Raw genomic sequence first — 57,671 nt, forward strand, 5'->3', positions numbered from 1 at the left:
CGAGATTGCAGGAACAGGGCTTTCAATGCTGGTTATTTCGGGAACCGTGATAGGTGTGGTCATACTGCTGTTTTTGGAGCCGCTCCTTCACGTCTTCGGCGCCACAAAAGATGTCCTGCCCTATGCGTTGGATTACACGGGCATTACGGCACTGGGACTGCCGTTTTTTGTACTGACAACCGGGGGCAACCATATTATCAGGGCCGACAGAAGTCCTACATATTCTATGGTATGTATGCTGACCGGGGCGATCCTGAATACCATACTCGACCCGGTGTTTATTTTCGTATTCCACTGGGGAATCAAGGGGGCGGCAGCCGCTACGATTATCGGGCAGATTGTTTCTGGGCTGCTTGTCATTCTATACTTTGCAAAGTTCAGGAATATGGAACTGAAGGCCTCGTCATTCAGGCCGAAAGGAGAATATCTGAAAGCGATTGCCGCACTGGGAATGGCCTCCTGTTTTAACCAGATCGCAATGGCGGTTGTACAGATTGCGATGAATAATACGCTCCGCCACTATGGCGCCTCATCTGCCTATGGGAGCGATATCCCGCTCGCCTGTGTGGGGGTAATTTCCAAGGTCAACAGTGTATTTATGGCAATCTGTATCGGTATATCACAGGGATGCCAGCCAATCTGGGGATTTAACTATGGGGCAAAAAATTATGAACGGGTACGGGGAACTTACAAGAGGGCCGCTGTTTTGTGTACTGCAATTGCAACCTTGTTCTTCCTGTGCTTTCAGATTTTCCCGAGACAGATTGTCAGCATATTCGGAACCGGAAGTGAAGCGTACTTCCACTTTGCGGACCGTTACCTGAAAATATTTATGTTTATGACGTTTGCAAACGGAATCCAGCCGATGTCATCCGGATTCTTTACTTCCATCGGGAAGGCCAGACTGGGAATCGTAATGTCCCTGACAAGGCAGGTGCTCTTCCTGCTTCCGCTGATCTTAATATTCCCTCTCTTCATGGGGATCGACGGTGTTATGTATGCGGGACCGATTGCAGATGCGGCGGCAGCATCGCTTGCTGTTATATTTGCGGTGAGAGAATTGAGGAAAATGAAATAACTACCGCAGATAAGGGACGGAAGGTGTTTCCGGATAACTTCCCAATGATATGAGCAGTTTAAGCCCCGTCTCACGTGCGGTGAGGACCGCATTTTTCACCGCGCTCGCATCTCCTGTGACTGCAACGATGACCTCGTTGGAATGGCTGGTGCCCTTGTCGGGAGTCATATACTTGATAATCTCCACAGGGGAGGATTTCACTGCAAGGTCAGCCATTACAAGCCCGATGGCAGCCGGGGAACCACAGAAGAATCCGAAAGCCTTGCCGATTGGTGCATTGAATGCCATATTCAGCGCTTGTCCGGCATTTGCCGAGAATGTAAATTCCAAATGCCCGGCCTCGCTTATATAGAGTTCTCCTGCGTATTTCCCGGTATATTCGAGTGCAATCTCCACGGCTCTGCGGACATCGGAGACATTTTCACCGCCGATGATGATAAAGTTGCCGTGGCCGCCCCATCCTTTCGTATCTCTTGGGAGTTCGATGGATACGACTTCGGTATTGGTGGATTTCACCGCTTCATCTACAGCGTTGATCTGCCCGGCGGCACCGGTGCGGGAGCTGATCAGCCCGAGACTTGGATAAGCTTTTGAGAGGTTCATCTGCTCCAACAGGGCAGGCGTAACTCCCGGTATGACAAGTCCGATCGTATCAAGTACTGTAGTACCAACAAACTCTGTCATGGTACAGTCCACAGGTATTCTTTCGATATCTTTTACTTTCAGCATAGAGAAACTCCTTTTTATAATTATAACGTGTTAAATAAATCCTCCGTCCAGTCCGATCACCTGTCCGGTCATGTAACTATGGCGTTCTGCCAGATCAATCACCAGTTCTGCAACCTCTTCCGGAGTGCCGAACCGTCCCGCAGGCACCTCATCCATAAGCAGCAGGCGGTCTTCTTCTGACAGCTGCGCATTCATGGCAGTGTCAATTACTCCGCAGGCAATGGCATTTACCTGAATATTGCTTGGCGCCAGCTCTTTTGCCAGTGCTCTTGTCAGCCCGTTTACTCCTGACTTTGCAGCCGAATACGCGGCCTCACAGGATGCGCCGGAGGTACCCCACATGGAAGAAATATTGATGATCCGGCCGGATTTTTTTGACACCATATAAGGGACTGCCGCACGGGAGCAGTAGAATACAGAGGAAAGATTCGTTCCCAGAACCGTCTCCCAGTCAGTGTCTGTCATATCGGTCAGCAGGCCGATATAAGCCACTCCCGCATTATTGACCAGAACATCGAGTCCGCCGCAGGTATTGCTGATCTGTTGGAAGATGCGCGCCACCTCGGATGACCGGCTGATATCACCCGGAACACACTGGCACATACCACCGTGCGAGAGGATTTTGTCACGGACAAGATGAAGTTCTTCGAGGGAACTCTTACAATTTATAAATACCTGATAACCATGCCGCGCAAATATAATGGCGCAGGCCTTTCCGATTCCCCGGGAGGCCCCTGTTACCAGTACGGATTTGTTTTTCATAAATGTCTCCTTGTGATTCATGGGATTCTTTTGCTATTATATCTTATCCGTGAAATTTTGTATAGCTAATTTCCCTAAAGTTTTCCTGGTTTCGGGTCTGTTTGAAAGCACGATGGGAAAGAGAAATGTTGTTGTGATTCGTCCTGCCGTGTGTTATGATTTCTTTATAAATCGGGTTTTTCCCGATGTGATTACGAGAAAAAGAGGTAGTACCAATGTTATCTAAGTTCAGTGTGAAGAGACCGTATACAGTGGTTGTTACTGTTGTATTGATTCTGATTCTGGGATTTGTGTCTTTCGATAAAATGACGGTGGATCTTCTGCCGGACATGAATCTCCCTTATGCCATTGTCATGACTACATATCCGGGAGCCAGTCCCGAGGAGGTGGAGACTGCGGTTACAAAGCCGGTGGAACAGGCGATGGCTACGATCAGCAACATCAAGAATGTAAGTTCATCATCAAGGGAAAATGCATCCACAGTCATTTTGGAGTTTGAACAGACAGCCAATATGGACTCGGCCACGATCGAGATGAGGGAAAGTCTGGACCAGATAAGCGGCTACTGGCCGGATACAGTAGGGAACCCTATTATTATGAAACTGAACCCTGCCATGATGCCTGTCATGATACCGGCCATCAGTGTGGACGGGGCTGAACCGTCAGAGACGACAAGGATTATAGAGGAAGAAGTCCTTCCGGAGATTGAGAGTCTGGAAGGGGTTGCGTCAGTCAGTACATTTGGAGATGTGGAACAGACAATCCGTGTTACGGTAAAGGAAAATAAAGTAAGTAATGTAGACAGCTCCATTCAGGGGCAGCTGGACAAGAAGTTTAATGAGGCATCCGACGCTCTGAATCAGGCAAAAGCGCAGATGGAAAGCGGAAAAGCGCAGCTTGAAGACGGGAAGAACCAGGCTGCCGGACAGATGGCGCAGGCAGAGGAACAGCTAGCTGTGAGTGAATCAGAACTGGCACAGGGAAAACTGGAAGTCAGCACGAAGATGAGTGAACTTGAACTGGCGGAGGTGGCACTGGAACAGTTTCAGGCACAGGTTGATGCCAGCGAACAGGCATTGCTTGAACAGAAGCAGGAGCTGGAAGAACTAAATGCAGGCAGAGAGCAGATCGAAGCAGAATATCAGCAGGTACTTCAGGCAATCGCGGAAAACGGAGAAACTTCAGAACTTCAGATTGCGAGGGCAGCTCTGGCCGGGAAACTGGCCCTTCTGGAGCAATACGACCAGTCAATGGCAGTTATCGACCAGGGACTGGCCCAGGTTGCGGAAGGCAGACAGACGATAGCGGATAAGCAGGCGGAACTTGCACAGGCAAAGGAGATGCTGACCCAGGTGCAGGACCAGTTAAATGCAGGAACCCTTACACTGGCCCAGGCGAGGGCACAGCTTAGCAGTGCACAGCTCGAAGGTGCACTTCAGATGAGTGAGGCTTCTGCACAGCTCGCTGTCGGTGAGGCTGAATTAAAGAGCAGGGAAGAAGAACTGAAATCTGCTAAAGAGCAGGCGAAAGCAAGTGCGGATGTCAAATCCATGCTGACTGCGGAGATGATACAGACGGTACTGACAGCGCAGAACTTTAACATGCCGGCAGGGTATGTAAAGGAAGACGGGATCGATTATTTAATCCGCGTCGGAGATAAATTTGATTCAATAGAGGACCTGAAGAATCTGGTTCTGGTTGATATGGAAGGCATTACCCCCATCAAGCTTTCAGATATTGCCGATGTGGAACAGACGGATAATGCGGCGGACACATATGCCAAGTTAAATAAAGAGAACGGGATCCTGCTCCAGGTGCAGAAGCAGACCGGCTATTCTACGGGAGATGTGACAGACCGCATTCTGGACAGGTTTGAACAGATCCAGAAGGAAAACAAGGATATAAAAGTGGTAGTCCTGATGAACCAGGGCGTGTATATTGACATGGTAATCGGGTCCGTTCTCCAGAATCTGGTATTCGGTGCAATTCTGGCGATTCTGATCCTGCTGCTGTTTCTAAAGGATATCAGGCCGACTTTTGTAATTGCCTGCTCCATCCCGATCAGTATACTGGCGGCCATTGTCCTGATGTATTTCAGCGGGGTTACGATGAATGTGATTTCACTTTCAGGACTTGCCCTCGGCGTAGGGATGCTGGTGGACAACTCGATTGTTGTCATTGAGAACATTTACCGGATGAGAAATGAAGAACATGCCACAGCAAAGGAAGCCGCAATCAAGGGTGCACAGCAGGTAGCAGGTGCGATCATGGCATCTACGCTGACGACGGTGTGTGTATTTCTTCCGATTGTATTTACGGAGGGTATTGCAAGACAGCTTTTTGTTGATATGGGACTGACCATCGCATATTCGCTGCTAGCAAGTCTGGTCGTTGCACTGACGCTTGTGCCGATGATGTCGGCCGGACTGCTAAAGAGAACAAAGCAGAAGGAATCCGGATTTTTCCATCATTTGAAGAATGGTTATGAAAAACTTCTGCGGAAGGCACTGCGTTTCAGGCCTCTTGTCCTGGCCGGGGCACTGGCGCTGTTTGTCCTGAGCGGGGTTCTGGCAATATCCAGAGGAACTGCTTTTATGCCGGATATGCAGAGCACACAGATTAGTATGTCGATCACGACACCGGAGGGAACTTCTCTGGAAGATACGGCGAAGGCAGCCGATCAGTTTACTGATCAATTAATGAAACTGAAAGATATTGGTGATGTAGGCGGCATGGCTATGAGCGGCGGAATGATGGGCGGCGGGAATACTGTCACGAATCAGGTGGAATTCTATGCCCTGCTGGCCGAAAAGCGGACAATGTCTGATGAGAAACTGCAGAAATCAATAGAGAAGATTGCAAAAGAGGAAGGTGTCGAACTGTCAATCAGCATGTCCGATATGGATATGAGTGCGCTTGGGTCATCCGGAATTTCCGTCCAGATAAAGGGCCGCGATCTGGACCGGCTGCAAAAGATGGCAAAGGAAATCGCTGAAATCGTGGAAAATGTGAAGGGAACAAAGAATGTCTCGGACGGTATGGATGAGACGACGGAGGAACTCAGGGTCGTTGTAGACAAGAAGAAAGCGATTTCCCATAATTTAACTGTTGCCCAGGTATATCAGGAACTGGCAAAGAAGCTGAAAGACCCGGCTTCTTCTACCAGTCTGGATCTGGATACGTCATCTATCGGTATTATTGTGGCAGAGCAGAAGAATCAGGACCTGACAAGAGAATCTGTCCGGGACCTGAAACTGGATGTGACGAAGCAGGATGGATCAAAAGAACAGATTGCCCTGAAAGATATCGCTTCGTTCGAGACAGGCTACGGGCTGCAGTCGATCTCGAGGGATGCCCAGAGCCGGTATATGAATGTGACGGCGGAGATTGAAGAAGATGACAACATTGGTCTGGTAAGCGGGCGTGTGGAAAAGGCCTTGAAGAATTATAAGCTGCCGGACGGTTATACGATAGAGATGAAAGGGGAGGACGAGACAATTAATGAGACAATGACAGAGCTGTTTAAGATGCTCGGGCTTGCGGTTGTGTTTATGTATCTGATCATGGTTGCACAGTTCCAGTCTTTAAGATCTCCGTTTATTGTCATGTTTACTGTACCTCTTGCGTTTACGGGAGGCCTGTTCGGACTGTGGATGACAGGAAGTCCGGTCAGCGTGATTGCCATGATCGGTTTTGTAATGTTATCCGGAATTATTGTAAATAATGGTATTGTGTTCATTGATTATACGAACCAGCTGACTGCATCGGGAATGGAGCAGAAGGAAGCTCTTGTAGAGGCCGGAAGGACAAGGCTGCGCCCGATTATCATGACAGCCCTGACGACGATCCTTGGGCTGTCGACTATGGCACTCGGGTTTGGTTCAGGGGCGGATATGGTTCAGCCGATGGCGATCGTAACAATCGGCGGTCTCATATATGGAACTGTGTTAACACTGTTTGTGGTACCGTGCATCTATTCTTTATTCCATAACAGGGAAAAGGCAAGATTACGGGAAGGCATTGAGGAGGAGCAGGAGAATGATTGATGAAGCCATTGAATTTGCAGCAAGAGCACATGAGGGTCAGTTTCGGAAAGGGACGAAGCGCCCGTATATTGTGCATCCGATTGAAGTGGCAGATATTGTGGCAACTATGACACAGGATGAAGATATCATCTGTGCCGCGGTCCTTCATGATACGATCGAGGACTGCAAGGGAGTAACGGAAGAGATTTTACAGGCAGAATTTGGGGAACGGGTGGCTGCGATGGTCCGGCAGGAAAGTGAGGACAAGTCCAAAACGTGGGAGGAACGGAAAGGGACTACGATCCGCCACCTGAAAGATGCGCCGATGGAAATAAAGATGATCGGGCTGGCTGATAAGCTGTCGAATATGCGCGACATTGACAGGGATTATCCGGCAGCGGGAGAAGATTTGTGGAAGAGGTTCCGCATGAACAGCAAGGCTGCAATGGGATGGTATTATAAGGGGATCCGGGATGCCCTGAAAGAGGATTTTAAAGGGATACCGGTTTTCGAAGAATACTGTGCACTTGTCGAGAAAAACTTCGGCAGTGAACCGGCTTCTCTGGAATGGTAGAAGAAATCAAATCAGTGTTTTTGAAAATAAAAATGATCTGGGGGCAGATAAAATGAAGAAACGTATTTTGATGTTGGGGACAGGCGGGACGATTGCCTGTAAACATACGGACGGAGGGCTGAGTCCGGCTATCACATCTGAGGAATTAGTGGGGTATATTCCGGATGTAGAGGAATTTTGTGAGGTACACACGGTCCAGGTATGCAATGTGGACAGTACGAATGTGACTCCTGAGCACTGGAGCATGGTGAGCAGGGCGATTGAGGAGCATTATGAGAGGTATGACGGGTTTGTGGTGTGCCACGGCACAGATACACTTGCCTATACAGCCGCGGCGCTGTCCTATATGATCCAGAACTCCAGAAAACCTATCGTCATAACCGGGGCACAGAAACCGATTGATGTCGAGAACACGGATGCAAGGATGAACCTGCTAGACAGCTTCATCTATGCAGCGAACGACGGATCCCGGGATGTCAATATCGTATTTGACGGTAAAGTGATAGTCGGAACAAGAGCCAAAAAAGAGCGTGCAAAAAGTTACAACGCGTTTTCCAGCATTAACTTTCCATATCCGGCGGTCATTCAGGACCAGAGGGTGATCCGTTACATTCCGCCGGAGGATTATAAAGGCGGTGTACAGTTTTTCCATGAGATGAATAACAGCATCTACGTGCTGAAACTAATCCCGGGACAGAATCCCGATATTCTGGAGTATGTATTCGATAAATACCAGTGTATCGTAATCGAGAGCTTCGGAGTAGGCGGAATCCCCGAATATCTTGTGACAAAATTCTACGAAGTCATGAAAGACTGGGAGTCCCGCGGCAAACTGGCAATTGTCGCAACACAGGTCGTAAAAGAAGGCAGCAACATGATGGTATACGAAGTCGGCAAAAAAGTGAAACAGGATTTCGACCTGCTGGAGACATACGACATGACCCTCGAGGCAACCATCACAAAAGCCATGTGGCTGATGGCCAGAAAGCATGACGGGTATGAAGAGATGAAGAGAGAGTTTTACAGGATGATCAACCATGATATAATGGGAAACGGACAAGCCTGATTAAAGTTAGGCGGATATAACTTAAGAATATTCTGAAAATGGAGAGCAAAGGGGTCAGACCCCTTTGAAGTTCCCGCGGAGGTACGAGATGGATAAGACGAGAGTGATATGTTTTGCGAATAACAAAGGAGGAAGTGGGAAGTCCACGACATGTTCGAATGTGGGCTATGGACTGACCCAGCTTGGATATAAAGTGCTTTTGATTGACGGGGACATGCAGCTGAATCTTTCCCTCTCCCTCTTTGACGAGGACCAGGTGCTGGCGTTTGCGCAGGGGGAAAAGAATCTTTACGAAGGAATCAGGAAGCAGGCTGACCTTACGGATTATATTGTGCATTCACCATATGAAGGGCTGGACCTGATCCCGTCATCGACGCTGATGAGCTCCATTGAATATGAATTATTTACAAAGTGGCAGAGGGAATACATACTGAGAAAATGCCTTGCACCGGTTAAAGAGGCGGGAACATATGACTATATTCTGATTGATGCCCCGCCGACGCTGGGGGGATGGGTCATGAACATCCTGTGTGCGTCGGATGAGGTGGTGATTCCGGTAGAATCGACTCCGTGGGGACTTTTCGGGCTCGGGAATATGTTTGAATTTCTGGAAGAGGTAAAACAGATTGCTCCTGAATTAAAACTGGGCGGGATTGTGATCACGAAGGTGGATACAAGGAAAAATTATTTTAAGCAGACACTGGATAGCTTAAAAGAGCTGGAAAATGTGAAAGTTTTTGATACATTTATCCGTGTAGACAGTGGGATTGAATGGTCCCAGGACAATAATGTGCCGATCATGGCATATAAGAAGAGCAGCAGAAGTGCTTCGGAATATATGGAACTTGCAAAAGAAATCGCAGAACAGAAATAGGTGAGTAGATGCATCCGGAATTGATCAAAGAACTGTCAGTAATCACGGAGGAAGAACAAAAGATACTGGATGGAAAGGACGGGATCGATCCACATCTTTATACAGAGAAGAAAGAACTGATTGTGGATTGTGAGAAGCTTTTAAAAAAGGGAAAGCTGATCCAGGTCAGGCCGCATACCCGTTTTGTCCGGTTTCCGAAGCACCGGCATAACTATGTAGAAGTAATCTATATGTGTCAGGGCTCTACGACGCATATTGTGGATGGGGACGAGGTGGTTCTGGAAGAAGGGGACCTGCTCTTTCTGAATCAGAATGCCGTGCAGGAGATCCTTCCCGCCAGAGAGGAAGATATTGCCGTAAACTTTATTATCCTGCCGGAGTTCTTCAACATGGCCTTCTCCATGATGGGGGAGGAAGAAAACATGCTGAAGGAATTTCTGGTCGGGACTTTATGTGGGAAAAACGAGATGACGTCATACCTTTACTTCCATGTGGCTGACATACTCCCTATTCAGAACCTTGTGGAAAATATGGTATGGACGATCTTTTATGACCTTTCGAATAAGCGCAGCTGCAATCAGATCACGATGGGACTCCTGCTGCTGATGCTGTTAAACCACATGGATAAAATGGAGACTGGCAGCAGCCGCTTCGATAAGGAATTGACCGGTGTGGTGCTCAGTTATGTGGAGGAGCATTATAAAAACGGCAGCCTTTCAGAGCTGGCGGAGATGCTGGGCTATGACGTATACTGGCTGAGCAGGGAGATCAAGAAACGGACAGGAAAGACATACAAAGAACTGCTTCAGGCAAAACGGATGAATCAGGCGCTTTACCTTTTGAACAGCAGTACTTTGCCGATACTGGATATCATCGAATCCGTCGGTTATGACAATACCAGTTATTTTTACCGGAAGTTTAAGGAAAAGTACGGGATGAGTCCAAAAGAATACAGAGAAAAATGACAGAGGCAGGGAAAAAGATGACTCACGCAAATTATACATGTGATCTGCACACACATTCGACGCGTTCAGACGGGGCGGACACGCCAAGGGAAGTAATCATGCGGGCAAAAGAAAACGGTGTAAAAATACTGGCGCTGACAGACCACGATATTGTTCCGGATGATACAGACATAGATGCAGCCGGGAACAGGGGGAGCCTGAGTGAATATGCGTCTTCCCACGGTGTTACACTTTTGCTCGGAACAGAAATTTCCTGTGATACGGATGTGGATGATGTACATATCGTCTGTCTGGGCTGTGACTGGCAGGATAAATGGTTTAAGGAACTCGAATATGATGTTGCTATATCGAGAACAGAAGGATATAAAGAACTGGTCAGACGCCTGAATGAAGATAAAATAGCTGTCAGCTGGGAAGAAGTACTGTATAACGGCGGCCATCCGGTGGAGGAGGATCATGTCCTGAAAAAGATGATTTTCGAATTGATGGCGAAAAAGGGATATACAAAGGACTGGAGTGAGGCAAAACTGCTTGTAAAGAATACAAAGCGCTATCAGGTAAAACGGAAGAAACCGGATCCGAAGACTGTCATTGAAATGGTCCACCGTACCGGCGGCATCGCCATTCTGGCCCATCCCTTCCTGATCAGCAGCCGTGTCATGAAAGATGGAAAGGTGACAGAACGCAAACGGTACATAGACGATCTCGTGGAAGCAGGGCTGGACGGGATCGAGGCATGCTACACGTATGATAAGACGAGCTATGAAGGTACTATGAACAAAACGGAAATAGAGACTTATATACGAGAGACTTATGGCAGCAGGGTACGGATTCTGTCAGGAGGATCGGATTATCATGCAGACCAGAAAAAAGGTGTGGAAGACCCGCGGTATGTGGGGGAATGCGGAGTTACGGAAACATATTTTTACGAAAACGAGCTGCTGGCCGGACTGCTCAGATCAGGAAAATAGAAAAGGAGATAACATCTATGAAGTATGGGATTTATTTTGCATATTGGGAGAAGGAATGGGATGCAGACCAGGCAAGCTACATTAAGAAGGCAAAAGAGCTCGGTTTTGATATACTGGAGATTTCCTGTGCTGCATTGAAAGATATCAGCAAGGCCGGTCTGGACAGATTCAAAGAGACTGCGAAGGAATATGATATGGTCCTGACTGCAGGTTATGGCCCGGCGGCAAATGAAAATCTCGCGTCTGCCGATGAGGCGGTCGTAAGACATGCCATAGAATTCTATACGGACATACTGGGAAAGCTGGAATATCTGGATATCCATACGCTGGGTGGCGGGATATATTCCTACTGGCCGGTTGACTATTCCAGGCCTATCGATAAAAAAGGGGACTGGGAGCGGAGCGTGAAGAACGTGCGCACAGTTTCCAGAATCGCAGAGGACTGTGGCGTAGATTACTGTCTGGAAGTATTGAACCGGTTTGAAGGCTACCTGCTCAACACAGCGAAAGAAGCGGTACAGTTCGTTGAAGAGGTGGGCACGCCTGCCGTGAAAGTGATGCTGGACACTTTCCATATGAACATAGAAGAAGACAGCATGCCGGATGCGATACTGACTGCCGGAGATAAGCTGGGACATTTCCATGTAGGTGAGAATAACAGAAGAGTCCCCGGCAAAGGGAACATCCCGTGGGCCGAGATCGGCAAGGCGCTCGACAGGGCAGGCTATCAGGGAAATGTCGTGATGGAACCGTTTGTCCTTACCGGTGGAGGCGTTGGAAGTGATATAAAAATATGGCGTGAAATGCTGCCGGACGCAAGTCTGGAAAAACTGGATGAAGACGCGAAAAATTCGGTTCAGTTTTTGAGGCATGTGTTTGGAAGATAGTAAATGTGAAATAACAGCGGGTTTTTAAGGGCTGCCTATGTGCAATAGCATGCAGGCAGTTTTTTTATTATCTAAATAAGAATGTACATTCAACAAAATGGCGAAATCACACAAAGAAAAAGTAATACAATGTGAAACCTGTATGCTATAATTATTTCAGATAAGGAGGCTGTTATGAAAAAGTGGGGGTTAGCGATCATCGGAATTATCATAGCAGGCATGACTGTGTGTGGAGTTCTGGGAAAATATGAAAAAACAATGGCGGAAGATCATGAAAATGTGCAGGTTGCGGTTTCTTTCTGTAACATAAAGAACCCAAGGACAACCGCCATATGGAAGGATGTTCTCGAGAATCTTGATCTTGCTCATTTTACAGTAGAGTGGAGAGATGCGGATTCAGATATGGAGAAGCAGCAGACAGATATTCAGGAGTTGATGGAGTACAGTCCTGAATATCTCGTTGTAATGCCCGTAAAAACAATTGGTCTGGAAGAAGAACTGCAGAAAGTTTCAGATACAGATACGAAGATAATTTTACTGGACCGAAGCATTGCAGGATCGAATGAAATTCCGATTCTGGCAGAAATAAGAACTGACCAGCATTGGGAAGGAGAGGTTTGCGCAAATCTGCTGAATCAGTATTTTGCCGGCAGGGAAGGGCAGATTCTTGAATTGAGAGGGGAAAGCGGTTCCTCGATCAGCAGAGAACACAGTACGGGTTTTAGAAATCAGCTGAGGGAATACGAAAATCTTGAAATCAAAGGCAGTATTGAGGGGAACGGGGACAGAGGAATTGCGCGCAATAATGTGATGAATTATCTTCTGAACAGCCCGGGGTCTATAGATGCTATATTTGCAGACACGGATGAGGATGGCATCGGGGCTGTCAGCGCACTGGAAGAACTGGGGCTGCGAGGGCAGATTCCGGTGGTATCCATAAATGGAATCAAGGATGTAAAGACTGCGATACAGGCAGGCGGGTATCTGGGAACCATAGAAGCTGTTCCCTATATGGGGAAAATACTGTCTGAACTGATCCAAAAAGACATGCAGGGAACAGAGATCAGTTATGAGAATATTTTACATGGAAGTATATTTACAAAAGAAAATCTGGATGAAATGCAGGGGTACTGATCTATGAAGAAGAAATCAATTCGTGATAAACTGCTGAAAAACTTTGCGTTGTTTTCCTTGATCCCTGTTATCCTTTTCTGTGTTGTTATGCTGTTTTATATTCTGGTGAATGTACAGGAGAAGAGGAAAGATGAAATATGTTCGACACTTGGCAATCAGGCGGACCAGATAGATAAGATTCTTCAACAGGCGTATCAGATCGGGCAGACAGTTGCAGACGATGAAGCCGTGAACCAGATATTGGCAAATAAGTTTCAAACTGAACAGGAGCAGCATGCCAGTGAAATAAAACTGAACAGTTTGCTGCTGGGGACATCCGGGTATTTTGATGGCTCCGTAAAAGTATATATAATTGGAGAAAATGGCGGTTTATATAAAAATAGCCCGTACTCTCTAAAGGAAAAGGAGTATACACAGGAAGACTGGTATACGCTTGTAAAAGAGCAGAAAGAATCTCACTGGTTTGAACTGCACAGTGAGTCATATTTTGCTGAGAATGCTGAAACGGAATTTATTTCCCTCGGGATTCCTGTTTCAGAGGCACGGACCGGGCGTATTCTGGGCTGTGTCATGGTAGAGATCGGGGTATCTGATATTCTCAGGAATAGTCATTATGTGGAAGACGGCGGTGAATTATATCTGTTTTATCCGGATACAAAATTCAGGATTGTAGATGAGAAAGTAGAATTGTATGATAACGACAGGTTAACGTTGATTCAGAAAGACGGACTGGCAGAACAGGAAGAAGTAGAACAACTAAGGCCGGAGGTTCTTAAGACCACGAAGCTTCTGACATATTGGAAAAAAGACTTCCCCCAAAAGAGCTTTGGCGCTGTGTCAGGATATATGACGGCATACCAGCAGATGGATGTGAATGACTGGATTCTGGTTTATTTTCTCCCACAGGTTAATTATTACCGTCTCCTGATTGTCGTGGTGACCGTTTCACTTTTTGTGACTGCACTTTTGATCGTGGGAAGTGTGTATGTATCGTATAAGGTTGCCGGAAGTATTACCAGACCTATCTTGTCATTAAAAGAAAATGTAGAGAGGGTACAGGAGGGGGATTTTGAAACTACGGTGACCTGTGAAGCAGAAGATGAAATTGGGGAGCTGGGGGCACAGTTCAATGAGATGGTCGTGGAAATCCGCAATTTGATGGATCGTATCCGGACGGAGCATGAACGACAGAGGCATTACGAACTGCTGCTGCTCCAGGCACAGATAAATCCGCATTTTTTATATAACACACTCGATTCACTGATGTGGCTGATCCGAATGAAAAATCAGGAGGATGCAGAAAATATGCTGGATGCACTGACACGTTTTTTTAAGACCGGACTAAATAAGGGCAGTGAGCGGGTGGCAATTAAAAATGAGATATCCAATGTAGAGAGTTACCTGACAATACAACTGATGAGATATAAGAAAAAATTGTCATTCTCAATCTCTGTAGATGAAGAAGTAGAGTCGTACATAGTTCCCAAATTGATTCTCCAGCCTCTGGTTGAAAATTCCATTTATCACGGAATTAAAGGAAAAGATAAGGGAGGGAGCATCGAAATAAAAGGCACGAAAAAGAATGGAAGGGTGGTCCTGTGTGTAGAGGATACCGGATTGGGAATGCCTCCCAAGCGGCTGGGGAAAATCCAGAGAATGTTGTCGGAAGGTATTGTGGAGGAGTCTGACAGTTATGGGCTGACAAATGTAAATGAACGGCTGAAGCTGTTTTTCGGAGAAGGCTGTATCATGAAGGTTGACAGTACAGATGGAATGGGAACGAAGGTGTCCATTGAGATAAGAGAGGAGTGTATGCATGTATAAATTGGTGATTGCAGATGATGATGAGATCCAGCTTCAGGGCATGTGCTGTGCATTCCCGTGGGAGGAACTGGACATTGAGGTGGCCGCAGGAGTGGATGACGGAGATAAAGCGCTAAAGGCAGTCGTAGAGAAGCAGGCGGATGTCCTTCTGACAGATATTAAGATGTCCAATATGGACGGACTTAAGCTGACGGAGCAGATACGCACTCTGTGCCCGGATACCCATGTCGTGATTATGAGTGCCTATGATGATTTCCAGTTTGCCCAGAAGGCACTGCGGCTCGGGGTGGATGACTATCTTTTGAAACCAATTGACCTTAACCAGATGCGCGAGACAATGCGCCAGATTGTGTACCAGAAGGAAGAAAAGAAGAGAAATGAGCAGATACAGAAGAAGAGCAGCAGGCTGGAAGAAATGGTAATGGAAGACGAGGGGATTCTGGAGGAAACATTTTTTCAGAATGTCCTGAACCAGAAATACACCAGAACAGTCTGCAGTAAACTGGAGGAACCCTATCTTAGGGGGCCCGGGCAGAAATGGCTGGTAGTTGAGGCGTTGTTCGACCATTCCGAAAAAGAGGACGAGTATCGGAAGATACTCAGGGATGCCGGCAGGGAGAGAGGGTTTAAATATATCCACAGTTTCGGACATCACTTGTTCTGCTGCCTGTGTGATGAAGAAACGGCAGAGCAGGAAGTATCCAGTTTTGAGGAGGACTGCCGAAACAGGATGAAGGGTGTGGATGCCTGTGTGCCGGTCACATTTATAGCAGGACCGGCCGTCTCAGAGCTCTATTACCTGAGTCTGTCATACGAAAAGATCAGACAAATATGCAGTTACCAGTTCAGTGAGGGGAAAGATAAGAATCTTTCGGAAAAGGATCTGGATAAATATTTTGACCAGAACCATACTGTGAACAAAAGCCTGGTGGAATATCTGGCAAAATTAGTGACGACAGGTTATACGGATATGCTCCATGAATATGTAGGGAGGCTGAAAAATAATCTGAGGTATACAGGCAGTGATTCGATTTTGATGCTTTCTTTTTCTGTGAGCTCGATTCTCGGTGAGATCAGGAGGATGCCTCAGTTTAAGGAAGAAGAGGAGGAACTAGATGCGCTGTATTACCGGATTATCAAGCAGAAAACACTGGATGATGCAATGGAGCTTTTAGAAGCAGAGTTAATAAGGCTCACTGAAAATGTGAAGGAAAATGATCCGGCCGGTGTAGAACAGAGCATTGTAAAAGCCTGCGAATATATAGAAGAACATTTTTCGGAGCCCGGACTACGGATCGGAGATGCTGCGGCCTATGCCGGGCTGAGCCGGAATTATTTCAGTACCGTGTTTACAGAAGTGACAGGGGAAAGTTTTACAGATTACCTGATCAAAAGGAGGATGAAAGAGGCGCAGATTCTTCTTATGAACCCTGATTATAAGATTCAGGAGATCGGTTATATGACGGGTTATGATAATCCCGCATATTTCAGCGCGGCATTTAAAAAGTTCACTGGAGTAAGTGTATCACAGTATAAGAAAATGATAAAAGGCATGGGCAATCGCTGATTCAAAATCATGTAATGGCTATATCAGAGGATGGTATAGCCATTTTCTTATTATCATAATCGGATGATATCTAAAGTTTATAGTATCATATTGGATTATCAAATGGACAGACTAAATTTATAATAAAGATATCTTAATTGGAAGGAGAAAAATATATGAAAAAGAAAGTATTAAGCGTATTGATTGCAGCTGCAATGGTTCTCACAATGGGAGGGTGCGGACTCGTAAAAACTTCGGATGATGCCCCGGATAAGGGTGGCACTTCGACTAAAAAGGAAGAAGACGGCGGGACAATAAAAGTAGGTTACACGGTCCAGAGTATGGAAAATGCTTATTTTGTATCCATTGTAGAAGGAATGAAAGCGGCCGCAAAAGAGAAGGGGATTGATCTCGTCGTCGCAGATGCGGCTGCGGATGCCTCCAAACATATCAGTCAGATCGAAGACTTTGTTTCTCAGGGGGTTGATGCCATTATCATTAGTCCTGTTGATCAGGAAGCACCGGCAGACGCAGTTAAGAAGGCTCAGGATGCAGGGATACCGGTCATCAGCCTGGATCAGGAGGTGAAGGGATCGGATGCGTTTTTCGGTATTGATGAGGAAGAATACGGAAGGCTCGGAGGAGAACTGGCAGGCAAGTGGCTGAATGAAAAGGAGAGTGACGGTACGATTGATGAGATCGTCAATGATGCGGATGAGATAGAGGTAGTGGTGGTGCGTTATGACCAGATCCCTTCCGTAATCAAACGTGCCGAGGGGCTGAAAAAGGGTCTTGAGGATACTTACACAGGTGATAAGAAGATCAACTATGTGTATGAGCAGAATGCAGCAGATGCCGATACCGGATATAATCTTTCAGAGACGGCCCTGACGACAAATCCAAAAGTTTCCATGTTTATTTGTATTAATGATTCTTCCGCACTTGGTGTGTACGAATCATGTCTGACACACAAGGAGCATACGCCGGATAACACATGCATCATTGGGCTGGATGCTTTGCCGGAAGCACTCAAGCTGGTTTCACAGGATACGATGTATAAGGGAACCGTTGATATCAAGCCCGCAGAAAAAGGGGCAGACGTATTGGATCTGGTAAAAGATGTACTGGAAAACGGACCGAAATCAGAAATGATCGTCTATGATATGAGCCAGGTAACAAAGGATAATATCGGTGACTACGATATCGAATAGTATAAGGTGAAAGGTCGTTAAAGATGGAGCAGAATATACTGGAATTAAGACATATTACAAAGCTTTATCCCGGCGTTGCGGCCCTCGATGATGTCTCCCTGGGTTTTTCCCAGGGAGAGGTCCATGCCATAGTCGGTGAAAACGGCGCGGGCAAGTCAACATTTATCAAAGTGATTACGGGAGCTATCCAGCCGACAAAGGGGGAAGTGGTCTTTGAAGGAAAAAAGATAGAGGATAATTCGCCCCAGAAGTCAATGGCGCTGGGAATAACTGCAATCTATCAGGAACTAAACCTGTTGAAACATCTGTCGGTTGCAGAAAATATTTATTACAACCGATATAAAAAGAAAAGGGGGCTGATTGATTTTGCGGCGATGGAAAGAGATGCATCGGAGGTGCTGGACAGGCTGGGTGTGAGTATAGACCCTAAAATGCTTGTAAAAGATCTTACAGTTGGATATCAGCAGCTCGTGGAAATCGCAAAGTCGCTTTCCCAGAATGTAAAAGTAATGATTATGGATGAGCCGTCGGCAGCTCTTACGAACAATGAATTGGAATATTTATTTGAAATTGTTAAGACGTTGAAAAAAGAAGGAATGGCCATTCTTTATATATCCCACCGTATGGAAGAAATTTTTGAATTGTGCGATAAGGTTTCTGTTTTCAGGGACGGACATTATATCAGGACAATGAACATAGAAGATACGACGCAGGAAGAGTTGATCCGGCTTATGGTAAACAGAGAATTAAACGATACATTCCCCGCGTTTGTCCCGCAAAGGGGAGAAAAAATACTGGAAGTGAAGAACATTGCTACAGAACTTTTAAGAGGTGTTTCTTTTGAGGCATACAGGGGTGAACGCCTCGGATTCGCGGGACTGGTCGGAGCAGGGCGTACTGAGACGGCACGTGCGGTATATGGTGCGGACAAGATCCTGCAGGGAGAGATCTATATCCGGGGAGAGAAGACAAAAATACAGTCACCCGAAGACGCCATTAAACATGGAATCGCATTAATTCCTGAGGACAGAAAACAACAGGGACTGTTTTTAAACATGTCAGTGAAGGACAATATAAGTTTTGTTTACGCCTCCCAGATTACGAATGGAATGGGGATTATCAACAGAAAAAAGGAAGAGGAAATCTGCGGAGAGCAGATTGAAAAATTAACGGTAAAAACGCCCTCCATGCACCAGCTTGTGAAAAACCTAAGCGGGGGCAACCAACAGAAGGTTATCCTTGGAAAATGGCTGCTGATGAATTGTGATATCATCATTTTCGACGAACCTACACGCGGGATTGACGTAGGGGCAAAGCAGGAAATTTATGAACTGATCGATGAACTCGCAAGACAGGGCAAGGCTGTCATACTTATATCTTCGGAGCTGCCAGAATTAATGGGAATGTCGGACCGCATTATAGTCATGGCAGAAGGTAGAATTTCAGGCGAGTTGGAAAAATCAGAAATTAATCAGGAAAAAATATTGGAATTAGCTTCAAAAGCACAGGAGGTCTTGGCATGAAAGAAAAGATAGATACAAAAGTAAAGAAGATTGAATGGAGTAATATGGGGATTATTATTGCGCTGATCGTTATGGTGCTGTTCTTTTCTTTCTCGACCGCTACATTTTTAACACCAAATAATCTGGCCAATATTGCACGCCAGATTTCGATTGTTGGAATCTGCGCGCTGGGAATGACATGTGTAATCCTCACAGGCGGCATCGACCTGTCCATTGGTTCACTGATAGGTGTAGTGGTGGTTACATGTGCGCTGCTGATGAGCAAAGGGATCAATCCGGTTCTTGTTGTCCTCGTTGGTTTTCTAATTGGCGCCGTTATCGGAATCATAAATGCAACATGCATTACATACCTGAAAATCCCTCCGATTATAACAACGTTAGGAATGATGATCAGTCTGAGAGGTGCAACCTACCTTATTTCCGGGGGGATGCCGATTTATGGAATCCCGGAAGGGTTTAAAATTCTCGGACAGGGAAGTATCGGGATCATTCCGATTTCAATGATAATCATGGTTATCGTATTTATCTTTGGTTACATTATGCTGAATAAAACTGTTTTTGGCAGGCGGATTTACGGTATTGGAGGCAACGAGGAGACAACCCGGCTGTCCGGTGTAAACGTGAAAAAGGAGATTTATAAAATCTATATTATGGTCGGCCTGCTCGGAACGCTGGCATCTCTGATCCTGATGTCCCGTGTAAACAGCGGGCAGCCCAGTGCCGGGGACGGTTATGAAATGGATATTATCACGGCCGTGGTTTTGGGCGGCGTCAGTGTCAGCGGAGGAGAAGGCAGGCTGTCCAAAGTCATCGTGGGGGTTGTTTTTATGGGAGTCCTTGCCAATGGAATGATGATGCTGAATATTAATGAATACTGGCAGAGGGTTGTGAAAGGAATTGTACTGATTGTGGCCGTGGCCGTAGATATCAGGTCAAGGGAGAAAAAGGCAAAATTAAAAACAGCCTGATTGTGAAGGGAGCGATGATATGGGTGAAACTAATTTTTATGATCTGGATCTGGAAACAAAGCCGGATTTTGTGCAGTGTATGAAACGCATTTACGCGTGGTATGACGGAGAAATTATCGATCGTGTCCCGGTACGGTTTTCCGCGCATAATGAGGAATATGACAAAGCAGACAAAGGTGGGGGATGGAAGAATTTCAGGGATAAATGGTTTGATACCGAATATCAGGTGAATCAATTTATCAGTGCTTTAGACAGTCATCCTTGGCTGGGTGAAACATTCCCCATGTATTATCCGAATCTGGGCCCTAATTTTTTTGCGGCAGCTATAACGGACAGCGAATTAGAGTTTGGTGAGGTAACATCGTGGGGAAAACCACAGATATTGAAGGAGGATGATCTCGAACAGATCGCTTTTCGCAGAGGAAATTCCTATTATCAGAAAATAATAGAGATGACCAAGTATGCTCTGGAACGCTGTGACAACCGGTTTATGGTGGGGTATACGGATATGCATCCCAGCCTCGATTGTGCCGATGCACTGCGCGGAACGGAAGAATTGTGTATGGATATGTTCGATGCGGAAGAATTTGTAATTGCTCTGACGGAGAAGTGCTTTCAGGCATTTTTCCCGATGATGGATGAATTCCATTCACTTCTGAAGTCTAAAAATCAATTATCGGTTTCATGGATGAACATCCCCTCCTATGAATCCATGCATATCCCGAGCTGTGATCTGGGAGCCATGATTTCCAGAGACTTTTTTAATCAGTTCTCACTGCCGTATATTAAAAAAGAGGTCAAACATTTTCGCCATAATATCTTCCATCTTGATGGAAAGGGCGTTGCAAATCATGTAGATGAGCTTCTGAAGATAGAAGAAATACAGGCGATCCAGTGGGTGCAGGGAGTGGGAGATGATAAGCCCATTATGCAGTGGGTTGATTTCATTAAGAAGATACAGGGGGCGGGGAAAAGCATCGTGGTTGATCTGGAGCCGGAAGAGCTGGAACCGTTTATGGACGCAATGGACCCGCGGGGGATATATTTGTGTATACCAGAGAAAGAACCGGAGCAGCAGAGGCGGATTATGGATCGGCTGATGAAATGGAAATAGAAGAAGTGAGTTGCAAATAAGGACGCTGTTTTAAATAAATAGCGTCCTTTTTTTGTCCTCTTCTACCAATTATAATAAGTGTAGAATCGAGAAGATATGAAGGAGGCACAAAATGGAGAAATATTATTTAGCCGTTGATATTGGGGCATCCAGCGGACGCCACATGCTCGCTTCCATGAAGGACGGGAACATGCAGCTGGAGGAAGTGTACCGGTTTGCGAACGGAATGGATAATAAGGACGGTACATTGTGCTGGGATGTTGGGCGTCTGTTTCAGGAGATTAAGAACGGTTTGAAGAAGTGCAGAGAACTCGGAAAGATACCGGTCTCTATGGCGATTGATACATGGGGAGTGGATTATGTGCTGCTCGACAAAGACGACCAGATTCTTGGAGATACTGTCGGCTACCGTGACAGCCGCACGAACGGCATGGATGAAAAAGTATATGAGAAGATATCACCCAAAGCCCTGTATGCAAGGACCGGAATCCAGAAGCAGATTTTCAACACTATCTACCAGCTAATGGCGGTAAAAGAGACACACCCTGAGTACCTTGAACAGGCAGAATCAATGTTGATGATACCGGATTACTTCCATTTCTTATTAACTGGTGTTAAGAAGATGGAATATACCAATGCGACGACAGGACAGTTGATTGATCCTAAGACAAATGACTGGGATTATGAACTGATCGAAATGCTTGGTTACAATAGAAAGATGTTCCAGCCTGTTTCGATGCCGGGAACAGTTGTAGGAAATTTTACCAAAGAGATTCAGGAAGAAGTTGGATTTGACTGTGAGGTGGTCCTGCCGGCAACACATGATACAGGCTCCGCAGTACTGGCGGTGCCGACCAATGATGATAATGCCATCTATATCAGTTCAGGCACATGGTCATTAATGGGGATCGAGAGAAAAGAAGCGGATTGTTCAGAGGAGAGCATGAAGGCAAACTTTACAAACGAGGGCGGTTACGGCCACAGATTCCGTTATCTGAAGAACATCATGGGATTGTGGATGATACAGTCCGTGAAAAAAGAGTTTGAAGAGGACTTATCCTTTGCCGAGATCTGCGACAGAGCATCGAAGGAAACAATTACTTCTATCGTAGACTGCAATGACGACTGCTTCCTTGCACCGGAGAGCATGATTCAGGCCGTACAGGACTTCTGCAAAAAGACAGGCCAGCCGGTCCCGAAGACCGTGGGCGAGATTGCTGCAGTGATTTATAATAGTCTTGGAAAGTGTTACGGAGACACAGTCAAAGAGATAGAAGCAATTACAGGCAATACATACGATACAATCTACGTTGTAGGCGGCGGTGCAAACGCAGGATATTTGAACGAATTAACTGCAAAATACACACAAAAGAAAGTTTCCGCAGGTCCTACCGAAGCGACAGCAATCGGGAACATGATCGTACAAATGTTGCATGACGGCGTATTTGCGAGCCTTCCGGAAGCAAGAGTATGTGTGGGCAGGTCATTTGACATAAAGAACTACGACGAAAAAGGAAAACAATTCTGAAAACGGAGCGCAAAGGGGTCTGACCCCTTTGAAAAATAAGGAGGATTTATGATGACGACAAGAGAAAGATATGAATCAGCAAGGGAGATTTATGCAAAGCTGGGGGTGGATACGGACGCTGCGATTGAAAAATGTAAGAATGTGCCTGTATCACTGCACTGCTGGCAGGGGGATGATGTGACGGGATTCGATCATGACGGTCCTCTGACAGGAGGAATCCAGACGACCGGAAATTATCCCGGGAAGGCAAGAACTCCAGAGGAGCTGCTTGCTGATATGGATAAGGCTATGAGCCTGATGCCGGGAATGAAGAAGATTAATGTGCATGCAAGCTATGCGATTTTTGAAGATGGTGAGTTTGTTGACCGTGATAAACTGGAGCCAAAGCATTTCCAGAAATGGGTTGACTTTGCGAAGGAAAGAGGAATGGGACTGGACTTTAACCCGACCTTCTTCTCTCATGATAAAGTGAAAGACGGACTGACTCTGTCAAGCCCGGATGAAGAGACAAGAAAGTTCTGGATCGAGCATGGAAAAGCCTGCATCCGGATCTCGACATATTTTGCAGAGCAGACAGGGATCCCTTGTGTTATGAATATCTGGACGGGTGACGGTTATAAAGATGTACCGGCAGACCGCATGGGACCAAGGGTTCGTTATAAAGAGTCTATCGACGAGATTCTTTCTGAAGCCTATGATCCGAAGATGGTGAAACCTTGCGTAGAGTCCAAGGTATTTGGTATTGGTGTAGAAGCCTATACAGTTGGTTCTGCCGAGTTTGCTTTAAGTTATGCAGCTGCAAATATGGATAAATGCCTTCCTCTGATGGATAACGGACATTATCACCCGACAGAAGTTGTTTCCGATAAGATTCCAGCGCTGCTTACATTCTTTCCGGAAATCGCACTCCATGTCACACGCCCGATCCGCTGGGATTCTGACCATGTAGTTCTTTACGATGATGAGACAAAGGAAATTGCGCAGGAAATCGTGCGCTGCGATGGTCTTGACCGTACATATATTGCACTGGATTACTTTGATGCATCCATCAACCGTGTATCTGCATGGGTAACGGGATTCAGAAGCTTCCAGAAGGCACTCCTGAATGCTCTGTGTACTCCGAGCGCAATGCTCAAAGAGCTGCAGGATACAAACCAGTTTAGCAAGAAGATGGTTATGATGGAAGAATGCAAGACACTTCCAATCGGGGATATCTGGAATGAATATTGTGCTCAGTGTGGTGTAGATCCAGAAGGATGGTTCTCAGAAATTGAGAAATATGAAACAGAAGTGCTTTCAAAGAGAGCATAAGCACAATAAGATGCTGCAAATACTGCCAAAAGGGGTCAGCCGCCCTTTTGAATATATATTGGATATGAATTGTCCAATAGACATAACATATATTTTTCGATTTTTCCTCCAAAAAAATAGAAAAATAAATACCTAATCCGAGAAATGCTTCAGCCACACGGGCTGAAGCATTTCTTGTTTTCTTTAAAAACATTGTCATATCTGATATACTTGAACAAAATGGAAAGGGGAATGACATGAAAAAAATGTTACTTGGAATTGCGATGCTGCTTTTCACAATCATTCTTGCGTTGATTGGGATAAATGACGGGATCTATATTGCGGCCGGATTGTTTGCGCTTGCCTTAACAGGGGTTGGTTATGCTGAACAGGAAAAGTAAATAAGATAGCTGAGAGAGCGGTGGATTATAATATTAAGTTATAAACTGCTTGACACATGATTCAGTAGATTAATGATAAAATTATGTGCTATTATAAAAGAAAATCAAAACAAGTAGGATAAGGTGATATTTCTTAATAGTATTTTTTGAGGAAAACACTGAAAAAGAAGGGAAGATGAGCATATGAAGGGGAATGAATATCCCGGGATTAACATGGTAAGAACCGGCAACTGGCTGCGGTTTATCTGCAGATCCAGAAATATTGCGGTAAAAGATCTTTGCAGCCTTTTGAGATTGGGTTCACCGCAGTCTATTTATGGCTGGTTTGCAGGGAGGACACTGCCGTCACTGGATAATTTTTATGCGCTCAGCCAGATATTCTGCACGACACTAGATGAACTGATCGTGAATCAGGCTGAAGCTATACCGTCAAATTTTTGCAAAAAAGTAGGGCCCCAGAACGCAAGGCTCGTCCGGTACCGGATAAAGTTTGCATTTTGAGCGCCCATTCTGATTTTGTTAACGTTCCAGAAAGCATTTGAATGCTTTCGTGGAATAATTCATGATCAATGACTCAGGCATTCCTGCAAGCTTTGCGAGCTCTAAGGCATAACTGAAGTCTCCTACATGCCTGGTTCCGTGGCTGTCGCTTGCCAGAACGACCGGATAATGAAAGTGTCTGCACAGATTCAGGATCATCAGGTCGTTGAATCTGGTGTCGCCGCGATAGCCGTCGGGACTTAGGGAACTGTTATTAATCTCAAGAAGTACGTCATATTTCATTGCCGCTTTTACAATTGCAAGATAGTCGACAGGATATTTCACGTCATCACAGTGTCCGATGATCCGGACGTTGGGATTCTGCATCGCAGCGATATAGGCTGCTGTATTTTCTTCTATAGTTCCCGGTTTTTTAACTGGTTTATGGATGCTTGCGATGGCATAATCCAGCTTTTCTAATATAGTATCATCCAGATCCAGCTTCCCTTTATTATCCAGAATATTCACCTCTGCACCATAGAGCATTTCGATACCGACCCGCTTTTTCTGTGCATGCGCAAGGCTCCTGAAATAAGAGACCCTTCCGCCCCCGAGCGTAGCGGGGCCGTGATCTGTGATTCCGAGCATTTTTAAATTATGTGCAGCGGCGGCTTTTGCCATATCGGTGATTGTGGCAGTAGATCCATGTCCGCTGGCGATTGTGTGGGTATGTATGTCAAATTCTAACAAAGACATAAGATTCAGGCCTTTCTATATTTGTGCAGCCAGTTCCATATATTCAGTGGTCTGCAATAACAACGTTAATTGTGTCTTATCTGTTCTGTATGAGATATCATAAAACCTCTAACATATAGTATGCGTGATTGGCGCTGTTTTGTCAATATAAAGTGAGTCAGAATCTCATGTAAAACAAATAAAAACAACGATTAGTATGTTGGGAAGTGTTGGGTTCATGTATATAAATTATGCGGCAAGTGTTGTTTTTTGTTGACTTAGACAGGCTATAATAGTATAATGGTAACAACTGGGTGGAGAAGCATTACGATTAATGCAGGTGTATGTTTTGCAGGCAGAAACAGGGGCTTTTCCCTTAGGACTATAGAACATATAAGCGTATCCTGTTTATATGGAAGAAAGGAGTGACAGGGCAAATGGGATTATATACCTATGACAGCACGGATATACCCAAGTCAGAGCGTATTACGAAGCTTGTTGAGAATCTGTATGCTAAGATGCCGGAGATTGAGTCGGCGAGAGCTGTATTGATTACTGAGTCTTACAGACAGACGGAACAGGAACCTATGATCATCCGGCGTGCAAAAGCATTTCAGCATATTCTGGAGAATATACCGATCATCATTCGTGATCTGGAGTTGATCGTAGGCAGTACGACAATTGCTCCGAGAGGATGCCAGACTTATCCGGAATTTTCTTATGACTGGCTGGAGGCAGAATTCGACACCGTAGAGACGAGGTCAGCAGACCCGTTCTATATTGCTGAGAAGACAAAAGCAGAACTTAAGGAAGCGAACGCGTACTGGGCAGGGAAGACAACGAGTGAACTGGCAACATCTTACATGGAGCCGGAGACGCTGTTAGCCATAGAACATAATATCTTTACGCCGGGCAATTATTTTTACAATGGTGTAGGCCATGTGACGGTAAAATACGGTGAAGTTCTTTCGATCGGATTTTCGGGGATTAAAGAGAAGGCACAGGCAGAACTCGCGAAGCTCAGTCTGGCGGACGGAGACTATCAGAAGAAGTCGAGATTTCTGGAAGCCGTGATGATCAGCTGTGATGCAGTGATTACATATGCAAGACGTTATGCGAAGCTGGCACTGGAAGAAGCAGAAAAGTGTTCTGATATGACACGCAGGAAAGAGCTGCTCCAGATCGCACAGAATTGTGCAAATGTACCTGAAAAAGGTGCATCAGGATTTTACGAGGCATGCCAGTCATTCTGGTTTGTGCAGCAGCTGCTTCAGATCGAATCCAGTGGACATTCTATTTCTCCGGGGAGATTTGACCAATATATGTATCCTTATTATAAGAAGGATATTGAAAGCGGCAGGATTACAAGAGGATTCGCACAGGAGCTGATGGACTGCATCTGGGTGAAGTTAAATGACCTGAACAAATGCCGTGATGCTGTTTCAGCAGAAGGGTTTGCAGGCTACAGTCTGTTCCAGAACCTGATCGCCGGAGGACAGAATGAGGAAGGCGTAGATGTGACGAATGATCTGTCATTCATGAGTATACAAGCTTCCGTGCATGTATTTCTTCCACAGCCGTCATTATCCGTCAGAGTATGGAACGGGACACCCCACGAATTCCTGATCAAGGCGGCGGAACTGACCCGTACGGGTATCGGGCTTCCGGCATATTATAATGATGAGGTTATTATTCCGTCACTGGTAAGCAGGGGGCTGACACTTGAAGATGCCAGGGACTATAATATCATCGGTTGTGTAGAGCCGCAGAAGTCAGGCAAGACCGAGGGCTGGCATGATGCTGCGTTCTTCAATATGTGCCGTCCGCTTGAACTTGTATTCAGCAGTGGAGTGGACAAGGGTGTACAGATCGGGCCGAAGACAGGCAAAGTAGAAGACATGAAGAGCTTTGAGGAATTCTACCATGCATATAAGATCCAGATGGATTACGCAATTAAGCTGCTTGTGAATGCCGACAACGCGATTGATATGGCCCATGCCGAGAGATGTCCTCTCCCATTCCTTTCTTCTATGGTCGATGACTGTATGAAGAAGGGAAAGACAGTTCAGGAAGGCGGAGCTGTTTACAACTTTACCGGTCCTCAGGGATTTGGTGTTGCAAACATGGCAGACTCGCTGTATGCAGTCAAGAAGCTTGTTTACGATGAGAAGAAGATCAGCATGAAGGAACTGAAGGAAGCGCTTGCAACGAATTATGGCAAAGGATTAAGCAGTGAGGATGTGGCAGGAATTACTTCAGAGATCGCGGGAAGCATGAAGGAAGCCGGACAGGCAGTAGGCGGGCGTGAGATTGCCGCAATACTTAAGACTGTTGTTGCTGCATCCGAAGCACCGGAAGTGAAAGCGAACGGAGAAAGAATCCTGAAGCTGATTGAGGAAGTGCCAAAATTCGGAAACGATATCCCGGAAGTAGATGCGTTTGCAAGGGATGTTGCATATACATACACGAAGCCGCTTCTGGATTACAAGAACCCGAGGGGCGGTATGTTCCAGGCAGGACTGTACCCGGTATCAGCCAATGTTCCGCTGGGAGCACAGACAGGGGCTACGCCTGACGGACGTCTGGCACATACCCCGGTAGCTGACGGTGTATCACCTTCGGCAGGGAAAGATGTGAACGGGCCGACGGCGGCAGCTAATTCCGTTTCCAGACTCGACCATTATATTGCGTCAAACGGTACGCTGTTTAATCAGAAGTTCCATCCGTCCGCACTGAGCGGAAGAAGGGGGCTTGAGAATTTTGTCGGACTGGTCCGCTCATACTTTGATCAGAAGGGAAGTCATATGCAGTTCAATGTCGTGAGCCGCGAGACACTTCTGGATGCACAGAAGAATCCGGAGCAGTACAAGCATCTTGTCGTCCGGGTTGCCGGATACAGCGCATTGTTTACAACATTGTCCAAGTCACTTCAGGATGACATTATCCGCAGGACAGAGCAGGGATTCTGACAGGAAGCAGAAAGGGAAAAGCAGCATGGATGATTATTTAAAGACAAAAGGCCGTATCTTTGACATACAGAGATACTCCATCCACGACGGCAACGGAATCCGTACCATTGTTTTCCTGAAAGGCTGCGTCTTAAGGTGCCGCTGGTGCTGTAATCCGGAATCTCAGCGGTTTGAGATTGAGACCATGCTTGTGCAGGGAGAGAAAAAGACGATAGGAAGAGATGTTACAGTCGCCGAAGTCATGGAGACCGTGGAAAAGGACCGGACGTATTACCGCAGGACCGGAGGCGGACTCACCCTGTCAGGGGGTGAAAGCCTGTGCCAGCCGGAATTTGCCGAAGCCCTGTTAAGAGCGGCGAACGAGTCAGGGATCAGCACTGCGTTGGAGAGCATGGGATATGCGGACTATTCTATTATAGAAAGAATCCTTCCATATTTAGACCAGTACCTTCTGGATATCAAACATATGAACCCGGCAAAACATAAGGAATTCACCGGGCATTCAAATGAATTAATGCTGGAGAATGCGATGCGTATTGCCAGATCCGGCATGACAGAACTCAGTATCCGCGTTCCGGTTATACCGGGGTTCAACGATACGGTGGAGGAAATCAGAGATATTGCAGAGTATACAAAGGCTCTGGGAACTGTAAAGCGGCTGCATCTGCTGCCGTACCACAGGCTTGGCCAGGATAAATATGAAGGTCTTGGAAGACGGTATCTGATGGGAAACGTGGAACCGCCTGCCAACGAAAAGATGGAGATGCTGCTTGAGACTGCTGTTAAGGCGTCGGGAGTGGAATGTCAGATAGGAGGTTAATGGAAATGAATCATGAACAAATGCCGGAACGAATCGTACAGGAACTCGTCCCCGGCAAAGAGATTACAATCGCCCATTTGATTGCAAGCCCGGATATCATATTATATGAGAAGCTGGGACTCGACCCGAGGGTGGAGCACAGTAAGTCTGCAATCGGTGTACTGACGATCAGCCCGGCCGAGACTGCAATCATAGCAGCCGATATAGCGACTAAGGCGGCTGGAATCGAGCTTGGTTTTGTGGACCGTTTCAGCGGTACACTGATCGTGACAGGGACGATTTCCGAGGTGGAGGCATCTATCCGTGCGGTTCTGGATTACGTCAGGGATAAGATGGGATTCTCCGTATGTGATATCACAAGGACTTAAATATATGAAAAAAATTGTACTGATGGGCAGAAGCGAGTGTGGGAAAACCACACTGACTCAGGCATTAAAGGGTGAAAAAATCCAGTATCACAAGACCCAATATGTAAATAACTTCGATGTTATCATAGATACCCCCGGCGAATATGCCCAGACAAAGCATCTTGGATATGCGCTTGCGCTGTATTCTTACGAGGCTGATGTTGTGGGATTGTTATTATCCGCGACAGAGCCGTATTCTTTATATCCGCCGTGCTGTACGTCCATGTGTAACCGTGAGGTGATCGGCATCGTGACAAAAATCCACGATAAGAAGGCAGATGTAGCACGTGCAGAGCGCTGGTTAAGGCTGACCGGATGTAAGAAGATCTTCTATGTAGACTCTAAAAATTACGAAGGAATCCCCGAGATTCTGGAGTATTTGAAGGAAGAAGGCGACGTACTTCCGTGGGAAACGTAAAGAGGACGGGGAAACTACGTAAAAACAACAAATCCAACACAGAAATAAGTTGACTGTTGTGGGGTTATGTGGTAATATCGAGTTAGAAACAACATAAAACAAAAAAGTTTTGTTTTAAGAATCCAAGGAGGAAAAAAAGGATGCAAAACGAATACGAAATCAAAAAAGAAATGTGTGAAATCGGTAAGAGAGTGTACAACCGCGGTATGGTTGCTGCTAATGATGGTAACTTCTCTGTAAAACTGAATGACAATGAGTTCTTATGCACACCTACAGGTGTCAGCAAAGGATTTATGACACCGGAATATATCTGTAAAGTCGATGCAAAAGGAAATGTACTTCAGGCAAACAAAGGGTTCAGACCTTCTTCTGAGATCAAGATGCACATGCGTGTTTATCAGGAGAGACCGGATGTTAACGCAGTAGTACATGCCCACCCGCTGTACGCTACAACATTTGCAATCTGTGGTATTCCTCTGACACAGCCGATCATGCCTGAGGCTGTAATCGCTCTGGGATGTGTTCCGATCGCTAAATATGGTACACCTTCTACAATGGAGATCCCGGATGCTGTATCTGAGCACTTACAGTATTTTGATGCAGTTCTGCTTGAGAATCATGGCGCACTTGCTTATTCAAATTCTCTGCTGAATGCATATCATAAGATGGAATCCGTAGAGTTCTACGCACAGCTCTTATATCAGTCAAAGATGCTCGGTGAACCACAGGAATTCAACAAAGAGCAGATGGACAAGTTATACGAGATCAGAAGACAGATGGGACTTCCTGGAAAACATCCTGCAAATGTATGCCCGAACGCAAAAGCAGGCAAGCCAAGCTGCCACAGCTGCGGCGGATCATGCGGCGCTGCTGCACCGGAAGCTGCTACAGCAGATGCTGATTTAGTTGCATCTATCACAAAGAAAGTAATGGATCAGCTGGGACTGTAATTCGAATACCAGGCGTTGATAGAAATAATAGGGGACTGCTATGAATGAACAGGATATTACCAATGCCGTGAAAGCGGTACTGGATCAGATGAAAGATAATGGCGCACATCACCATGCGGCCGGACATGTCTGTACATGCAAGAAGCATAAGATGACATTACAGGCAGCGAATACCTTAATCGAAAAGGTAAAAGAAAAAGCCGCCAGTATGGGAGTAAACGTGGTAATCGCGGTTTCCGACCAGGCAGGAAGGCCTGTTGCCGTGCAGTGCATGGATGACGCCTACATAGCAAGTTTTGATATTGCAATTAATAAGACATTTACTTCAGCAAGCCTCAAGATGTCGACGGAAGAGCTTAGCCACTTAAGCCAGCCGGGACAGCCTTTATACGGCATCCAGTTTACGAATGAAGGTAAGATCGTAATATTCGGAGGCGGAGAACCGTTGGAAGCGGGCGGGAAAATAATCGGAGCATTAGGCGTGAGCGGCGGTACAGCCGAACAGGATACTGCAATTGCGGCTTATGGCAAAGAGGTTTTCAGCCAGATGTATGAAGTCTAATGCAGGAATAAATAAGGAGGTATTAGCGTGTCTGTAAATGAACAGATGGTCCAGGACATTGTTCAGGAAGTTATGGCAAAGATGCAGATCGCTTCTGATGTAACAGGAAGCCACGGCGTATTTGCTGACATGAACGAGGCAATTGAAGCGGCTAAAAAAGCACAGAAGATTGTCGGCAAGATGTCTATGGACGGCAGAGAGAAGATAATTTCAAATATTAGGAAGAAGACAGTAGAAAATGCGGAGATCCTTGCACGCATGGGCGTTGAGGAGACCGGCATGGGAAATGTCGGACATAAAATCCTGAAGCACCAGTTAGTTGCTGAGAAGACACCGGGAACGGAAGATATCACAACAACTGCATGGTCAGGGGACAGAGGACTGACTCTGATTGAAATGGGACCGTTTGGCGTAATCGGAGCAATTACACCATGTACGAACCCGAGTGAGACTGTTCTTTGCAATACAATCGGTATGTTAGCCGGAGGCAATACAGTCGTATTTAATCCGCATCCGGGAGCAATCAAGACTTCTATCTATGCAATCAACATGATTAACGAGGCTTCTATCGAAGCAGGCGGACCTGACAACATCGCCTGCACCGTCCAGAAACCGACGCTGGATTCCAGCAATATCATGATGAAACACAAGGATATCCACCTGATTGCTGCAACAGGAGGACCGGGAGTTGTAACAGCGGTTCTTTCATCAGGTAAAAGAGGAATCGGCGCAGGGGCAGGAAATCCTCCGGCACTTGTAGACGAGACAGCAGATATCCGCAAGGCAGCAGAAGACATCGTGAATGGCTGTACATTTGATAACAACCTTCCATGTATCGCTGAGAAGGAGATCGTTGCTGTAGATTCTATCGCAGATGAACTGATGCACTACATGGTATCTGAGCAGGGATGCTATCTGGCTTCCAAAGAAGAACAGGATGCACTCACTGCAGTTGTTATGAAAGACGGCAGACTGAACAGAAAATGTGTAGGAAGAGATGCAAAGACACTCCTTGGTATGATCGGTGTAACAGTTCCGGACAACATCAGATGTATTACATTTGAAGGTCCGAAGGAACACCCACTGATTGCTACAGAACTGATGATGCCGATTCTGGGTGTTGTGAGAGCGAAAGATTTTGACGATGCTGTTGAACAGTCTGTATGGCTTGAGCACGGCAACAGACACTCTGCGCATATCCATTCAAAGAACATTGACAACATCACAAAGTATGCAAAGGCGATTGACACGGCAATTCTTGTAAAGAACGGACCGTCCTATGCGGCAATCGGATTTGGGGGCGAAGGCTTCTGCACATTCACAATTGCCAGCAGAACCGGTGAAGGCCTTACGAGTGCAAGTTCATTCACAAAAAGAAGACGCTGCGTAATGACAGACAGTCTGTGCATACGTTAAAATAAGGTGATTGTCTAATACAGGAGGAAATAAAATGGAAATGAATTCTGCAAATGTAGAAGCAGTTGTAAAACAGGTACTGGAAAGTATGCTGGACAAAAAAGCTGCTCCTGCTGCAAATACAACAGCACCGGCAGGTGCAATACCAAAAACTGCCCGCGTAGCTATGCTGACAGCTTTAGAACACTATGACATCAAGGAATATCCGATCCCGGAAGTCGGTGACGGAGACATTCTTGTTAAGGTAGAAGGATGCGGCGTATGTGGTACTGACGCCCACGAATTCAAGAGAGACCCGTTCAGCCTGATCCCGGTTGTACTTGGACACGAAGGAACCGGAGAGATCGTTAAGATGGGTAAGAATGTAAAGGCTGACAGTGCCGGAAAAGAACTGAAGGTCGGAGACAAGGTTGTTACCTGTATGATCTTCAAAGATGACCCGGATATCACAATGTATGACCTGAACAAACAGAACGTAGGCGGAGCTGATGTATACGGACTTCTTCCGGATGATGACATTCATCTGAACGGATGGTTCTCAGATTACATATTGATCCGTGAAGGTTCAACCGTATTCAACGTAAGCGACCTTGACCTGAAATCCAGAATTCTGATCGAGCCTTGTGCAGTTCTGATCCACGCAGTGGAGAGGGCAAAGACAACGGGAATCTTAAGATTCAACAGCAGGGTAGTCGTACAGGGATGCGGACCGATCGGTCTGATCTGTATTGCAGTCCTGCGTACAATGGGAATCGAGAACATCGTAGCAGTTGACGGTGAGCAGAAGAGGCTTGATTTTGCTAAGAGAATGGGAGCAGAGAAATCTGTAAACTTTAAGGATTTCAAGGGCATCGAAGCTCTGGCAGATGGTGTAAAGGCTGCATTTGACGGGCATCCGGCAGACTTTGCATTCCAGTGTACTGGTTCACCTGTTGCACACGCTAATATCTATAAGTTCATCAGAAACGGCGGCGGACTTTGTGAATTAGGATTCTTCATCAACGGAGGAGACGCAACAATCAACCCACACTTTGACCTGTGCTCTAAAGAAATCACATTGGTTGGTTCATGGGTATATACTTTAAGGGACTACGCTACAACATTTGATTTCTTAAAGAGAGCAAAAGGAATCGGCCTTCCGATGGATGACCTCATTACACATGAGTTCCCACTGGATCAGATTAACGAAGCTCATCAGACAAACCTGAAGATGGAAGGTCTGAAGATTGCTATTGTGAATAAATAGCAATTGTCCCAAGAAGGAGAATTAATATGGGAGAAGCAGTAGGCATGTTAGAGGTATTCGGGCTGGCAACAGCTTATGCGGCGGCAGATGCCGGTTGTAAGGCAGGCAATGTAACGCTCGAAACCTTTGATAAGAATAAACCGGCGAATGCGGATGAATTACCTGTTCCACTGATTGTCATGGTTAAGTTTCGTGGAAGTGTATCCGATGTGCAGGCCGCATTGGAAGCAGCGAGAGCAAGGGCAGAACAGCTTGCTGGAGTTGTGAACGAATATGAAATTGCAAGACCGACAGCGGATACAGAGAAGATGCTGAAACTGAGCGGTTTAGATAAAGGGAAACCCAATAAAATCTATATAGAAGAAGTTTAGGAGGAAATATAAAATGGCACAGCAGGCATTAGGAATGGTAGAAACAAGAGGACTTACAGCAGCAATCGAAGCAGCAGACGCAATGACAAAAGCAGCTGAGGTAACATTAGTAGGAACAGAGAAGATCGGATCAGGACTTGTAACAGTTATGGTACGCGGAGATGTTGGAGCTGTTAAGGCAGCAGTTGAAACAGGAGCTGACGCAGCAGGAAGACTTGGCGAATTAGTAGCAACACACGTAATCCCAAGACCGCACAATGATGTTGAGAAAATCCTTCCTACAGTATAGGAACTGCGAAGAGCACATATTTCCGGAAACAAACGGGAATGGATCGAAGAAGTAAAGGAGCAGTCTCATGGGACAGGCGTATGGATTTTTTGAAGTTCCAAGTGTGACGGGAGCAGTTGTTGCCATTGACATTATGTGCAAGACAGCAGATGTACAGCTCGTTACCTGGGAGAAAAAGTTAGGTGGAAGACTTGTAACAATCATCATCCGCGGAGACGTATCTGCTGTAACCGGGGCCATTGAAACTGCCGCAGCAAACGGAATTAAAAAGCCTGTAGCGCATGTAGTGATTGCAAGTCCTCACGAGGAGATATTAAAGCTTATCAATAACAGCGCGAACAGGGTAAGTTAGGAGGCAGTCAGATGGCAGAAGAGAAGAAACCGACAGGTGCAGAAAACGCCGAAGGTTCCCAGAAACCAGCAGGGGCAGCACGAAAGAGCACTGCTAAGTCAGCCGGAACTGCGAGAAGTACGGCAAAGAAGACAACCGGCACTGCTAAAGCTGCATCCACCAAAAAAACGACTACAGCTAAGGCACCGGCTAAAACGCTCCAGAGAGTGAAACAGACGGCGCAGCAGGCGGAACAAGTAGAAGAAAAGATTCAATTAAAGGAGGAAAAAAGAATGTCACAGGAAGCATTAGGAATGGTTGAAACAAGAGGTTTAGTAGCATCAATCGAAGCAGCAGATACAATGCTCAAAGCAGCTAATGTTGTATTAGTAGGAACAGAGAAGATCGGTTCCGGTCTTGTAACAGTAATGGTTCGCGGAGACGTTGGAGCAGTTAAATCTGCAGTTGAATCTGGTGCAGAAGCAGCAGGCAGACTCGGAGAATTAGTAGCAACACACGTAATCCCAAGACCGCACACAGATGTAGAGAAGATTCTTCCAGCAATCAAATAATTCGTTTTGGCAGTTACAGGGCCTTACAGTTTGTCATTGGCAGGCTGTAAGGCCTGTAAATACCACAGTATGCATGAAAAAGCAGGACTCTTAAAAGAAGGAATTCGTTTCATGCATGCAAGTGAGGAGAATTGATATGGACAATAGTAATGTAGCATTGATTACCAAAATGGTACTGGAAGCTGTCGAGAAACAAAAGGCTTCTGAAGATAACGGATACATGGTGCCGATTGGTGTGTCTGCAAGACATATCCATCTGACACAGGAGCATGTAGAAGCTCTGTTTGGTCCGGGATATCAGTTAACTAAGAAAAAAGAGCTGATGGGCGGACAGTTCGCATCCAACGAACTGGTTACTATTGTGGGCCTGAAGCTTAGAGCAATAGAGAATGTCAGAATTTTAGGACCTGTAAGAAGCAAATCACAGGTAGAGGTTTCAGCAACTGATGCGATCCGCCTTGGTGTTAAGGCGCCGATCAGAGAATCCGGTAATGTTGCAGGTTCAGCAGCAATTGCAGTAGTTGGGCCGAAAGGCGCAATCTATCTGGATGAAGGGTGCATCATTGCCAAGAGGCATATCCATATGCCGCCCAAAGATGCGGCTGCTGCCGGAGTACATGACGGTGACGTTGTGTCTGTAAAGGCAGATAACGAAAGAGGAACTGTTTTCAATCATGTGCAGATCCGTGTGGATGACAGCTTTACCCTCGAGATGCATATCGATACTGATGAAGCGAATGCAGCTAAGATTGCGACAGGTGATACAGTCAGAATTATTAAATAAGAATGGAATAAAAGCAGTACACTGACACATTGGCATTTTTCCTGCCAATGTGTCAGTGTATAAAAAAAGAAATGTAAAGTCGCATGAGGAGGATGTTATGCTGATAGGTAAAGTTAAAGGAAGTGTTGTCTCGACACGCAAATGTGAAAATCTGGTCGGCAATAAGTTTATGATTGTGGATGTTTTGGAACATATGCAGACCGGTGCAAAACAACTCATTGCGATTGATAAGATTGGTGCTGGTATAGGTGACTATGTATTAGTGGCACAGGGAAGTGCTGCGCGAATCGGTTCCGGAATGCCGGAGGCACCTGTTGATGCAGCGATTGTTGGAATTATTGACGATGGAACAGGACTGGAGTAGTGAAATGATGGAAATGAAAGAATTAAGCAGCATATTGCAGCAGAATGGTATTGTTGGTGCAGGTGGTGCGGGCTTTCCTACTTATGCAAAGTTAGATGAACGTGCTGAGACAATCATCCTGAACTGTGCAGAATGTGAACCACTCTTAAGATTACATAGACAATTACTTGAAAAATATGCACAGGAAATCGTTGAGACCTTCCATATGATGGGGCAGGCTGTAGGTGCAAAAGAAGTAGTTATTGGTATAAAAAAGGCTTATAAAAAGACGATTGAAGCGTTGAATGAGGTCATCGGAGACTATCCGGAGGTCAGGCTGGGACTGCTCGATGAAGTATATCCGGCCGGAGATGAAGTCGTACTGATTTATGAAGTGACGGGTAAGGTTGTAAGGCCCGGAGGACTTCCGATAGAAAGCGGAGTGGCCGTGTTCAATGTTGAGACTGTATATAATGTTTACAGGGCTCTGAATCAGGAGACTCCGGTTGTTGATAAACTTGTTTCCGTTGTGGCGGAAGTAGAAAATCCGGTAACGGTACGTGTTCCGATCGGAACGACAATCGAGGAAGTTGTAAGACTCGCCGGAGGCGTGACAACAAAAGACCCTGTTTATTTTATCGGGGGCCCGATGATGGGATTCATCGGAAGCGGGTCGCAGCCGGTTACGAAGACGACAAATGCCGTCCTCGTGCTGCCTGAGGACCACCTGATTATCCAGAAGAAGAGACGGAAGTCATCCATTGACTTAAAGCGTGCGGCAGCATGCTGCTGCCAGTGTACGATGTGTACAGATCTGTGCCCGAGAAATCGTCTCGGACATCCGATAGAGCCGCATTTATTTATGAGGGCGGCTACCTGTAAAGATTTGCAGGAACCAAACATATTTATCAATACCATGTTTTGTTCTTCCTGTGGTCTGTGTGAGATGTATTCCTGTATGCAGGGATTGTCACCGAGATCATTAATGGCGGAATACAAAGCAGGTTTACGTGCCAATGGAATCAAACCGCCGCAGGGTGTTGTGCCAAAGCCGGTGGGAGAGGAAAGAGAATACCGTAAAGTTCCTATGGAACGGCTGATGGCCAGGCTTGATCTGACGAAGTATGACCGGGAGGCTCCTCTTGACGAGTCTGCGGTTCCGGTTAGAAAAGTCAAAATACTCCTGAGCCAGCATATCGGGGCACCTGCATCTGCAGTTGTAAAACGCGGCGACAAGGTGGCAAGAGGACATTTGATCGCTGAACCTGCCAAAGGCTTAAGCGTGGGAATCCATGCGAGCATTGATGGTATCGTAAGCGATGTGAATGAGAAATATATAATCATAGAAACTCAGGAGGGACGTGCAGGCAATGAGTAAGGCAATTGGAATGGTAGAATATAAGACTGTTTCATCGGGTGTAGTAGCAGCGGATGCTATGGTAAAGACTTCTGAAGTAAGCATCATAGAGGCTCAGACAGTATGTCCGGGTAAATATATTGTTATTATTTCAGGAGATTTAAGCGCCGTGAATGCAGCCATTGAGACATCGAAGACACTGCATGGAAAACACCTGATTAACAGTTTCGTACTCGGCAATCCGCACAAATCTATTTTTCCAGCGATTTATGGGGCTACGAACATCGAAGAGGTGTCCGCACTTGGCATTATGGAGACGTATGATGCGACTTCCATTATCGTTGCGGCAGATGAAGCAGCCAAGACTGCAATCGTAGATCTGATCGAACTCCGTATTGCAAGAGGTATGTGTGGTAAATCATACCTGATGCTGACAGGTGATGTGGCAGCGGTAGAAGCGGCTATAGAAAGGGCGAAGGCTGCAGTTGCAGATGAAGGAATGTATCTTGACTCCTCTGTAATTGCACATCCGGATGCTAAGATTCGCGAAGTAATTTTGTAATTTACGGTGAAAGTCTGGGCGGGAGGCAGTACTATGCTTGCAATAGAAAGACGGAATGAAATATTAGAGAAACTGCAGGCTGATCGGCGTGTAGTGGTAAGTGAATTAAGCCAGATTTATGATGTTTCTGAGGAGACGATCCGAAGAGATCTGGAGAAACTGGTAAATGACGGGTATGCGATAAAGAGTTACGGCGGGGCCGTCATCAATGAAAATGTAAATATTGATTTACCGTTTAACATCAGGAAGAATCACAATGTGATAGGCAAACAGCGTATAGCAGAGCTGATAAGCTCCAGGATAAAAGATGGTGAGAGTATTATGCTGGATGCCAGCTCCACCGCAGTGTATGTTGCCAAGGCATTGAAAGGAAAACGGAATTTGACACTGATAACGAATTCAGTAGAGATTATCATCGAATTGTTTGATGTGCCGGACTGGAGTGTGTTGTCAACAGGCGGTGTTTCCAGAGAGGGGTCTTTTGCTCTCGTAGGGCCCCAGACAGATAAAATGCTGCGTTCCTATCATGTAGACAGAACTGTTATATCCTGCAAAGGTTTCGACCTTGCATCCGGACTTACAGATTCTGATGAGCTTTTAGCGAATAATAAGAAAACGATGCTGGATGCCGCCAAGGAGAAGATCCTTGCAGTGGATTCAAGTAAGTTTGACAAAACGGCGTTTACAGCAGTCGGTATGCTGGAAGATGTAACCACCGTTGTTACTGATGAAAAGCCGGCGGCCAAATGGCTTCAGGCATTCAAAGAGTTAGGGATAGAGTGCATCTATCCGAAGTAGAGGAAGGGCACTATGAAGAGTTTTGATATAAAGACTAAAATATACTTTGGCGACCAGGCACTGGATCGCCTGACTGAGATTCCATACAGAAAAGTACTGATTATTACGGACCCATTCATGGCACAGAGCAGTAGTCTGAATCTGATCTTAGATCCTCTTAAGAAGGCAGATATCCAGTTTGATATCTTCAAAGAGGTAGTGCCGGATGCACCGATCGACAAGATCAGTGAAGGCGTAAAGAAGATGCTGGAGTACAGGCCGGAGGCAATTATCGCTGTTGGAGGCGGTTCCTCTATTGACTCCTCCAAATCAATCCGTGAGTTTGCACTCCGTGTAGATAATTACGGGGAGGTTGGCCTCATTGCGATACCGACAACAAGCGGTACCGGATCAGAGGTTACTTCTTTTGCAGTTGTCTCTGACCCGTCCGAACAGATGAAATATCCGCTTGTATCCAGAGAGCTTACTCCGGATGAAGCGATTCTGGATGCAGAACTCGTGAAAAGTGTGCCGCCGTCAGTCACGGCGGATACCGGTATGGATGTGTTTACACATGCCCTGGAGGCGTGCGTAAGTACGAACCGGAATGACTTTTCTACAGCACTGGCAGAGAAGGCGATCGAGATATGCGGAGTTTTCCTGCTTCGTGCATATCTTGACGGCAACGATACCCATGCGAGACAGAAGATGCATTCCGCTTCCTGTCTGGCAGGTCTTGCGTTCAATTCCGCATCATTGGGAATTAACCACAGCATGGCACACCAGCTCGGGGCAACATTCCATATCCCCCACGGACGTGCAAATGCAATGCTGCTGCCGCATATCATTGAGTTTAACAGTGATATCAACAAACACAGCAAGAGCCGTACAGAGTACCTGCCGGCTGTAAAGCGGTATTCAACAGTGGCACAGCTGCTGGGACTGAGCAGCTACAATAAGATCATGACTGTCCGTTCACTTGTCAACTGGGTACAGTTTATGCTCAAAGAGATGGACATCCCGCTGTCAATTTCACAGATGGGGAAAATCGAGAAGGAAGATTATTTCAACGCAATTGACCGTATGGCTGATGCAGCTCTGGCTGATGCATGTACGCCGACGAATCCGCGTGTTCCGAGAAAAGCGGATATTGTCCAGATTTATAAAGATCTCTGGTAAAAGCCAACACATAGAGTAAACTTAATACGTTTGTAACAGGGCTCCCTCCCTGTATACAAAAAATGCGGGTCCGTCTGAGGTTTCACGGACCCGCATTTTAACTTCTCCAGGCTTTCCGGTAAACGAGAGGCGTCTGTCCTTCCCTTGCCTTAAAAAGATTAATAAAATGCGTCACATTATTCATGCCGCACTCGAAGGCGATCTCACCGACCGGAAGTTCTGAATATTTCAGAAGCTCTTTTGCATAGGTGATTCTGGCTGTGATCAGGTATTCGTTAATCGTAACTCCGATATATTTTTTAAATTCCTTCAGGATATGATAGCGGCTTCTGTGTGTCATCTCCTCAAAATATTTCAGCGACAAATCCGTTTTGAAATTCTTATCAATCTCTCTTGCGATTTCTTTTATATAATCAGGGATGAGGAATGTGTCTGCATTGTTGGTTGCGGTCAGAACAAGTAATTCCGTAAGAATCCCGTTGATTAAATTAGAAGTGACAATCTCCGTAGTCAGGTTTTTCTTTTTGTGCAGAGAGATCATTTGCCGGAGAGTGCGGTCTATAAGGGAATCATCCCTTAAGTCCAGTATCCTGAACCCATTTCTTGTAAATTCTTTATAATACCCGAGAGCACTGTTTCCGTTAAAATGAATCCAGAGGATCTCCCAGTCCTCGTCCTCACCGGTCCAGTACATGTGGTGCTCCTCGCAGTTAATGTAGAAGCACTGTCCCTTTTTCAGAGTGTATGTATTTCCTTCATATTCCAGAAACCCTTTGCCGGAAACGGTATATACGATAAGGAACGAGTCCAGATTCTGGCGTTCTGAAAAGTATGGGTGGCAGGTCTTGAAATAACCAATCTCCTGTGTATAAAAATACGTTGTTTTGGCGGTTGTACCGGGAGTTAGGATCAGCCGGACGGAGTCTTCACTCCATGTATGGGAGCCGCGCTCTAAAAGTTCTGTTTTTGTCTTCATAGTATCACCACAACATTCTGTTATTTTTGGACAATTTGCTTGGATGTAATTCCAATTTTACAGGATTATAATGTGTTTGTAAACAGAAACGAAAGAACGGTCAGGAGGAGATAAAATGATGACAAGAAAAGAAGTAAAGAAACCACGGATCGGTATTTACTCTATGGGGCTGAAGCATTACTGGGGACAATTTCCCGGTTTGCGCGAACGGCTGATTGAGTATGGGGAATTTATCGTAAGAAGTGTAGAAGATTTCGGGGCGGAAGTATACTATTATGGCCTTGTTGACTGTGAGCAGGAGGGACAGAAGGCTGGCTGCTACTTTAATGAGAAAAATGTTGATCTGATTTTTATCCATTCGGCAACCTATGTGACAAGCGCATCGATCCTGCCGGTCCACCAGATCTGTAAGGCACCGGCTGTCGTACTGAACCTGCAGCCTGCGGCCAGAATAAATTATGAAAAAACGACGACCGGGGAATGGCTTGCACACTGTGGTGCATGTCCGGTCCCGGAGGTATCCAATGCTTTTAACCGTGCGGGAATCAAGTACCATGTTGTGAACGGACTGCTTGGTCTGGACTACACACCGGTTATTTCCATGACGGACGAAGTAACAGCCCATCGTCCCGAGGCGAAGCGTGCATGGAAGAAGATTGAGGAGTGGGTGCTTGCAGCGAAGGTAAAACGCAATCTGGAGGGGGCAAGATTTGGGTTCCTCGGCAATACATACAGCGGCATGCTGGATATGTACAGTGATTTTACCATGTTTCAGGCCCAGACAGGTGCACATGTTGAAGTGTTGGAGATGTGTGATCTGGACAGGATGCTTCAGAGCGTGACAGAGGAAGAGACGGAAGAAAAAAGAAAAGAGATTGAGGAGTTCTTTACCATCAGCGGGGATGCCGCGGCAGACCCGCTGGCACAGAAGCCGACAGAAGAACAGATGAACTGGTCTGCTAAGATAGCGGCCGCGCAGGAGAAAATGGTGGAAGAGTTTGATCTGGATGCACTGACATATTATTATCACGGCGCTCCGGGCAATCATTATGAAGACATGCAGGGCGGCTTTATAGTTGGTCATTCGCTTCTCACCGCAGAAGGGATTCCATGTGCCGGGGAAGGCGACCTGAAGACATGTCTCGCCATGAAAATCTGTGATATCCTTGGAAAGGGCGGCAGTTTCTGTGAAATTGTGACCGTGGATTATGAGGACGGCACAATCCTCCTCGGACACGACGGCCCGTTTCATTTGGAGATTGCAAAAGGAAAGCCGATCCTGAGAGGCATGGGGTTATATCATGGGAAACAGGGGACCGGGGTATCTGTAGAGGCAAAGGTAAGAGCGGGGGATATTACAAACCTCGGCTGTACACAGACAATCGACGGAAAACTCAAATTCATCATCACGGAAGCGGAGTCGACAGACGGTACGATCATGACGATCGGCAATACCCAGACGCCTGTAAAGTTCAAAAAAGATCCGGATTCTTTCATGGATGAATGGTTTGCAGAGGCGCCTACGCATCATTTTGCCATGAGTGTGGGGCATAATGGATCACTCTATGAGAAAGTTGCAGAGCTGCTGGAAATACCGGCGGTGGTACTGGATAAATAAGTCACAGGAAAAACTGCCGCAGGAAGCCTGTTATACATTAAGCTTCCTGTGGCAGTTTTTCAGAATATATTACAGCACCTGCCTGCGGTATTCCTCAGGCGAGCACCCGAACCGTTCTCTGAATTCCGTAAAAAACAGCTGCGGATTGTCATACCCGCATTCTTTTGCAATCTCATAAATATTGATTTCCGGCCTCGTGAGCAGCGTCAGTGCCTGGATAAAGTGGCTTTCCTTCAGGGGGTCTTCGGCCGTACCGTCCGGCGAAGCATCGATCAGTCCATCTTCTGGATAGCGCGCCGGGATGCGGATCTCGACATCAGTGCCTGTACCGTAGGTGCTGGAGTACTTCAGGCCATATTCCGGCCCGTACATTAACTGGAGGCGGCGGTGCGTGTTATATACTGCGATGTTGGAGCCCTTGCCGCCGGATGAACCGTTTCCTGTTAAAATATTCTCCAGCTTTTCTTCCGGCATGCCAATTCCGTCGTCGGATATCAGAATTACGATATCATCCTCATCAAGCCACCCTGTCAGAACGATGGTCCCCTGTTTCGACTCTTTTTCCAGTATCCCGTGGAGAATACAGTTTTCTATAACAGGCTGGAAGGTCAGCTTTGGTATGGAATAATCCAGCAGATTATCCGGTATATCGATCAGGAGGTCAATCGTATCATGAAAACGCATATTCTGCAGTTGTACATAGATAGATACATGTTCAATCTCATCGTTTATTGTGCTCAGGCTCTTTTTGCGGCTCAGTGTCAGCTTATAGAAACGTGACAGCTTTTGTATTGCAGATGTGACATCAGCGGACCGCCCCTGTTGGGAGAGCCAGTTGATCATATCCATTGTGTTGTACAGGAAGTGTGGATTGATCTGTGACTGCAGGGAGTGGAATTCCGCGATACGGAGATCCTCCGCCGCTTTTGCCTGATCCTCCATCAGCTGGTTGATGACCCGTGTCATGTAATTATAGGTAGATATCAGGTCCCCGATCTCATCATGCGTGTCCGCGGCAGGCAGGGCCACAGGCGGTCCAATCCGGGCTTTAGACATCTGGTTGATTACGACAGAAAGCCGGTTGGTGATGGAATGGGAGAGCAGCGTCGCAATCAGGAAGGCAATCAGGATACATGCCACGTAAACAAGGATAAAGCCAGCCATTATATTGATACTTTTCTTCATCATAGGCTGGGACGGCATGGCGACAACCATGTACCAGTCCGTATTCCGTATACTATAGAAACCGGCGTATACGTCTTCGTCCAGAACACGTTTCAGGATAAAGTTGTTAGAGGACATAAAGTGTTCCTGAACCTCATCGTAACTGAAGTGATAAGTCCCGGAGAGCGCCTGATCCGAGGTGGCAACGAGGCTGTCTCTCCCGTTGATGATATATGCCACATTGCTGCTGGAAGAAAGATTATCCTTAAGCATTGTATCGAAGTGCTTCTGTGAAAAATAAATGGCAAGATAACAGGGGGTCCTTTCACCCTCATAAATAATCGTTGATTTTGCAATGTATGCCATGTCCCCGTTATGCTTGATCTCGTAAGAGCCAAGATAGAAGGAAGGGCAGAACAGTGCATGGAGCGAGGGACTTCCGTTGAAGATCCCGTACCAGTACGTCCCCCATGCCTGATTAATGGGGAGGACTGTTTTACAGACTGGGTAGTTTGAGAAAACGGGATCTGTCCTCGGTATATCGATATATAATTTCACATCAGTAATCAGGTCCAGGTCGATAGTCTCATCGAGTGTATCCAGGAAGGCATCGGCTGCATCCGAGGAGGCAAGTTCATTCAGGCTCTCCGTACGGTGCGCGCTTACGACCTGATGGTAAAAATCTTCATTTTTAATCTTATCCAGTGCATTCAGAATTTCTGTGACACTTTCTTCAATCATAGGAGCAGTCTGTGTGGCGGCATCCTGCTCTGTGCGGATTGTATCGGCTATGATCATATCATACAGTTTCGTGTAAAAAAATATTGCCAGTACAATCATAGGGATGGTAGCGATCACAAGGTGTGTAATCGTAAACTTGGTCTGGAGCTTCAGACTTTTATATATGCTGCTCATTTTCCGGGCGATTAATCTCATCCTAACATCTTCTCTCTGTATTTTGACGGGGTAAGCCCCGTAAATTTCTTGAAACTCTTGCTGAAATAATTCCCATTGCTGTAGCCTACTTTCGAGGAAATATCCGTGATCTGGTAACGGGCGTCAGCGAGGAGCTGCATGGCCTTTTCCATCCGGTACTCTGTCAGGTACTGGTTCAGCGTTTGTCCGGTCTGGCTCTTGAAATAGGTACAGACATAGGAAGCGGAAAGAAATACATGGTCGCTGATTTCCTTGATAGAGAGCGCATCGTTGGCATAATTCTTGCTAATATAGTCCTTAATCATGAAAATCGTTGAATCCTCCGGCACATAGGAATGAATATTCTGGAAAAATAATTCTGTCTTAGAGACAAGCATCTGGTGGAGTTCCTGATACGTGAAGCATTTTTCCAAATGTTCTATAATGCTTTCCTCGGTATTGCCGTCCGCTAAATCATAGTTGAGCTTCAACACCTGACGGCTGTCATTGATACATATAAACAACTTATAATAAATATCCTTTACCTGGTTGGGCAGAAAAATCCGGTTCTCAAAATAGCACTCATAGAGGCTGTTAAGCAGCTGTGTGCAGGTATCCTGATCCTTATTCAGCAGCGCCTCCTTAAAAGATGGAACGGCACTTTCCGTCAATTCGAAGGCCGACGGGGCCGGTGCAGATTTTTCCATGCTGTCGGATGATAAGAGTGTGCCCGGACAGAAGAAGAAACTGCTTTGGAGCATAACAACCGCATTGGTGTAGGAATGGTATGTCTTACTGATTCCTGTGACTGTATCCCCGCGGCCGATGAAAAAGTCCCCTAATTGTGAGAACTGGTCCTTCAGGTAACTCTCCACAGCCGACAATGCAACAGGGGACGGCAGATTGTTTCCCATTATATGGAAAACATGGTAAACAGCATGAATCTGGATGTAGAATACCTGAAGATGGTAATGGGTCAGATAATCTGTAAAATCACTGCGTATGTCATGGAGCAGGGTGCTGTCGGGATCATTTGTCTTTAACTTTACGATGTATGTAGTGAAGCTGCTCCCGGGCATCAGCCTGAGGGAAAGTTCATCGGCAAGGCCTGTGATTTCTTCCTCATTTTCTTTATAAGGCTTCGTCAGAAGCAGTGCGAGCTGGGAAGCCTTTTCCAGAGAATACAGGTTTTCACTCTGACGTGTGCGGAGGTTTTTCTCATGCCTCTGGGCCGCTTCAAGTACAGCCTCTTTGATCTCCAGAGGATTTAGAGGCTTTTCAACATAATTAACAGCCTTCAGCTTAATAGCGGCTTTTAAATATTCCTTATCAGAGTAACCGCTCATGAAGATCACGCTTGTATCGGGCAGAAATGATTCGAGACGTTCTACCATCTGAATGCCGTCCATGCGCGGCATACGCACATCGCTCAGTATGATGTCCGGTTTCTGCAGGCGGGCAATTGCCAGGGCGTTGATGCCGTCATCCGCCTGGAAAATCTGTTCGACCCCAAGGGATTCCCAGTCAAGGGAAGCGATCAGGCCTTCCCGCGTCAGTTCCTCATCATCGACGATCAGTAGCTTCATTATACAAAGTCCTCCTTTGTGAAATGGGTATGATACCGTATGTTTTCATTCTAACAAACTAATCCGGCAAAATCCACATAAAAAAAACTGAGACAGGAAGACAAAAATAAATTACCCACAATCGAAAAATTTTGCTGTTTTAGAAAAATTTTACAGATGATACACTTATTTCAACAAGGAAACATCAATGTTAGTAAGCTTGGTTTGATGAGCGAAGGAGGGAAACACGGTGTCTGAATACGTTTTGGAATTAAAAGGTATTACGAAGATTTTTCCTGGTGTAAAAGCATTGGACAATGTGCATTTCCAGCTTAAAAAAGGGGAAGTCCATGCACTGATGGGCGAAAACGGAGCTGGTAAGTCCACATTTATCAAAGTAATAACCGGTGTACATAAAGCAGAAGAAGGCGAGATGTTCCTGGACGGTAAGAAGGTAGACTTCAAGGGTCCAAGGGATGCACAGGCGGCAGGGATTGCCGCGGTTTACCAGCATCCGACATCTTATCCGGACCTGACAGTGGCCGAGAATATCTTTATGGGCCATGAGATCATTAAGAAAGGTATCATTCAGTGGAAACGCATGAATGAGGAGGCGGCAAACCTTCTGAAACAGCTGAATGCGGATTTTAAGCCGACGGATGAAATGGGAGCCTTAAGCGTGGCACAGCAGCAGATGGTTGAGATTGCGAAGGCACTCTCCACACATGCGAGAATCATCATTCTGGATGAACCTACTGCGGCGCTGACAAAGAATGAGTCAGAGGAGCTTTACAGAATTGTTGATAAGCTGAAAGAAGACGGTGTATCTGTTATTTTCATTTCACACCGTTTCGAGGATATGTACAGGCTGGCAAGTACAGTTACGGTATTTAGGGATTCACAATATATCGGTACATACGATGTAAACGGAATCACGAATGCAGACCTGATCAAGGCAATGGTTGGCCGTGAGATCAAGGACCTGTTCCCGAAACCGGAGGTCCAGATCGGGCCGGAAGTGCTGAGGGTGGAAGGACTTACAAGACTTGGTTATTTCAAGAACGTATCCTTCAATGTCCACGCAGGCGAGATTGTGGGACTGACAGGACTGGTAGGTGCGGGACGTACCGAAGTCGTGGAAAGTGTCTGTGGGATTACAAGGCCGGATGATGGAAAAGTCTTTCTGGAAGGAAAGGAAACACATATCAAACAGCCGTCAGATGCCATGAAAAAGGGAATTATCCTTCTCCCTGAGGACCGCCAGAAGGAAGGTCTGATCATGACATGGGGACTGGGAAGAAACGTAATGCTTCCGACGATGGGCAAGCATGCAAAACATGGATTTAATGACGAGAAGAAAGAACGCGAGATAGCAAAGAAACTTCTGGAAGATGTAGATACAAAGGCGGTTACGATCTTTGATCCTGCAACCTCCCTTTCAGGCGGTAACCAGCAGAAGGTAGTCGTAGCCAAGGCACTCGGCCAGGAAATGAAGGTTGTCATCATGGATGAACCTACGAAGGGTGTCGATGTCGGCGCAAAGGCTGAGATCTATCAGATCATGGGAGATCTGGCGAAGCAGGGATATGCGATTATACTGATATCCTCCGAGATGCCGGAAATCCTGGGAATGAGTGACAGAATCGTAGTGATGTGCGGCGGAAAAGTAACTGGTGAACTGAACCGTAATGAAGCAACTCAGGAAGGAATTCTTGAGCTTGCGATGGAAAAATCAAAATAGAGGAGGGAATGGGAAAGATGAAAGACAATAAATCTATCTGGAAAAAAATTACCGGCTCCCGTGAAGCAAGTCTGCTGATTGTTTTGATTATCCTCTGCGTGGTCATTTCATTCAGGAGTCCTTCATTCATGACATTAAAGTCGATTACAGATATGCTTAAAAATAATGCAGTCATCATGATTATGACACTTGGAATGCTCGGTGTACTGCTGCTCGGCGGAATTGACATTTCAATTGCTTCAACACTTGCTTTTTCAGGAATGACGGTCGGAATGCTTTTGAAATATAACATCGTGGAAAATGCATTCCTGCTCTTCCTGATTGCGATCGGGCTCGGAGCACTGTGCGGACTGGTTGTGGGGCTTGTTATAGCAAAAGGAAAAGTACTGCCGATCATCGCAACGATGGGATTTATGTACATATACCGGGGGCTCGCCTACCTGATTGGGAACAGCCAGTGGGCAAGTGCCGAGAACCTGGGAGAATTCAAGAATTTTGCCCTCGGTAAGGTTCTGGGAATAAATAATGTAGTATTGATTATGCTGCTGTGTTATGTTATCTTCTTCATTGTCATGAAATGGACAAAAATAGGAAGAAAAGTATATGCAGTAGGAAGTAACCGTGAGGCGGCTGCCATTTCAGGTATCAATACTTCCAATGTGGAACTGATGGTCTATACAGTAATGGGAACACTTGCAGGTCTCTGCGGTGCGCTGGCAGTAGCAGTTTATTCCTCCGCACAGCCAAATATGCTGTATGGAAAAGAGATGGATGTAATCGCTGCCTGCGTAATCGGCGGCGTCAGCATGACAGGCGGGCGCGGAAGCGTCGCAGGGGCATTCTTAGGTTCCCTGATCCTGGCAATTATCGCAAAAGCGCTTCCTCTTGTAGGAATTGACTCTATTGCCCAGAATACTGTAAAAGGTGTAATCATCTTAGTCGTTGTTATCCTGAACGTCGTTACACAGCGAGTAATGGATAAAAACAATCTGAAGGGAAGGGAGATGTAATTATGGCTGGAAAATCCGGAAGAACAATATCCAATGTGCCTGAGAAATCATGGAAGAAAACAGTCTTAAGCTGGGAAGGCATGCTGGTCCTGTTAATTATCCTGATCAACATTTTTTGCGCAAGCATTTCCCCGAGTTACCAGCTTGCCAATGTACTAAGAGAGATGCCGAAGTATCTGACCGAAGTATTCCTGATGCTTCCGATGGCATATATCCTGATCCTCGGTGAGATTGATATTTCCGTAGGTGCAACCGTCTGCCTTTCTGCGACGATGACCTGTATGGTCTGCAACAAAGATATGCCGTTTATCGTGGTTGTCCTGACGGCGCTGCTGGTAGGAACAATATGCGGGTTCATTAACGGCATGATCCTGACAAGATTTACTGAACTGCCTCCAATGATCGTTACACTGGGAACCCAGATTGTATTCAGGGGAATTGCAGAGATCGCCCTTGGCAGCGGCGGATCTATTTCCTTAAGCAACACAGACGGGTTCCGCATGATCGCCGGAAAAGCGGGTATGATTCCATACATCCTTTTCGTAGTCCTGATATTTGCGGTTATATTTACTCTGGTCTTAAGCAGGACAACATTTGGAAGAAGTGTATATGCGATCGGTTCAAACAGACTGGCTGCTTATTATTCAGGAATTCATGTACAGAACATAAGGCTGATTATCTATACGGCAATGGGATTCATGGCCGGGCTTGCAGCACTGTTTTTGACATCTGTTCTCTACGGTGCAAATACGACGACCGGAAACGGATTTGAGCTTGACGCGATTGCGATGGCAGTATTCGGCGGCATCTCAACGGCCGGAGGAAAAGGAAAGTTACAGGGCGGCATTATATCAGCATTCATCATCATCTGTCTTAGAATCGGTCTCGGACAGATCAACATGAATCCACAGCTGATCCTGATTATATTAGGTGCCCTGCTCATTCTGGCAGTATTACTGCCGAATATCGGCGGAGAAGTAAAGCTGAAGAAAAAAACGGTTTCAGCAAAATAACTATAATACAACTTTATTATGATACCAGGCACCGGGAAGCGTGCTTTGTATAAAACAATATTCCAAGGGAGGAAGTAAGCATGAAGAAAAAAGTTTTAAGCGTACTGTTATGTGTAGCTATGGTGGGAACTCTGGCCGTTGGCTGTGGTTCAAAGGATGAGGGCTCAGACAGCAAGGCAGATGCAAAGACGGAGGATACCCAGAAAGATGACGCTGGCGATTCCGGAAAGAAGACTTATGCTATCGTAACAAAGGCAGCAGGAAATCCTTACAATGAGAAAGAAGCAGAAGGATTCCAGGAAGTAATCGAAGCTGAAGGCGGAGAATGCATCGTGAAGCATCCGGAAGCTGCAACAGCTGATGCACAGGTATCTGTTATTCAGTCTCTGATCTCTCAGGGTGTTGACTCTATCGCAATTGCAGCAAATGATGAGAATGCTCTTCAGGCAGCACTGGAAGAAGCTATGGATGCAGGCATCAAAGTATCCTGCCTCGACTCAAAAGCAAACGCTGACAGCCGTCAGACATTTGTAAACCAGGCTGGTGTTACTGAAATCGGCCAGGCTCTGATGGATGCAGTTCTTGACATCACAGGCGGAGAAGGACAGTGGGCAATTCTTTCAGCTACATCACAGGCAGCAAACCAGAATGCATGGATCGATTCTATGAAAGAGATCATGAAAGACGACAAATATTCCAAACTGGAACTCGTAGAAGTTGCTTACGGTGATGACGAACCACAGAAATCTACAGACCAGACACAGGCTCTGTTATCCAAATACCCAGACCTGAAAGTGATCTGTGCTCCTACAACAGTTGGTATTAACGCAGCAGCAAAAGTTCTTCAGGATGAGAAATCTTCTGTAAAACTGACAGGTCTTGGATTACCTTCAGAGATGGCAGAATATATCGGCGACGATGATGCACATTCATGCCCGTATATGTACCTGTGGAATCCGATCGATGTTGGACGCCTTGGCGCTTACACATCAATCGCATTAGTTGACGGAACAATCACAGGCGCAGCAGGAGACCAGTTCACAGCAGGAGACATGGGAGACTATGAAGTAGTAGAAGCTGACGACGGCGGAACAGAAGTTATTCTTGGCGCACCATTCAAATTCGATCCAGACAACATTGGAGAATGGAAAGACGTATACTAAAATTTACTCCTCATAAATAATAATTAATATGGCGGGCCGTTAAAGGTCCGCCATATTAATTATTCAACACAGACCAGTCTGGAAACTGGACAAAAGCGGACGATGATGATATGTTTAAATCAGAAAAAATTATAGGAGGCCGCGGCCGAAAGGAGAAAATGATCATGGTAAGAAAAAGCTTTAAAATGAAATTATATCCGGGGATGGAGAAGGAATATGAGAAGCGTCACAATGCACTCTGGCCGGAGATGAAGGAGATGATCCATGAGTACGGCGGATCTAATTATTCCATTTTCCTAGATACGGAAACGGATATACTCTATGGCTACATCGAACTGGAGGATGCAGAAAAGTGGGACAAGAGTGCGGATACAGAAATCTGCCGCAAGTGGTGGGATTACATGGCAGATATCATGGAAACGAATCCAGACAACAGTCCGGTCTCTGTAGACCTGATGCCTGTTTTCCATCTGGATTAACATACCGGGGATGAAGAAAAAAGCAGCCGGCAGAGCATAACAGAAGCTCTGTCAGCTGCTTTATTATTTCATATTAGTATTTCTATACGGATTGCACAAAAAAATAGAAGGAGAAATAGAACATATTACTAAAAATGAAATTCCCTTCAACTAACAATTGACTTTTCCGGAGAGCAGAGTTATTATAAAACCATAAAAACCGAAACGTTTCGGTTTGACAAAAAGGAGGATATTACATATGCCATTAGTTACATCAGAACAAATGTTATTGGACGCACAAAAGGGCGGTTATGCAGTAGGCGCTTTTAATGTGGAGAACATGGAGATGGTGAAGGCCGTGATCGCAGCAGCAGAAGAACTGCGCGCACCTGTTATGCTTCAGACAACTCCGTCTACGGTGAAGTATGGTACACTTGAGACTTATTTCGGAATCGTTGCAGCAGAAGCTGAGAAAGCTACTGTGCCGGTATGTCTTCATCTTGACCACGGCAGCAGTTTTGAACTGGCTGTACAGGCAATCAAGGCGGGATATACATCTGTCATGATTGACGGTTCACATGAAAGCTTCGAAGATAACATTGCAGTGAGCAGGAAGGTTGTGGATGTAGCTAAGGCATGTGGGATACCGGTAGAGGCAGAACTTGGTAAGGTCGGGGGCAAGGAGGATGACCTCGAGGCAGAGGCAGACACCAACACAGATCCGGCAGAGGCAAAGGAATTTGTAGAGCGCACAGGGGTTTCCTCTCTTGCAATCGCGATCGGCACGGCTCATGGATTCTATGCGGGAACACCGGTCCTTGATAAAGAGAGAGTATCCGAAATCAAAAAAGTTGTTTCCGTCCCGCTCGTACTCCACGGTGCATCAGGTTTAAGTGATGAGGATGTCAGGGAATGTGTACAGCGCGGTATGTGCAAGGTGAATTTTGCTACAGAACTTCGCGTTGCATACACAGACGCAGGCAAGAAGCTTCTGGAAGAGAAGCCGGACACCTTCGATCCTAAGAAGTTTGGCACTGTAGGGATGGAAGCTGTAAAGAAACTGGTGATGGAACGCATGAAAGTGTGTGGATGCGACCACAAGGCATAGGTATGGCAGCTACAATCAAAGATATAGCAAAGAAGACGGGACTCGGACTCGCAACAATCTCTTCTTATTTAAATGGGGGAAATGTCAGAGAAAAGAACCGCATCAAAATAGAGGCAGCCATAGAGGAACTTCATTTCGAGGTAAATGAGGTTGCCAGGGGGCTCAAGACGAACAAGACAAAGATCATCGGTATCATCATTCCGGAGCTGAACAACATTTTCTGTGCAGAGATCATCACAGAAGTAGAAGACCAGCTCAGAAGCCAGGGATATGCGACGATGATCTGCGACTGCCGTACAGATGAGAGACGCGAGGAAGAAGCGGTAGAATTCCTGCTCCACAGAAGAGTGGATGGACTGATTATCATGCCCTCCGGGCGACAGGGAAAATATCTGAACCGTTTTACGAAAGCCGGAAAGCCAGTGGTCGTGATCGACAGAAAACTGGACGGAGTCGACTGTGACAGTGTACTGGTTGACAATGAAGGGGCGGCGCGTGACGCGGTCGGGAGGCTTTTGAAAGCCGGACACAGGAAGATCGGTATGATTGCCGGCCCGAAGGATATCTACACAGCACAGGAGAGGTACAGAGGCTACTGCCTTGCATTGAAAGAAGCAGGGATAGAGCCGGAGGCGAGGTTTGCGGCGTGGGGGGATTACACCATCGAAGGCGGCGCGTCGGCAATGAAAGAACTGGTCACCAGAAACCCGGACATGACGGCAATCTTTGTATCGAACTACGAAATGACGATGGGGGCCATCATTGAGATCAATGAATTGGGAATCCGCATACCGGATGAGCTGTCTTTCATCGGATTCGATAACGTGGAATTTGCAAAGGCAAGTATTCCGAAACTGAGTATTGTGACGCAGCCTACGGAAGAGATAGCCCGGCATGTGGCGGCGCTGATGCTTAAGAGACTGGAAGAATCTGGGGATACTGACGGGCATCAGGCTGTGAAGCTGAAAACAAGCTTTGTGGAAGGAAAATCGGTATAATAGCCGCGTGGGAGGTTAGTAATGAAACAATATTTATTAGGAATTGATATAGGGACGAGTGCTTGTAAGATCGCCGTTTTTAACAGGGAAGGGCATGTGATCGCATCTGTAAATGGCGATTATCCGGTGTATTACCCCAAACCAGGCTGGGCAGAGCAGAATCCCGAGGAATGGTGGCAGGCAGTATGCTCTGCTGTCAGGGAAGTACTGGAAAAGGGTCAGATTTCAGCAGGGGAGATTGCTGGTATAGGAATCGACGGACAGAGCTGGTCGGCGATTGCGGTTGACAAAGACGGCAATGTGCTGACGAACACACCGATCTGGATGGATACAAGGGCCGCAGATATCTGTGAGGAGCTGAATGAAACAATCGGTTCAGAAGAGATATTCGGGCTTTCAGGGAATTCACTCCAGCCATCCTACACGACGGCAAAGATTATCTGGTACAAGAGGAACCTGCCTGAGGTGTATCAGAATACATATAAGATACTCCAGTCAAACAGCTACATTGCCTATAAGCTGACCGGAGAGATGACACAGGACATGTCCCAGGGATACGGACTTCACTGCTTTAATATGCATACCGGAACATGGGATGAAGAGATGTGCAAAAAGCTTGGAATCCCAAGAGAACTTCTTCCGGAAATCCATCCCTGCCATGAGGTGATCGGCACCGTGACCGGAAAGGCGGCAGAGGAAAGCGGGCTCGCGGAAGGGACACCAGTCGTTGCAGGAGGACTTGATGCGGCATGCGGTACGCTCGGAGCAGGCGTGATCCATCCGGGTGAGACGCAGGAGCAGGGCGGTCAGGCAGGTGGGATGAGCATCTGCACAGACAAGTACATAGCGGATGAAAGGCTGATACTCGGCTATCATGTCGTTCCCGGACAATGGCTCCTTCAGGGGGGCACGACCGGAGGCGGCGGTGTCATGAGGTGGCTGGAGCAGCAGTTTGGTGATTACGAAAGAGAAGAAGGGAAGAGACAGGGAAAAAGCTCTCTGACCTTATTTAACGAGATGGCCGAAAAAGTAGCCCCGGGCAGTGACGGTGTAGTATTCCTTCCTTATATGTCCGGCGAGCGTTCGCCTATATGGGACCCGGATGCAAAAGGCGTCTTTTATGGACTTGATTTCAGCAAGACGAAGGCACACTTTATCCGGTCTGCGATGGAAGGCGTTGCATACGCACTGAAACACAACCTGGATGTGGCAAAAGAAGCCGGGGCAGAAGTGAGTGTACTGCGGGCAATGGGCGGTTCGGCCAACTCACTTCTATGGACACAGATCAAATCCGATATTACCGGGAAACCGATTATCGTACCGTCATCCGATACGGCAACGACGCTAGGGGCAGTAATACTGGCCGGTGTAGGCGTCGGGATGTATGAAAGCTTTGAGGAGGCGGTTGCGCTGACAGTGGAAGAGAAGCGTAAGCATGAGCCAAATCAAGAAAATGCCGGGACTTACGGGGAGAATTATCAGATTTATCTGGAACTTTATCATAATTTAAAAGAGACAATGAAAAAAACAGGAGGCAGGTAAGATGAAAGCAGCAGTTGTATGTGCAAACGAGGATGTGCAGTATCTCGAGTATGAGGAGCCGCAGGCAGGACCGGGAGAAGTGAAAGTAAAAGTAAAAGCTTCCGGAATCTGCGGTTCCGATATCCCGAGAGTTCTCCACAATGGAGTACATTTCTATCCCATCGTTCTGGGACATGAGTTTTCAGGCGATGTGGTTGCCGTAGGAGAAGGTGTGACAAAGGTTAAGGTCGGAGACAGAGTATCCGGAGCGCCGCTTCTTCCCTGTATGAAATGTGATGACTGCCAGAACGGGAACTTTTCCCTCTGCAAACATTACAGCTTCATCGGCTCCAGACAGCAGGGAAGTAATGCAGATTACGTCGTGCTCCCGGAGCAGAATGCGGTCGTATTTGACAAGAGTGTTTCCTATGAGCAGGGTGCCATGTTTGAGCCATCCACAGTCGCGCTGCACGGCCTTCTGCAGAATGACTATCAGGGCGGACAGTATGTGGCGATCCTGGGCGGCGGAACCATTGGGATGTTCACCATGCAGTGGGCGAAAATCTTTGGCTCCAAAAAAGTCGTCGTATTCGATATCAGTGATGAAAGACTGGAACTCGCGAAACGCCTCGGCGCAGACGAAGTGATCAATACGACAAAAGAAAATTATATGGAAGAGGCAATGGCGGTTACTGGTGGAAAGGGCTATGCTTATGTATATGAGACAGCGGGACAGGCGCCTACGATGTACATGGCATTTGAGCTGGCTGCAAATAAAGCCCATGTATGCTTCATCGGCACCCCTCATGTGGACCTTACGTTCACACCGGCAATGTGGGAAAACATGAACCGTAAAGAATTCAAACTGACCGGGTCATGGATGTCATACAGCGCACCTTTCCCGGGAAAAGAATGGGAACTGACGGCACATTATTTTGCAACAGGACAGCTGAAATTCGATCCGGGCTTCATCTTTAAGAAAATGCCGATGAGTCAGGCACAGGAAGCGTTCCAGATGTTCAAGACGCCGGGGCTTGTAAAAGGGAAAGTCCTGCTCATGAATGAAGATTAGGAGGTTCAGGCATGATACTGACAGTAACCTTAAATGCAGCGATTGACAAACGCTATGTGGTTGAGGAATTTAGGATAGGTGAAGTCAACCGTGTAAAGGAATGTGCCTATACACCCGGCGGAAAGGGCCTGAATGTGTCGAAACCGGCAGCAATAGCGGGAGCCGAAGTAGTGGCGACCGGATTTGTCGGAGGGCATGCAGGTAATTATATAGAAGATTCTCTGAAACCGTTCCATGTAACAAGTGCATTCTATCATCTGGAGGCAGAGAGCCGTTCCTGCATCAATATATGGGACGAGGCAAACAAGGTA

Annotated in this window: 54 protein-coding genes (2 of these 54 cut by a window edge); 48 read left to right on the plus strand and 6 right to left on the minus strand. The window is 46.4% G+C overall.

What is annotated here, in order from left to right; genetic code table 11:
- On the plus strand, nucleotides 1-1,078 hold the 3' portion of the coding sequence (locus tag ABIN22_RS18895) for an MATE family efflux transporter (protein ID WP_343828385.1). It extends 275 nt beyond the left edge of the window; the window shows 1,078 of its 1,353 coding nt (coding positions 276-1,353); the start codon falls outside the window, past its left edge; it ends in the stop codon at nucleotides 1,076-1,078.
- Here ABIN22_RS18895 and pduB read toward each other — a convergent pair whose 3' ends face one another.
- Together pduB and ymfI are read right to left on the minus strand one after the other, a co-directional pair.
- Nucleotides 1,079-1,807 carry a microcompartment protein PduB gene (gene pduB / locus ABIN22_RS18900; RefSeq protein ID WP_346910514.1) on the minus strand — a complete coding sequence of 243 codons (729 nt, stop codon included), beginning with the start codon at nucleotides 1,805-1,807 and terminating at the stop codon, nucleotides 1,079-1,081.
- 30 nt (nucleotides 1,808-1,837) lie between these two features.
- Nucleotides 1,838-2,569, minus strand: coding sequence for an elongation factor P 5-aminopentanone reductase (gene ymfI / locus ABIN22_RS18905; protein WP_346910517.1), 732 nt, complete (start codon nucleotides 2,567-2,569; stop codon nucleotides 1,838-1,840).
- Nucleotides 2,570-2,784: 215 nt separating this feature from the next.
- Here ymfI and ABIN22_RS18910 point away from each other — a divergent pair, with 215 nt between their 5' ends.
- The 18 genes from ABIN22_RS18910 to ABIN22_RS18995 all read left to right on the plus strand — a co-directional run bounded on the left by ABIN22_RS18910 (nucleotide 2,785) and on the right by ABIN22_RS18995 (nucleotide 24,971).
- Nucleotides 2,785-6,615, plus strand: a complete 3,831-nt coding sequence (locus ABIN22_RS18910) for an efflux RND transporter permease subunit (protein WP_346910519.1) — start codon at nucleotides 2,785-2,787, stop codon at nucleotides 6,613-6,615.
- Nucleotides 6,608-7,168, plus strand: a complete 561-nt coding sequence (locus ABIN22_RS18915) for an HD domain-containing protein (RefSeq protein WP_109731237.1) — start codon at nucleotides 6,608-6,610, stop codon at nucleotides 7,166-7,168. Before ABIN22_RS18910 ends, ABIN22_RS18915 begins: the two co-directional genes overlap by 8 nt.
- 52 nt (nucleotides 7,169-7,220) lie before the next feature.
- A complete protein-coding gene (locus tag ABIN22_RS18920) occupies nucleotides 7,221-8,234 on the plus strand; it encodes an asparaginase (protein ID WP_346910521.1) in 1,014 nt (337 codons plus the stop codon).
- An 88-nt stretch (nucleotides 8,235-8,322) separates the two neighbouring features.
- On the plus strand, nucleotides 8,323-9,108 hold the full coding sequence (locus ABIN22_RS18925) for a ParA family protein (protein WP_346910523.1): 786 nt from the start codon (nucleotides 8,323-8,325) through the stop codon (nucleotides 9,106-9,108).
- Between the two features lie 8 nt (nucleotides 9,109-9,116).
- Complete coding sequence (locus ABIN22_RS18930) at nucleotides 9,117-10,073, plus strand: AraC family transcriptional regulator (RefSeq protein ID WP_109731234.1); 957 nt, start codon at nucleotides 9,117-9,119, stop codon at nucleotides 10,071-10,073.
- 17 nt (nucleotides 10,074-10,090) lie between these two features.
- On the plus strand, nucleotides 10,091-11,044 hold the full coding sequence (locus ABIN22_RS18935; RefSeq protein WP_346910525.1) for a PHP domain-containing protein: 954 nt from the start codon (nucleotides 10,091-10,093) through the stop codon (nucleotides 11,042-11,044).
- A gap of 17 nt (nucleotides 11,045-11,061) precedes the next feature.
- The gene (locus ABIN22_RS18940) at nucleotides 11,062-11,931 is read left to right on the plus strand and encodes a D-psicose 3-epimerase (RefSeq protein WP_346910527.1); all 870 of its coding nucleotides are present in this window, start codon (nucleotides 11,062-11,064) and stop codon (nucleotides 11,929-11,931) included.
- Nucleotides 11,932-12,105: 174 nt separating this feature from the next.
- Entirely contained in the window at nucleotides 12,106-13,065 is a 960-nt protein-coding gene (locus ABIN22_RS18945; protein ID WP_346910529.1) for a substrate-binding domain-containing protein, read from the plus strand.
- Between the two features lie 3 nt (nucleotides 13,066-13,068).
- Nucleotides 13,069-14,889 (plus strand): sensor histidine kinase family protein, encoded by a 1,821-nt coding sequence (locus ABIN22_RS18950; RefSeq protein ID WP_346910531.1) that lies wholly within the window; start codon nucleotides 13,069-13,071, stop codon nucleotides 14,887-14,889.
- On the plus strand, nucleotides 14,882-16,456 hold the full coding sequence (locus ABIN22_RS18955; RefSeq protein ID WP_346910533.1) for a response regulator: 1,575 nt from the start codon (nucleotides 14,882-14,884) through the stop codon (nucleotides 16,454-16,456). The genes ABIN22_RS18950 and ABIN22_RS18955 overlap by 8 nt, the downstream gene beginning before the upstream one ends.
- Before the next feature lie 155 nt (nucleotides 16,457-16,611).
- A complete protein-coding gene (locus ABIN22_RS18960) occupies nucleotides 16,612-17,646 on the plus strand; it encodes a sugar ABC transporter substrate-binding protein (protein ID WP_109731229.1) in 1,035 nt (344 codons plus the stop codon).
- A 23-nt stretch (nucleotides 17,647-17,669) separates the two neighbouring features.
- Nucleotides 17,670-19,169: a sugar ABC transporter ATP-binding protein gene (locus tag ABIN22_RS18965; RefSeq protein WP_346910535.1), complete on the plus strand. Its 1,500-nt coding sequence runs from the start codon at nucleotides 17,670-17,672 to the stop codon at nucleotides 19,167-19,169.
- Nucleotides 19,166-20,137 carry an ABC transporter permease gene (locus tag ABIN22_RS18970; RefSeq protein WP_346910537.1) on the plus strand — a complete coding sequence of 324 codons (972 nt, stop codon included), beginning with the start codon at nucleotides 19,166-19,168 and terminating at the stop codon, nucleotides 20,135-20,137. Before ABIN22_RS18965 ends, ABIN22_RS18970 begins: the two co-directional genes overlap by 4 nt.
- Nucleotides 20,138-20,156: 19 nt before the next feature.
- Complete coding sequence (locus ABIN22_RS18975; RefSeq protein ID WP_346910539.1) at nucleotides 20,157-21,251, plus strand: uroporphyrinogen decarboxylase/cobalamine-independent methonine synthase family protein; 1,095 nt, start codon at nucleotides 20,157-20,159, stop codon at nucleotides 21,249-21,251.
- Between the two features lie 112 nt (nucleotides 21,252-21,363).
- Entirely contained in the window at nucleotides 21,364-22,779 is a 1,416-nt protein-coding gene (rhaB, locus tag ABIN22_RS18980) for a rhamnulokinase (protein WP_346910541.1), read from the plus strand.
- A 51-nt stretch (nucleotides 22,780-22,830) separates the two neighbouring features.
- Entirely contained in the window at nucleotides 22,831-24,090 is a 1,260-nt protein-coding gene (locus ABIN22_RS18985) for an L-rhamnose isomerase (RefSeq protein WP_346910658.1), read from the plus strand.
- Between the two features lie 236 nt (nucleotides 24,091-24,326).
- Entirely contained in the window at nucleotides 24,327-24,470 is a 144-nt protein-coding gene (locus tag ABIN22_RS18990; RefSeq protein ID WP_346910543.1) for a hypothetical protein, read from the plus strand.
- A gap of 183 nt (nucleotides 24,471-24,653) precedes the next feature.
- Nucleotides 24,654-24,971 (plus strand): helix-turn-helix domain-containing protein, encoded by a 318-nt coding sequence (locus ABIN22_RS18995; RefSeq protein ID WP_346910545.1) that lies wholly within the window; start codon nucleotides 24,654-24,656, stop codon nucleotides 24,969-24,971.
- 18 nt (nucleotides 24,972-24,989) lie between these two features.
- Here ABIN22_RS18995 and ABIN22_RS19000 read toward each other — a convergent pair whose 3' ends face one another.
- Nucleotides 24,990-25,706, minus strand: coding sequence for a phosphatase (locus ABIN22_RS19000; protein WP_346910547.1), 717 nt, complete (start codon nucleotides 25,704-25,706; stop codon nucleotides 24,990-24,992).
- Between the two features lie 416 nt (nucleotides 25,707-26,122).
- Between ABIN22_RS19000 and ABIN22_RS19005 the strand changes: the two genes are divergently transcribed.
- From ABIN22_RS19005 to ABIN22_RS19090, 18 genes are all read left to right on the plus strand, one after another.
- The gene (locus ABIN22_RS19005) at nucleotides 26,123-28,654 is read left to right on the plus strand and encodes a glycyl radical protein (RefSeq protein ID WP_346910549.1); all 2,532 of its coding nucleotides are present in this window, start codon (nucleotides 26,123-26,125) and stop codon (nucleotides 28,652-28,654) included.
- A 25-nt stretch (nucleotides 28,655-28,679) separates the two neighbouring features.
- The gene (locus ABIN22_RS19010; RefSeq protein ID WP_346910551.1) at nucleotides 28,680-29,474 is read left to right on the plus strand and encodes a glycyl-radical enzyme activating protein; all 795 of its coding nucleotides are present in this window, start codon (nucleotides 28,680-28,682) and stop codon (nucleotides 29,472-29,474) included.
- Nucleotides 29,474-29,842, plus strand: a complete 369-nt coding sequence (locus ABIN22_RS19015) for a BMC domain-containing protein (RefSeq protein WP_346910553.1) — start codon at nucleotides 29,474-29,476, stop codon at nucleotides 29,840-29,842. The genes ABIN22_RS19010 and ABIN22_RS19015 overlap by 1 nt, the downstream gene beginning before the upstream one ends.
- A 4-nt stretch (nucleotides 29,843-29,846) precedes the next feature.
- Nucleotides 29,847-30,299, plus strand: coding sequence for a EutP/PduV family microcompartment system protein (locus ABIN22_RS19020; RefSeq protein ID WP_346910555.1), 453 nt, complete (start codon nucleotides 29,847-29,849; stop codon nucleotides 30,297-30,299).
- Nucleotides 30,300-30,439: 140 nt separating this feature from the next.
- Nucleotides 30,440-31,249 carry a class II aldolase/adducin family protein gene (locus ABIN22_RS19025; protein ID WP_346910557.1) on the plus strand — a complete coding sequence of 270 codons (810 nt, stop codon included), beginning with the start codon at nucleotides 30,440-30,442 and terminating at the stop codon, nucleotides 31,247-31,249.
- 40 nt (nucleotides 31,250-31,289) lie between these two features.
- On the plus strand, nucleotides 31,290-31,811 hold the full coding sequence (locus tag ABIN22_RS19030) for a GlcG/HbpS family heme-binding protein (protein ID WP_109731216.1): 522 nt from the start codon (nucleotides 31,290-31,292) through the stop codon (nucleotides 31,809-31,811).
- A 27-nt stretch (nucleotides 31,812-31,838) separates the two neighbouring features.
- Nucleotides 31,839-33,227: an aldehyde dehydrogenase family protein gene (locus tag ABIN22_RS19035; protein WP_109731215.1), complete on the plus strand. Its 1,389-nt coding sequence runs from the start codon at nucleotides 31,839-31,841 to the stop codon at nucleotides 33,225-33,227.
- Nucleotides 33,228-33,261: 34 nt separating this feature from the next.
- A complete protein-coding gene (locus tag ABIN22_RS19040; protein ID WP_346910559.1) occupies nucleotides 33,262-34,473 on the plus strand; it encodes a zinc-dependent alcohol dehydrogenase in 1,212 nt (403 codons plus the stop codon).
- A gap of 26 nt (nucleotides 34,474-34,499) precedes the next feature.
- Nucleotides 34,500-34,844, plus strand: a complete 345-nt coding sequence (locus tag ABIN22_RS19045) for a BMC domain-containing protein (RefSeq protein WP_118621574.1) — start codon at nucleotides 34,500-34,502, stop codon at nucleotides 34,842-34,844.
- 13 nt (nucleotides 34,845-34,857) lie between these two features.
- Entirely contained in the window at nucleotides 34,858-35,133 is a 276-nt protein-coding gene (locus ABIN22_RS19050; protein ID WP_024853108.1) for a BMC domain-containing protein, read from the plus strand.
- Between the two features lie 67 nt (nucleotides 35,134-35,200).
- Nucleotides 35,201-35,485, plus strand: a complete 285-nt coding sequence (locus ABIN22_RS19055) for a BMC domain-containing protein (protein WP_109731212.1) — start codon at nucleotides 35,201-35,203, stop codon at nucleotides 35,483-35,485.
- 272 nt (nucleotides 35,486-35,757) lie between these two features.
- On the plus strand, nucleotides 35,758-36,036 hold the full coding sequence (locus ABIN22_RS19060) for a BMC domain-containing protein (RefSeq protein ID WP_044954962.1): 279 nt from the start codon (nucleotides 35,758-35,760) through the stop codon (nucleotides 36,034-36,036).
- A gap of 136 nt (nucleotides 36,037-36,172) precedes the next feature.
- Complete coding sequence (locus ABIN22_RS19065; protein ID WP_109731211.1) at nucleotides 36,173-36,820, plus strand: phosphate propanoyltransferase; 648 nt, start codon at nucleotides 36,173-36,175, stop codon at nucleotides 36,818-36,820.
- A 97-nt stretch (nucleotides 36,821-36,917) separates the two neighbouring features.
- Nucleotides 36,918-37,184 carry a EutN/CcmL family microcompartment protein gene (locus ABIN22_RS19070; RefSeq protein WP_109731210.1) on the plus strand — a complete coding sequence of 89 codons (267 nt, stop codon included), beginning with the start codon at nucleotides 36,918-36,920 and terminating at the stop codon, nucleotides 37,182-37,184.
- Nucleotides 37,185-37,191: 7 nt separating this feature from the next.
- On the plus strand, nucleotides 37,192-38,541 hold the full coding sequence (locus tag ABIN22_RS19075) for an SLBB domain-containing protein (protein WP_346910661.1): 1,350 nt from the start codon (nucleotides 37,192-37,194) through the stop codon (nucleotides 38,539-38,541).
- Nucleotides 38,534-39,082 (plus strand): BMC domain-containing protein, encoded by a 549-nt coding sequence (locus tag ABIN22_RS19080; protein ID WP_109731209.1) that lies wholly within the window; start codon nucleotides 38,534-38,536, stop codon nucleotides 39,080-39,082. Before ABIN22_RS19075 ends, ABIN22_RS19080 begins: the two co-directional genes overlap by 8 nt.
- A gap of 33 nt (nucleotides 39,083-39,115) precedes the next feature.
- A complete protein-coding gene (locus ABIN22_RS19085; protein WP_346910563.1) occupies nucleotides 39,116-39,880 on the plus strand; it encodes a DeoR/GlpR family DNA-binding transcription regulator in 765 nt (254 codons plus the stop codon).
- 12 nt (nucleotides 39,881-39,892) lie between these two features.
- Nucleotides 39,893-41,038: a 1-propanol dehydrogenase PduQ gene (locus ABIN22_RS19090; RefSeq protein WP_346910565.1), complete on the plus strand. Its 1,146-nt coding sequence runs from the start codon at nucleotides 39,893-39,895 to the stop codon at nucleotides 41,036-41,038.
- Between the two features lie 97 nt (nucleotides 41,039-41,135).
- Here the strand turns inward: ABIN22_RS19090 and ABIN22_RS19095 are convergent, their stop codons facing one another.
- The gene (locus ABIN22_RS19095) at nucleotides 41,136-42,014 is read right to left on the minus strand and encodes an AraC family transcriptional regulator (RefSeq protein WP_109731206.1); all 879 of its coding nucleotides are present in this window, start codon (nucleotides 42,012-42,014) and stop codon (nucleotides 41,136-41,138) included.
- Between the two features lie 115 nt (nucleotides 42,015-42,129).
- Here ABIN22_RS19095 and ABIN22_RS19100 point away from each other — a divergent pair, with 115 nt between their 5' ends.
- Entirely contained in the window at nucleotides 42,130-43,632 is a 1,503-nt protein-coding gene (locus tag ABIN22_RS19100) for an L-arabinose isomerase family protein (protein ID WP_346910567.1), read from the plus strand.
- A gap of 69 nt (nucleotides 43,633-43,701) precedes the next feature.
- Here the strand turns inward: ABIN22_RS19100 and ABIN22_RS19105 are convergent, their stop codons facing one another.
- Together ABIN22_RS19105 and ABIN22_RS19110 are read right to left on the minus strand one after the other, a co-directional pair.
- Nucleotides 43,702-45,711, minus strand: a complete 2,010-nt coding sequence (locus ABIN22_RS19105) for a histidine kinase (protein ID WP_346910569.1) — start codon at nucleotides 45,709-45,711, stop codon at nucleotides 43,702-43,704.
- A 17-nt stretch (nucleotides 45,712-45,728) separates the two neighbouring features.
- Entirely contained in the window at nucleotides 45,729-47,297 is a 1,569-nt protein-coding gene (locus ABIN22_RS19110) for a response regulator transcription factor (RefSeq protein WP_346910571.1), read from the minus strand.
- Between the two features lie 229 nt (nucleotides 47,298-47,526).
- On the opposite strand from ABIN22_RS19110, the gene ABIN22_RS19115 reads away from it, so the two are divergent.
- The 10 genes from ABIN22_RS19115 to pfkB all read left to right on the plus strand — a co-directional run.
- Nucleotides 47,527-49,017 carry a sugar ABC transporter ATP-binding protein gene (locus tag ABIN22_RS19115; protein WP_109731203.1) on the plus strand — a complete coding sequence of 497 codons (1,491 nt, stop codon included), beginning with the start codon at nucleotides 47,527-47,529 and terminating at the stop codon, nucleotides 49,015-49,017.
- A 17-nt stretch (nucleotides 49,018-49,034) separates the two neighbouring features.
- The gene (locus ABIN22_RS19120) at nucleotides 49,035-50,027 is read left to right on the plus strand and encodes an ABC transporter permease (RefSeq protein WP_346910573.1); all 993 of its coding nucleotides are present in this window, start codon (nucleotides 49,035-49,037) and stop codon (nucleotides 50,025-50,027) included.
- Nucleotides 50,028-50,029: 2 nt separating this feature from the next.
- Nucleotides 50,030-51,040 carry an ABC transporter permease gene (locus tag ABIN22_RS19125; RefSeq protein WP_118621578.1) on the plus strand — a complete coding sequence of 337 codons (1,011 nt, stop codon included), beginning with the start codon at nucleotides 50,030-50,032 and terminating at the stop codon, nucleotides 51,038-51,040.
- An 80-nt stretch (nucleotides 51,041-51,120) separates the two neighbouring features.
- Entirely contained in the window at nucleotides 51,121-52,203 is a 1,083-nt protein-coding gene (locus ABIN22_RS19130; protein WP_109731201.1) for a rhamnose ABC transporter substrate-binding protein, read from the plus strand.
- 164 nt (nucleotides 52,204-52,367) lie between these two features.
- A complete protein-coding gene (gene rhaM, locus ABIN22_RS19135; RefSeq protein ID WP_109731398.1) occupies nucleotides 52,368-52,682 on the plus strand; it encodes an L-rhamnose mutarotase in 315 nt (104 codons plus the stop codon).
- Nucleotides 52,683-52,920: 238 nt separating this feature from the next.
- Nucleotides 52,921-53,769, plus strand: coding sequence for a class II fructose-bisphosphate aldolase (locus ABIN22_RS19140; RefSeq protein WP_109731200.1), 849 nt, complete (start codon nucleotides 52,921-52,923; stop codon nucleotides 53,767-53,769).
- 2 nt (nucleotides 53,770-53,771) lie between these two features.
- A complete protein-coding gene (locus tag ABIN22_RS19145) occupies nucleotides 53,772-54,767 on the plus strand; it encodes a LacI family DNA-binding transcriptional regulator (RefSeq protein WP_346910576.1) in 996 nt (331 codons plus the stop codon).
- A 21-nt stretch (nucleotides 54,768-54,788) separates the two neighbouring features.
- Complete coding sequence (gene xylB / locus ABIN22_RS19150) at nucleotides 54,789-56,309, plus strand: xylulokinase (protein WP_346910578.1); 1,521 nt, start codon at nucleotides 54,789-54,791, stop codon at nucleotides 56,307-56,309.
- 1 nt (nucleotide 56,310) lies between these two features.
- Nucleotides 56,311-57,360 (plus strand): galactitol-1-phosphate 5-dehydrogenase, encoded by a 1,050-nt coding sequence (locus tag ABIN22_RS19155; RefSeq protein WP_109731197.1) that lies wholly within the window; start codon nucleotides 56,311-56,313, stop codon nucleotides 57,358-57,360.
- 11 nt (nucleotides 57,361-57,371) lie between these two features.
- Nucleotides 57,372-57,671, plus strand: partial view of a 1-phosphofructokinase gene (pfkB, locus tag ABIN22_RS19160; RefSeq protein WP_346910580.1) — the 5' end (the start) only. It continues 633 nt past the right edge of the window; 300 of the gene's 933 nt are visible here — the first part of the coding sequence; the start codon lies at nucleotides 57,372-57,374; the stop codon falls past the right edge of the window.

The organism is Faecalicatena orotica, assembly GCF_905197545.1.
Classification (GTDB): Bacteria; Bacillota; Clostridia; order Lachnospirales; family Lachnospiraceae; genus Faecalicatena_A; species Faecalicatena_A orotica.

Coding starts and splice junctions, on each gene's coding strand:
- pduB (WP_346910514.1), bottom strand. CDS start 1,807: ATGCTGAAAGTAAAAGATATCGAAAGAATACCTGTGGACTGTACCATG.
- ymfI (WP_346910517.1), bottom strand. CDS start 2,569: ATGAAAAACAAATCCGTACTGGTAACAGGGGCCTCCCGGGGAATCGGA.
- ABIN22_RS18910 (WP_346910519.1), top strand. CDS start 2,785: ATGTTATCTAAGTTCAGTGTGAAGAGACCGTATACAGTGGTTGTTACT.
- ABIN22_RS18915 (WP_109731237.1), top strand. CDS start 6,608: ATGATTGATGAAGCCATTGAATTTGCAGCAAGAGCACATGAGGGTCAG.
- ABIN22_RS18920 (WP_346910521.1), top strand. CDS start 7,221: ATGAAGAAACGTATTTTGATGTTGGGGACAGGCGGGACGATTGCCTGT.
- ABIN22_RS18925 (WP_346910523.1), top strand. CDS start 8,323: ATGGATAAGACGAGAGTGATATGTTTTGCGAATAACAAAGGAGGAAGT.
- ABIN22_RS18930 (WP_109731234.1), top strand. CDS start 9,117: ATGCATCCGGAATTGATCAAAGAACTGTCAGTAATCACGGAGGAAGAA.
- ABIN22_RS18935 (WP_346910525.1), top strand. CDS start 10,091: ATGACTCACGCAAATTATACATGTGATCTGCACACACATTCGACGCGT.
- ABIN22_RS18940 (WP_346910527.1), top strand. CDS start 11,062: ATGAAGTATGGGATTTATTTTGCATATTGGGAGAAGGAATGGGATGCA.
- ABIN22_RS18945 (WP_346910529.1), top strand. CDS start 12,106: ATGAAAAAGTGGGGGTTAGCGATCATCGGAATTATCATAGCAGGCATG.
- ABIN22_RS18950 (WP_346910531.1), top strand. CDS start 13,069: ATGAAGAAGAAATCAATTCGTGATAAACTGCTGAAAAACTTTGCGTTG.
- ABIN22_RS18955 (WP_346910533.1), top strand. CDS start 14,882: ATGTATAAATTGGTGATTGCAGATGATGATGAGATCCAGCTTCAGGGC.
- ABIN22_RS18960 (WP_109731229.1), top strand. CDS start 16,612: ATGAAAAAGAAAGTATTAAGCGTATTGATTGCAGCTGCAATGGTTCTC.
- ABIN22_RS18965 (WP_346910535.1), top strand. CDS start 17,670: ATGGAGCAGAATATACTGGAATTAAGACATATTACAAAGCTTTATCCC.
- ABIN22_RS18970 (WP_346910537.1), top strand. CDS start 19,166: ATGAAAGAAAAGATAGATACAAAAGTAAAGAAGATTGAATGGAGTAAT.
- ABIN22_RS18975 (WP_346910539.1), top strand. CDS start 20,157: ATGGGTGAAACTAATTTTTATGATCTGGATCTGGAAACAAAGCCGGAT.
- rhaB (WP_346910541.1), top strand. CDS start 21,364: ATGGAGAAATATTATTTAGCCGTTGATATTGGGGCATCCAGCGGACGC.
- ABIN22_RS18985 (WP_346910658.1), top strand. CDS start 22,831: ATGACGACAAGAGAAAGATATGAATCAGCAAGGGAGATTTATGCAAAG.
- ABIN22_RS18990 (WP_346910543.1), top strand. CDS start 24,327: ATGAAAAAAATGTTACTTGGAATTGCGATGCTGCTTTTCACAATCATT.
- ABIN22_RS18995 (WP_346910545.1), top strand. CDS start 24,654: ATGAAGGGGAATGAATATCCCGGGATTAACATGGTAAGAACCGGCAAC.
- ABIN22_RS19000 (WP_346910547.1), bottom strand. CDS start 25,706: ATGTCTTTGTTAGAATTTGACATACATACCCACACAATCGCCAGCGGA.
- ABIN22_RS19005 (WP_346910549.1), top strand. CDS start 26,123: ATGGGATTATATACCTATGACAGCACGGATATACCCAAGTCAGAGCGT.
- ABIN22_RS19010 (WP_346910551.1), top strand. CDS start 28,680: ATGGATGATTATTTAAAGACAAAAGGCCGTATCTTTGACATACAGAGA.
- ABIN22_RS19015 (WP_346910553.1), top strand. CDS start 29,474: ATGGAAATGAATCATGAACAAATGCCGGAACGAATCGTACAGGAACTC.
- ABIN22_RS19020 (WP_346910555.1), top strand. CDS start 29,847: ATGAAAAAAATTGTACTGATGGGCAGAAGCGAGTGTGGGAAAACCACA.
- ABIN22_RS19025 (WP_346910557.1), top strand. CDS start 30,440: ATGCAAAACGAATACGAAATCAAAAAAGAAATGTGTGAAATCGGTAAG.
- ABIN22_RS19030 (WP_109731216.1), top strand. CDS start 31,290: ATGAATGAACAGGATATTACCAATGCCGTGAAAGCGGTACTGGATCAG.
- ABIN22_RS19040 (WP_346910559.1), top strand. CDS start 33,262: ATGGAAATGAATTCTGCAAATGTAGAAGCAGTTGTAAAACAGGTACTG.
- ABIN22_RS19045 (WP_118621574.1), top strand. CDS start 34,500: ATGGGAGAAGCAGTAGGCATGTTAGAGGTATTCGGGCTGGCAACAGCT.
- ABIN22_RS19050 (WP_024853108.1), top strand. CDS start 34,858: ATGGCACAGCAGGCATTAGGAATGGTAGAAACAAGAGGACTTACAGCA.
- ABIN22_RS19055 (WP_109731212.1), top strand. CDS start 35,201: ATGGGACAGGCGTATGGATTTTTTGAAGTTCCAAGTGTGACGGGAGCA.
- ABIN22_RS19060 (WP_044954962.1), top strand. CDS start 35,758: ATGTCACAGGAAGCATTAGGAATGGTTGAAACAAGAGGTTTAGTAGCA.
- ABIN22_RS19065 (WP_109731211.1), top strand. CDS start 36,173: ATGGACAATAGTAATGTAGCATTGATTACCAAAATGGTACTGGAAGCT.
- ABIN22_RS19070 (WP_109731210.1), top strand. CDS start 36,918: ATGCTGATAGGTAAAGTTAAAGGAAGTGTTGTCTCGACACGCAAATGT.
- ABIN22_RS19075 (WP_346910661.1), top strand. CDS start 37,192: ATGGAAATGAAAGAATTAAGCAGCATATTGCAGCAGAATGGTATTGTT.
- ABIN22_RS19080 (WP_109731209.1), top strand. CDS start 38,534: ATGAGTAAGGCAATTGGAATGGTAGAATATAAGACTGTTTCATCGGGT.
- ABIN22_RS19085 (WP_346910563.1), top strand. CDS start 39,116: ATGCTTGCAATAGAAAGACGGAATGAAATATTAGAGAAACTGCAGGCT.
- ABIN22_RS19090 (WP_346910565.1), top strand. CDS start 39,893: ATGAAGAGTTTTGATATAAAGACTAAAATATACTTTGGCGACCAGGCA.
- ABIN22_RS19095 (WP_109731206.1), bottom strand. CDS start 42,014: ATGAAGACAAAAACAGAACTTTTAGAGCGCGGCTCCCATACATGGAGT.
- ABIN22_RS19100 (WP_346910567.1), top strand. CDS start 42,130: ATGATGACAAGAAAAGAAGTAAAGAAACCACGGATCGGTATTTACTCT.
- ABIN22_RS19105 (WP_346910569.1), bottom strand. CDS start 45,711: ATGAGCAGCATATATAAAAGTCTGAAGCTCCAGACCAAGTTTACGATT.
- ABIN22_RS19110 (WP_346910571.1), bottom strand. CDS start 47,297: ATGAAGCTACTGATCGTCGATGATGAGGAACTGACGCGGGAAGGCCTG.
- ABIN22_RS19120 (WP_346910573.1), top strand. CDS start 49,035: ATGAAAGACAATAAATCTATCTGGAAAAAAATTACCGGCTCCCGTGAA.
- ABIN22_RS19125 (WP_118621578.1), top strand. CDS start 50,030: ATGGCTGGAAAATCCGGAAGAACAATATCCAATGTGCCTGAGAAATCA.
- ABIN22_RS19130 (WP_109731201.1), top strand. CDS start 51,121: ATGAAGAAAAAAGTTTTAAGCGTACTGTTATGTGTAGCTATGGTGGGA.
- rhaM (WP_109731398.1), top strand. CDS start 52,368: ATGGTAAGAAAAAGCTTTAAAATGAAATTATATCCGGGGATGGAGAAG.
- ABIN22_RS19140 (WP_109731200.1), top strand. CDS start 52,921: ATGCCATTAGTTACATCAGAACAAATGTTATTGGACGCACAAAAGGGC.
- ABIN22_RS19145 (WP_346910576.1), top strand. CDS start 53,772: ATGGCAGCTACAATCAAAGATATAGCAAAGAAGACGGGACTCGGACTC.
- xylB (WP_346910578.1), top strand. CDS start 54,789: ATGAAACAATATTTATTAGGAATTGATATAGGGACGAGTGCTTGTAAG.
- ABIN22_RS19155 (WP_109731197.1), top strand. CDS start 56,311: ATGAAAGCAGCAGTTGTATGTGCAAACGAGGATGTGCAGTATCTCGAG.